This window comes from Cellulomonas sp. URHD0024 (assembly GCF_000426185.1).
Lineage (GTDB): Bacteria > Actinomycetota > Actinomycetes > Actinomycetales > Cellulomonadaceae > Cellulomonas.
This window is the reverse complement of the sequence record NZ_AUEW01000010.1, coordinates 114,661-171,824: the sequence shown is the minus strand read 5'-3', so window position 1 is coordinate 171,824 and position 57,164 is coordinate 114,661. Positions and strand designations below refer to the sequence as shown.

General features: G+C 72.1%; 52 protein-coding genes (1 of these 52 running past the window's edge). 36 read left to right on the top strand and 16 right to left on the bottom strand.

The genetic code is table 11. The features are described 5' to 3' along the window. Positions 1-23 precede the first annotated feature (23 nt). From I847_RS23495 to rbfA, 3 genes are all read left to right on the top strand, one after another. Positions 24-260 (top strand): DUF448 domain-containing protein, encoded by a 237-nt coding sequence (locus I847_RS23495; protein WP_369751728.1) that lies wholly within the window; start codon positions 24-26, stop codon positions 258-260. Between the two features lie 135 nt (positions 261-395). Further along, the gene (gene infB / locus I847_RS0112205; RefSeq protein WP_028049915.1) at positions 396-3,251 is read left to right on the top strand and encodes a translation initiation factor IF-2; all 2,856 of its coding nucleotides are present in this window, start codon (positions 396-398) and stop codon (positions 3,249-3,251) included. Positions 3,252-3,334: 83 nt separating this feature from the next. Beyond that, the gene (rbfA, locus tag I847_RS0112200) at positions 3,335-3,769 is read left to right on the top strand and encodes a 30S ribosome-binding factor RbfA (RefSeq protein WP_028049914.1); all 435 of its coding nucleotides are present in this window, start codon (positions 3,335-3,337) and stop codon (positions 3,767-3,769) included. Between the two features lie 76 nt (positions 3,770-3,845). Here rbfA and I847_RS23490 read toward each other — a convergent pair whose 3' ends face one another. Beyond that, positions 3,846-5,288 carry an MFS transporter gene (locus I847_RS23490; RefSeq protein WP_081680837.1) on the bottom strand — a complete coding sequence of 481 codons (1,443 nt, stop codon included), beginning with the start codon at positions 5,286-5,288 and terminating at the stop codon, positions 3,846-3,848. 99 nt (positions 5,289-5,387) lie between these two features. Between I847_RS23490 and I847_RS0112190 the strand changes: the two genes are divergently transcribed. The 7 genes from I847_RS0112190 (at position 5,388) to I847_RS0112160 (ending at position 12,832) form a co-directional block, all read left to right on the top strand. Then, positions 5,388-5,981, top strand: coding sequence for a TetR/AcrR family transcriptional regulator (locus tag I847_RS0112190; protein ID WP_231384205.1), 594 nt, complete (start codon positions 5,388-5,390; stop codon positions 5,979-5,981). Further along, positions 5,978-6,904, top strand: coding sequence for a tRNA pseudouridine(55) synthase TruB (gene truB, locus I847_RS0112185; RefSeq protein ID WP_028049912.1), 927 nt, complete (start codon positions 5,978-5,980; stop codon positions 6,902-6,904). Before I847_RS0112190 ends, truB begins: the two co-directional genes overlap by 4 nt. Positions 6,905-7,026: 122 nt before the next feature. Further along, positions 7,027-8,016 (top strand): bifunctional riboflavin kinase/FAD synthetase, encoded by a 990-nt coding sequence (locus I847_RS0112180; RefSeq protein ID WP_028049911.1) that lies wholly within the window; start codon positions 7,027-7,029, stop codon positions 8,014-8,016. Positions 8,017-8,062: 46 nt separating this feature from the next. Beyond that, on the top strand, positions 8,063-8,647 hold the full coding sequence (gene purN / locus I847_RS0112175; protein ID WP_034610137.1) for a phosphoribosylglycinamide formyltransferase: 585 nt from the start codon (positions 8,063-8,065) through the stop codon (positions 8,645-8,647). Positions 8,648-8,791: 144 nt separating this feature from the next. Further along, on the top strand, positions 8,792-9,061 hold the full coding sequence (rpsO, locus tag I847_RS0112170) for a 30S ribosomal protein S15 (protein ID WP_028049909.1): 270 nt from the start codon (positions 8,792-8,794) through the stop codon (positions 9,059-9,061). A gap of 203 nt (positions 9,062-9,264) precedes the next feature. Continuing rightward, complete coding sequence (locus I847_RS0112165; protein WP_028049908.1) at positions 9,265-11,487, top strand: polyribonucleotide nucleotidyltransferase; 2,223 nt, start codon at positions 9,265-9,267, stop codon at positions 11,485-11,487. A gap of 1 nt (position 11,488) precedes the next feature. Next, positions 11,489-12,832 (top strand): pitrilysin family protein, encoded by a 1,344-nt coding sequence (locus tag I847_RS0112160; protein ID WP_028049907.1) that lies wholly within the window; start codon positions 11,489-11,491, stop codon positions 12,830-12,832. Here I847_RS0112160 and I847_RS0112155 read toward each other — a convergent pair. From I847_RS0112155 to I847_RS0112145, 3 genes are read right to left on the bottom strand one after another with little or no spacing between them, the layout of a single operon-like run. Beyond that, the gene (locus I847_RS0112155) at positions 12,788-13,786 is read right to left on the bottom strand and encodes a hypothetical protein (RefSeq protein ID WP_028049906.1); all 999 of its coding nucleotides are present in this window, start codon (positions 13,784-13,786) and stop codon (positions 12,788-12,790) included. The genes I847_RS0112160 and I847_RS0112155 overlap by 45 nt on opposite strands. 38 nt (positions 13,787-13,824) lie before the next feature. Continuing rightward, a complete protein-coding gene (uxaC, locus tag I847_RS0112150; protein WP_028049905.1) occupies positions 13,825-15,240 on the bottom strand; it encodes a glucuronate isomerase in 1,416 nt (471 codons plus the stop codon). Then, positions 15,237-16,271 (bottom strand): LacI family DNA-binding transcriptional regulator, encoded by a 1,035-nt coding sequence (locus I847_RS0112145; protein WP_028049904.1) that lies wholly within the window; start codon positions 16,269-16,271, stop codon positions 15,237-15,239. Before I847_RS0112145 ends, uxaC begins: the two co-directional genes overlap by 4 nt. Positions 16,272-16,436: 165 nt before the next feature. On the opposite strand from I847_RS0112145, the gene I847_RS0112140 reads away from it, so the two are divergent. From I847_RS0112140 to I847_RS0112085, 11 genes are read left to right on the top strand one after another with little or no spacing between them, the layout of a single operon-like run. Continuing rightward, positions 16,437-17,816 carry an ABC transporter substrate-binding protein gene (locus I847_RS0112140; RefSeq protein WP_028049903.1) on the top strand — a complete coding sequence of 460 codons (1,380 nt, stop codon included), beginning with the start codon at positions 16,437-16,439 and terminating at the stop codon, positions 17,814-17,816. Positions 17,817-17,825: 9 nt separating this feature from the next. After that, positions 17,826-18,821 carry a carbohydrate ABC transporter permease gene (locus tag I847_RS0112135; protein ID WP_034610086.1) on the top strand — a complete coding sequence of 332 codons (996 nt, stop codon included), beginning with the start codon at positions 17,826-17,828 and terminating at the stop codon, positions 18,819-18,821. Next, positions 18,818-19,723 (top strand): carbohydrate ABC transporter permease, encoded by a 906-nt coding sequence (locus tag I847_RS0112130; RefSeq protein ID WP_034610084.1) that lies wholly within the window; start codon positions 18,818-18,820, stop codon positions 19,721-19,723. The genes I847_RS0112135 and I847_RS0112130 overlap by 4 nt, the downstream gene beginning before the upstream one ends. Beyond that, a complete protein-coding gene (locus tag I847_RS0112125) occupies positions 19,724-20,557 on the top strand; it encodes a sugar phosphate isomerase/epimerase (RefSeq protein ID WP_028049900.1) in 834 nt (277 codons plus the stop codon). It abuts the gene before it with no gap. Continuing rightward, the gene (locus I847_RS0112120; protein ID WP_028049899.1) at positions 20,554-21,681 is read left to right on the top strand and encodes a Gfo/Idh/MocA family protein; all 1,128 of its coding nucleotides are present in this window, start codon (positions 20,554-20,556) and stop codon (positions 21,679-21,681) included. Before I847_RS0112125 ends, I847_RS0112120 begins: the two co-directional genes overlap by 4 nt. Beyond that, positions 21,678-22,541, top strand: a complete 864-nt coding sequence (locus I847_RS0112115) for a sugar phosphate isomerase/epimerase (RefSeq protein ID WP_028049898.1) — start codon at positions 21,678-21,680, stop codon at positions 22,539-22,541. The genes I847_RS0112120 and I847_RS0112115 overlap by 4 nt, the downstream gene beginning before the upstream one ends. After that, positions 22,534-23,859 (top strand): mannitol dehydrogenase family protein, encoded by a 1,326-nt coding sequence (locus I847_RS23485; protein ID WP_034610082.1) that lies wholly within the window; start codon positions 22,534-22,536, stop codon positions 23,857-23,859. Before I847_RS0112115 ends, I847_RS23485 begins: the two co-directional genes overlap by 8 nt. 2 nt (positions 23,860-23,861) lie before the next feature. Further along, on the top strand, positions 23,862-25,091 hold the full coding sequence (gene manD, locus I847_RS0112100; RefSeq protein WP_028049938.1) for a D-mannonate dehydratase ManD: 1,230 nt from the start codon (positions 23,862-23,864) through the stop codon (positions 25,089-25,091). Positions 25,092-25,112: 21 nt separating this feature from the next. After that, a complete protein-coding gene (locus tag I847_RS0112095) occupies positions 25,113-25,916 on the top strand; it encodes a hypothetical protein (RefSeq protein ID WP_028049896.1) in 804 nt (267 codons plus the stop codon). Positions 25,917-25,927: 11 nt separating this feature from the next. After that, on the top strand, positions 25,928-26,677 hold the full coding sequence (gene dapB, locus I847_RS0112090; RefSeq protein ID WP_028049895.1) for a 4-hydroxy-tetrahydrodipicolinate reductase: 750 nt from the start codon (positions 25,928-25,930) through the stop codon (positions 26,675-26,677). A gap of 4 nt (positions 26,678-26,681) precedes the next feature. Then, entirely contained in the window at positions 26,682-27,137 is a 456-nt protein-coding gene (locus I847_RS0112085; protein ID WP_028049894.1) for a hypothetical protein, read from the top strand. Between the two features lie 88 nt (positions 27,138-27,225). On the opposite strand, the gene I847_RS0112080 is transcribed toward I847_RS0112085, so the two are convergent. Genes I847_RS0112080 through I847_RS0112065 form a run of 4 tightly spaced genes read right to left on the bottom strand, consistent with a single transcriptional unit; the run spans position 27,226 to position 30,343 of the window. Then, positions 27,226-27,789 (bottom strand): GNAT family N-acetyltransferase, encoded by a 564-nt coding sequence (locus I847_RS0112080; protein ID WP_028049893.1) that lies wholly within the window; start codon positions 27,787-27,789, stop codon positions 27,226-27,228. Positions 27,790-27,838: 49 nt separating this feature from the next. After that, positions 27,839-28,159, bottom strand: coding sequence for an AzlD domain-containing protein (locus I847_RS0112075; protein WP_028049892.1), 321 nt, complete (start codon positions 28,157-28,159; stop codon positions 27,839-27,841). Continuing rightward, positions 28,156-28,866 carry an AzlC family ABC transporter permease gene (locus I847_RS23480; protein WP_034610080.1) on the bottom strand — a complete coding sequence of 237 codons (711 nt, stop codon included), beginning with the start codon at positions 28,864-28,866 and terminating at the stop codon, positions 28,156-28,158. Before I847_RS23480 ends, I847_RS0112075 begins: the two co-directional genes overlap by 4 nt. Before the next feature lie 13 nt (positions 28,867-28,879). Next, entirely contained in the window at positions 28,880-30,343 is a 1,464-nt protein-coding gene (locus tag I847_RS0112065; protein WP_028049891.1) for an NAD-dependent succinate-semialdehyde dehydrogenase, read from the bottom strand. Between the two features lie 82 nt (positions 30,344-30,425). Between I847_RS0112065 and I847_RS0112060 the strand changes: the two genes are divergently transcribed. The 6 genes from I847_RS0112060 (at position 30,426) to I847_RS0112035 (ending at position 36,387) form a co-directional block, all read left to right on the top strand. Continuing rightward, on the top strand, positions 30,426-31,223 hold the full coding sequence (locus tag I847_RS0112060; RefSeq protein WP_034610136.1) for a thymidylate synthase: 798 nt from the start codon (positions 30,426-30,428) through the stop codon (positions 31,221-31,223). Beyond that, entirely contained in the window at positions 31,220-31,714 is a 495-nt protein-coding gene (locus I847_RS0112055) for a dihydrofolate reductase (RefSeq protein ID WP_028049889.1), read from the top strand. The genes I847_RS0112060 and I847_RS0112055 overlap by 4 nt, the downstream gene beginning before the upstream one ends. A 100-nt stretch (positions 31,715-31,814) precedes the next feature. Continuing rightward, the gene (locus I847_RS23475; protein WP_081680861.1) at positions 31,815-33,356 is read left to right on the top strand and encodes a M6 family metalloprotease domain-containing protein; all 1,542 of its coding nucleotides are present in this window, start codon (positions 31,815-31,817) and stop codon (positions 33,354-33,356) included. 2 nt (positions 33,357-33,358) lie between these two features. Further along, complete coding sequence (locus I847_RS0112045) at positions 33,359-33,667, top strand: hypothetical protein (RefSeq protein WP_028049888.1); 309 nt, start codon at positions 33,359-33,361, stop codon at positions 33,665-33,667. Between the two features lie 90 nt (positions 33,668-33,757). Continuing rightward, a complete protein-coding gene (gene dapA / locus I847_RS0112040; RefSeq protein ID WP_028049887.1) occupies positions 33,758-34,675 on the top strand; it encodes a 4-hydroxy-tetrahydrodipicolinate synthase in 918 nt (305 codons plus the stop codon). A 26-nt stretch (positions 34,676-34,701) separates the two neighbouring features. Further along, positions 34,702-36,387 (top strand): ribonuclease J, encoded by a 1,686-nt coding sequence (locus I847_RS0112035; RefSeq protein WP_028049886.1) that lies wholly within the window; start codon positions 34,702-34,704, stop codon positions 36,385-36,387. A 180-nt stretch (positions 36,388-36,567) separates the two neighbouring features. Here I847_RS0112035 and I847_RS0112030 read toward each other — a convergent pair whose 3' ends face one another. The 3 genes from I847_RS0112030 to I847_RS0112020 form a co-directional block, all read right to left on the bottom strand. Beyond that, positions 36,568-36,978 carry a hypothetical protein gene (locus I847_RS0112030; protein WP_028049885.1) on the bottom strand — a complete coding sequence of 137 codons (411 nt, stop codon included), beginning with the start codon at positions 36,976-36,978 and terminating at the stop codon, positions 36,568-36,570. A 65-nt stretch (positions 36,979-37,043) separates the two neighbouring features. Then, positions 37,044-37,973: a DMT family transporter gene (locus I847_RS23470; RefSeq protein WP_051274836.1), complete on the bottom strand. Its 930-nt coding sequence runs from the start codon at positions 37,971-37,973 to the stop codon at positions 37,044-37,046. A 145-nt stretch (positions 37,974-38,118) separates the two neighbouring features. Beyond that, on the bottom strand, positions 38,119-39,069 hold the full coding sequence (locus tag I847_RS0112020; protein WP_028049884.1) for a GlxA family transcriptional regulator: 951 nt from the start codon (positions 39,067-39,069) through the stop codon (positions 38,119-38,121). A 70-nt stretch (positions 39,070-39,139) separates the two neighbouring features. On the opposite strand from I847_RS0112020, the gene I847_RS0112015 reads away from it, so the two are divergent. Further along, a complete protein-coding gene (locus I847_RS0112015; RefSeq protein ID WP_028049883.1) occupies positions 39,140-39,922 on the top strand; it encodes an MBL fold metallo-hydrolase in 783 nt (260 codons plus the stop codon). On the opposite strand, the gene I847_RS0112010 is transcribed toward I847_RS0112015, so the two are convergent. Further along, positions 39,919-41,034 carry a DNA glycosylase AlkZ-like family protein gene (locus tag I847_RS0112010; RefSeq protein ID WP_028049882.1) on the bottom strand — a complete coding sequence of 372 codons (1,116 nt, stop codon included), beginning with the start codon at positions 41,032-41,034 and terminating at the stop codon, positions 39,919-39,921. The two genes, I847_RS0112015 and I847_RS0112010, sit on opposite strands and share 4 nt — an antisense overlap. Beyond that, positions 41,031-41,630: a TetR/AcrR family transcriptional regulator gene (locus tag I847_RS0112005; RefSeq protein ID WP_028049881.1), complete on the bottom strand. Its 600-nt coding sequence runs from the start codon at positions 41,628-41,630 to the stop codon at positions 41,031-41,033. Before I847_RS0112005 ends, I847_RS0112010 begins: the two co-directional genes overlap by 4 nt. A gap of 75 nt (positions 41,631-41,705) precedes the next feature. Here I847_RS0112005 and I847_RS0112000 point away from each other — a divergent pair, with 75 nt between their 5' ends. The 3 genes from I847_RS0112000 (at position 41,706) to I847_RS0111990 (ending at position 47,091) form a co-directional block, all read left to right on the top strand. Continuing rightward, positions 41,706-42,116, top strand: a complete 411-nt coding sequence (locus tag I847_RS0112000) for a hypothetical protein (protein ID WP_028049880.1) — start codon at positions 41,706-41,708, stop codon at positions 42,114-42,116. 74 nt (positions 42,117-42,190) lie between these two features. Beyond that, entirely contained in the window at positions 42,191-44,911 is a 2,721-nt protein-coding gene (locus tag I847_RS0111995) for a DNA translocase FtsK (protein ID WP_081680833.1), read from the top strand. Next, the gene (locus I847_RS0111990; protein WP_231384204.1) at positions 44,908-47,091 is read left to right on the top strand and encodes a bifunctional diguanylate cyclase/phosphodiesterase; all 2,184 of its coding nucleotides are present in this window, start codon (positions 44,908-44,910) and stop codon (positions 47,089-47,091) included. The genes I847_RS0111995 and I847_RS0111990 overlap by 4 nt, the downstream gene beginning before the upstream one ends. 1 nt (position 47,092) lies before the next feature. On the opposite strand, the gene I847_RS0111985 is transcribed toward I847_RS0111990, so the two are convergent. Then, the gene (locus I847_RS0111985; RefSeq protein WP_028049877.1) at positions 47,093-48,415 is read right to left on the bottom strand and encodes a CapA family protein; all 1,323 of its coding nucleotides are present in this window, start codon (positions 48,413-48,415) and stop codon (positions 47,093-47,095) included. A gap of 64 nt (positions 48,416-48,479) precedes the next feature. Here I847_RS0111985 and pgsA point away from each other — a divergent pair, with 64 nt between their 5' ends. The 3 genes from pgsA (at position 48,480) to I847_RS0111970 (ending at position 50,130) form a co-directional block, all read left to right on the top strand. Beyond that, complete coding sequence (pgsA, locus tag I847_RS27130; protein WP_028049876.1) at positions 48,480-49,073, top strand: CDP-diacylglycerol--glycerol-3-phosphate 3-phosphatidyltransferase; 594 nt, start codon at positions 48,480-48,482, stop codon at positions 49,071-49,073. Positions 49,074-49,076: 3 nt separating this feature from the next. Next, complete coding sequence (locus I847_RS27125) at positions 49,077-49,574, top strand: CinA family protein (RefSeq protein ID WP_028049875.1); 498 nt, start codon at positions 49,077-49,079, stop codon at positions 49,572-49,574. Positions 49,575-49,788: 214 nt separating this feature from the next. Then, on the top strand, positions 49,789-50,130 hold the full coding sequence (locus tag I847_RS0111970; RefSeq protein WP_028049874.1) for a helix-turn-helix domain-containing protein: 342 nt from the start codon (positions 49,789-49,791) through the stop codon (positions 50,128-50,130). Positions 50,131-50,719: 589 nt separating this feature from the next. On the opposite strand, the gene I847_RS0111960 is transcribed toward I847_RS0111970, so the two are convergent. Both I847_RS0111960 and I847_RS0111955 read right to left on the bottom strand, forming a co-directional pair. Beyond that, the gene (locus I847_RS0111960) at positions 50,720-51,481 is read right to left on the bottom strand and encodes an Fpg/Nei family DNA glycosylase (RefSeq protein ID WP_028049872.1); all 762 of its coding nucleotides are present in this window, start codon (positions 51,479-51,481) and stop codon (positions 50,720-50,722) included. 87 nt (positions 51,482-51,568) lie between these two features. Continuing rightward, positions 51,569-56,410, bottom strand: a complete 4,842-nt coding sequence (locus I847_RS0111955; RefSeq protein WP_028049871.1) for an ATP-dependent helicase — start codon at positions 56,408-56,410, stop codon at positions 51,569-51,571. A gap of 96 nt (positions 56,411-56,506) precedes the next feature. On the opposite strand from I847_RS0111955, the gene I847_RS0111950 reads away from it, so the two are divergent. Beyond that, entirely contained in the window at positions 56,507-56,740 is a 234-nt protein-coding gene (locus I847_RS0111950) for a DUF3046 domain-containing protein (RefSeq protein WP_028049870.1), read from the top strand. Between the two features lie 15 nt (positions 56,741-56,755). After that, positions 56,756-57,164, top strand: the 5' end (the start) of a protein-coding gene (locus tag I847_RS0111945) for an alkaline phosphatase family protein (protein ID WP_028049869.1). 1,667 nt of this gene lie beyond the right edge of the window; only the first 409 of its 2,076 coding nucleotides appear in the window; the start codon lies at positions 56,756-56,758; its stop codon lies off the right edge, out of view.

Here is a 57,164-nt window from a genome sequence, read left to right as displayed (position 1 = left end):
GCCCGAGGTCAGCCCTGCTGAGGGTGGTCGTCGCCACGGATGCCGCGGGAGTTCCCGCGCTGACCGTGGACGTCGGTCGCCGGATGCCGGGCAGGGGGGCGTGGCTGCACCCCGATCCTGGATGCCTCGACACCGCCGAACGCCGACGTGCACTCGGGCGGGCACTGCGCAACGCGGGCCTGCTCGATGTGAGCGCCGTGCGCAGGTACGTCGAGGAGAAGCAGGATGAGAGCGGCACCGGGCAGATCCCGGCGTCGTAGGCCGATCGTCGATGAGGGAAGCGGGTCTGGAAGCCGATGGCTACCCGATGAGCACGCACCGATGAGTACCCAGCGATGAGTACCCAGAACTAACGACGGTCCGACCCTGTCCGGGCGGACCGAGACAGGAGAGATGTGGCCAAGGTCCGCGTCTACGAGCTCGCGAAAGAGCTCGGGGTCGACAGCAAGACCATCATGACCAAGCTGAACGATCTCGGTGAGTTCGTCCGGTCGGCATCGTCGACCATCGAACCCCCGGTCGTCCGCAAGCTGCGCGACGAGTACCCCGCAGGTGCGGGAACGTCCGCGCCGGCAGCAGCAGCACCCAAGGCACCCGCGCGTCCTGCGCCGGCGCCCGCCCCCGCACCCGCCGCCCCCGTCGTCGAGGCACCGCGTCCGGCCGCAGCAGCGCCGGTTGCCGTGGCTCCGGCTGCTCCCGCCCCGTCGCGTCCGGCTCCGGCCGCCGCGTCGGCACCCGCCGCAGCCCCCGCGCCCGCCGCAGCTCCTGCTGCCGCGTCGTCGACGAGTCCCGCGGTCCGTCCCGGACCGCGTCAGGCGCCCGCGCCTGCCGCGCGCCCCGGCAACAACCCCTTCGCACCCTCGCAGGGCATGCCCCGCCAGGGCGAGCGCCCGCGCGAGAACCGTCCCGGCGGTCCGCGTCCCGGCAACAACCCGTTCGCGCCCTCGCAGGGCATGCCGCGTCCGGGCGACCGCGACCGACGTCCCGCTCCGGCCGACGGCGCGGCTCCCGCTGCGTCGGCAGGCGAGCGTCCCGGTGGCCCCCGTCCCGGTGGTCCCCGTCCCGGCGGTCCGCGCCCCAACCCGGGCATGATGCCGGGCCGCACGGCCAGCGGTGTCGGCCGTCCCGGGGAGCGTCCGGCCGGTCCCGGTGGCGGTCGCGCAGGCGGCGGTCCGGGCGGTGCCCGTGGTGGCTACGCCGGTCGTCCCGGCGGCGCACCCGGTGGCGCGCCCGGCGGTGCCCCCGGCGGCGGTGGCGGCTTCGCCGGTCGTCCCGGTGGCGGCGGCGGTCGTCCCGGTGGTGCCGGTCGCGGCAGCACGCAGGGTGCCTTCGGCCGTGCGGGCGGTCGTCCCGTCCGCGGCCGCAAGTCGAAGCGTGCGAAGCGTCAAGAGTTCGAGCAGATGCAGGCGCCGTCGCTCGGCGGCGTCCAGGTCCCCCGCGGCAACGGCAAGACCGTCGTCCGCCTCCGCCACGGCTCGTCGCTGAACGACTTCGCCGACAAGATCGACGCCAACCCGGCGGCTCTGGTCACGGTGCTGTTCCACCTCGGTGAGATGGCCACGGCGACGCAGTCGCTCGACGAGGACACGTTCGGCACGCTCGCGGTCGAGCTCGGCTACGTCATCGAGATGGTGTCGGCCGAGGAGGAGGACCGCGAGCTGCTCGGGGCCTTCGACATCGACCTGGATGCCGAGCTCGAGGCGGAGGGCGACGACGACCTGACGGCGCGCCCGCCGGTCGTCACCGTCATGGGCCACGTCGACCACGGAAAGACCAAGCTCCTCGACGCCATCCGCCAGACGGACGTCGTCGCGGGCGAGGCCGGCGGGATCACGCAGCACATCGGTGCCTACCAGGTGCACACCACGCACGAGGGCATCGACCGTGCCGTCACGTTCATCGACACCCCGGGTCACGAGGCGTTCACCGCCATGCGTGCCCGTGGTGCGCAGGTGACCGACATCGCGATCCTCGTGGTCGCGGCCGACGACGGCGTGATGCCGCAGACCATCGAGGCGCTCAACCACGCCCAGGCGGCCGGCGTGCCGATCGTGGTCGCGGTCAACAAGGTGGACAAGGAGGGGGCCAACCCCGACAAGATCCGCCAGCAGCTCACCGAGTACAACCTGGTGGCCGAGGAGTACGGCGGCGACACGATGTTCGTCGACGTCTCCGCGAAGCAGAACGTCGGCATCGACCAGCTCCTCGAGGCGGTCCTCCTCACGGCGGACGCCGCTCTCGACCTGCGGGCCAACGCCGACAAGGACGCTCGTGGCGTTGCCATCGAGGCGAACCTCGACAAGGGCCGCGGTGCCGTCGCGACGGTGCTCGTCCAGTCGGGCACGCTCGAGGTGGGCGACTCGATCGTCGCCGGCACGGCCTACGGCCGCGTCCGCGCGATGTTCGACGAGCACGGCGAGCCGGTCCTCGTGGCCGGGCCGTCGCGTCCGGTCCAGGTGCTCGGTCTGACCTCGGTGCCCCGCGCCGGCGACACGTTCATCGTGGCTCCGGACGACCGCACCGCGCGCCAGATCGGCGAGAAGCGCGAGGCGGCCGAGCGTGCCGCCCTCCTGGCCAAGCGTCGCAAGCGCATCAGCCTCGAGGACTTCACGCAGGCGCTCCAGCAGGGCAAGGTCGAGACCCTCAACCTGGTCCTCAAGGGCGACGTCTCGGGTGCCGTCGAGGCCCTCGAGGACGCGCTGCTCAAGATCGACGTCGGCGACGAGGTCGATCTGCGGGTCATCCACCGCGGTGTCGGTGCGATCACGCAGAACGACGTCAACCTGGCGACCGTCGACTCGGCGATCATCATCGGGTTCAACGTCAAGTACGCGGAGCGTGTCGAGGAGCTGGCCGACCGTGAGGGCGTCGACGTGCGCTTCTACTCGGTCATCTACCAGGCGATCGACGACGTCGAGGCGGCCCTCAAGGGCATGCTCAAGCCGGAGTACGAGGAGGTGCAGCTCGGTTCCGCCGAGGTGCGCGAGGTCTTCCGGTCGTCGAAGTTCGGCAACATCGCCGGCTCGATCGTCCGGTCGGGCCTCATCCGACGGAACACGAAGGCGCGTGTCACGCGTGGCGGCAAGGTCATCGGGGACAACCTGACGATCGAGTCGCTCAAGCGGTTCAAGGACGACGCCACGGAGGTCCGCGAGGGCTTCGAGTGCGGTATCGGCCTCGGGTCGTTCAACGACGTCGAGATCGGCGACACCATCGAGACCTGGGAGATGCGCGAGAAGCCGCGCGCCTGACCCCAGTCTGATCACGAACCGCAGGGCGGGCGAGAGACCTCGCCCGCCCTGCGGTCTCTCACCTAGACAGAAGGAGTGATCCGATGGCGGACACCGCCCGCGCCCGCAAGCTCAGCGAGCGCATCCAGCAGGTCGTCGCGCAGATGCTCGACACCCGGATCAAGGACCCCCGGCTGGGCTTCGTCACCGTCACCGACGTGCGCGTCACCGGTGATCTCCAGCACGCGGACGTCTTCTACACCGTCCTCGGGGACGACGTCGCGCGCAGCGACACCGCCAAGGCGCTCGAGAGCGCCAAGGGGATCATCCGGTCCGAGGTCGGCAAGCAGACCGGTATCCGGCTGACCCCGTCGCTCGACTTCCATCTCGACGCCCTGCCGGACACGTCGGCGCAGCTCGACGCCGCCCTCATCGAGGCGGCCCGGCGCGACCGTGAGGTGGCTGCCTTGGCGGCCGCGTCCTCGTTCGCGGGCGACGCCGACCCGTACAAGAAGTCCGACGAGGACGACGAGGACTGAGGGCACGCACCCAGAACGCCGCAACGTCCGCACTCGTGTGGGGTATCAGCCCCACGAGTGCGGACGTTGCTGGTTTTCAGGGGAGCGTCTTGCCGGTGTTCTTCGGCATCCAGAGCAGGACGACCAGCGCACCGAGTGCGACGACGACCGCGGCGACGTAGGCCGCGGGTTGCAGGCCGGCCGCGTACCCGCCCGGCGTCAGGGTGCCGTCGGAGGCGGTGAACACGGCGACGAGTGCCGCCACGCCGAGCGCTCCGCCGATCTCCCGGATCGTCGCGTTGACCGAGCTCGCGGTCCCGTGGTCGTCCGGGGCCATGTCGGCGAGCACCGCGGTCGCGCTGGGGGCGAAGGTCAGACCCATCCCGATGCCCGCGAGCGCCAGTCCGGGCACGAGGTCGACGTACGTCAGGCTGTCGCTCGTGACGAGGAGTCCCTGCCACGCCAGACCAGCGGCCTGCAGGAGGAGGCCGGTGAACAGCAGCGGTCGTACGCCGACGCGGGGAGCGAGGATGCCCGCGATGGGCGCGAAGATCATCGGCGCCGCGGTCCACGGCAGGGTGCGGACGCCGGCCTGCAGGGGAGTGAAGCCCATCCCGATCTGCAGGTACTGGGCCAGCAGGAAGACGAGACCGAACACGCCGAACGAGAACGCCAGCGCGCTGACGTTGGCCACGGAGAACGACCGCTCGCGGAACAGGCGCAGGGGCACGAGCGGGTGGTCGGTGCGGGACTCCCAGGCCACGAAGGCAAGCAGGAGGGCGACGCCGACCAGCAGGCCGCCGACGACCCGCGTGGAGCCCCAGCCGTCGTCGTTGCCACGGATGATCGACCAGACGATCAACAGGACGGACGTGCCGGCGAGCGCCAGGCCGACGAGGTCGATGGGCTGCCGGCGGCCGTGCGACTCGGGCAGCGCCCACAGGACCAGCGGGATGGCGACGAGCGCGACCGGGACGTTGATCCAGAAGATCGCCTCCCACGAGATGCCGCCGACGACGGCGCCCCCGATCACGGGGCCGAGCGCCACGCCCAGACCCGAGACGCCGCCCCAGACGCCGATCGCCATGGCGCGCTTGCTCGCCGGCACGGCACCGGCGAGGAGCGCGAGCGACAGCGGCATGATCGCGGCCGCGCCGGCGCCCTGCAGGGCCCGCGCCCCGATGAGCATCTCGGGGCTGGTGGACAGGGCGGACAGGATGGATGCACCGCCGAAGACCGCGATGCCGGCGATGAACACGCGACGTCGGCCGAGCCGGTCACCGAGCGTTGCGGCGGCGATCATGAGCGTCGCGAAGCTGAGCGTGTACGCGTTGATCATCCACTGGAGCTGCTCGATCGAGGCGTTGAGCTCGGTCCTCAGGACGGGGAGCGCGGTGGTCATGACGAGGTTGTCCAGGGTCGCCATGAACATGGGGACCGAGGCGGCGACGAGGGCGATCGCCGTGCCTCGCCGGCGGAGCGTCGGGCGCGGTCCGACCGGGGTCCGCGCCAGAGACTCGGCTGGTGTCGTGAGGGTCACGAGTGGCTCCTTGGGGCAGTTCTGGTGGACAGGTGTCTTGTTGGCATTGATTGATTACTACCAACGACGACGTTAGGCATCGACTGATAACATGTCAACATGTCCGAGCAGATCGATGAGCAGGTTCCAGCGACGACGTCGTCGCGGATGACCGGCGCCGCCCGCCGCGACCAGATCCTCGCCGCCGCGCGACGTGTGTTCGCCGACAAGGGATTCGCGGCGACGACCGACGAGGTGGCCCGTGCGGCCGGCGTCTCCCAGCCCTATGTCGTGCGGCTCTTCGGCTCCAAGCGCGAGCTGTTCCTGGCGGCCTACCGACAGGCGGGGGCAGAGATCGAGGCGGCGCTCGGCTCCGTCGAGCCCGGCCCCGACGCGGGCGCCCGGATGGGGCAGGCGTATGTCGCGCTCCTCGACGACCGCGACCTGCTGCGGCTGACGATGCACGGCTTCCTCGCGGGCACGGACGACGAGGTGGGCAAGATCGCCCGGCACACCCTCGGCGAGGCGTTCCGGCTCTTCCGAGACCGCACGGGGGCGTCCGACGACGACGCCCGCATGTTCGTCGCCTCGGGCATGCTCATCAACGTCCTGCTCGCCGTCGACGCCCCCGCGCACCCTGGGGAGGATGCCGGGATGGACGCGCTGGTCGAGTGTGTCGTGATGAACATCGACGAGCAGCGCCGCACCGCATGACGCCGAAGGACGGTTCTGCCCGGCGACCGACCGCGGCGGACGGTGTCGTCGTCGTCGACAAGCCTGCAGGCTGGACGAGCCACGACGTGGTGGCGAAGATGCGCTGGCTGGCGGGCACCCGCAAGGTCGGTCACGCCGGCACGCTGGACCCGATGGCGACAGGCGTGCTCGTGATCGGGATCGGCCGGGCGACCCGGCTCCTGACGTACATCGTCGGCGCGGACAAGGAGTACACGGCGACGATCCGGCTGGGGGCCAGCACCACGACCGACGACGCCGAGGGCGAGACGCTCACGGTCGTCGACGCCTCGGGCGTCACGCGCGAGGCGCTGGATCGCGGGATCAGCCGGCTGACCGGCGCCATCCAGCAGGTCCCGAGTGCCGTGTCGGCGATCAAGGTCGACGGCCAGCGGGCCTACGCCCGGGTGCGGGCCGGCGAGGACGTCGAGCTCGCGTCGCGGCCCGTGACGGTCTCGCGGTTCGACGTGGTGGCCGTCAGGCCCGGCGACGGCGTGCTGGACGTGGACGTCGTGGTCGTCGTCTCCTCGGGGACCTACGTGCGTGCGCTCGCTCGTGACCTCGGCGCGGCTCTCGGCGTCGGCGGTCACCTGACGGCGTTGCGGCGCACGCGCGTCGGCGGGTACGGCCTCGACGTCGCTCGAACGCTGGACGAGCTCGCGCTGGTCGCGCAGGACGTGCCGATCGACGTCGTCTCGCTCGCCGACTCGGCCCGAGCGACCTTCCCGGTCCGCGAGCTCACGTCGGAGGAGTCGGTTGCCCTGTCCTACGGCCAGCGGCTCTCGGCCGCGGACCAGCCGTCGGCCGGGACCACGGCCGCCATCGCCCCGGACGGCAGGCTCGTCGCGCTGGTCGAGACCCGCGACGGTGCCGTGCGTCCGGTGCTGGTCTTCGCGCCCGCCTGATCCGCACGCGACCGAGCCGCCGGACCAGTTTCGGGGCCGCTGGCGCGCGCGGCCCGCAGAGGATGGCAGGCTTGTCCGTCGGGCGTCCGACCGGGCTCCCGACGCCTCGGCAAGGAGCACGTGTGCAGATCTGGCGGGAGCTGGCCGCGGTCCCCGACGGGTTCGGGCCCTCGGTCGTCACGATCGGCAACTTCGACGGCGTCCACCGCGGGCACGCGAGCGTGCTGACGCGGATGTGCGCCGACGCCCGCGCCGTCGACGCGCAGGCCGTGGCCGTGACGTTCACGCCGCACCCGCAGCAGGTGCACCGCCCGGACACCGCACCGCCGGTCATCACGGGCGACGACGACCGGCTCGAGCTGCTCGAGCGCACCGGCCTGGACGCGGTCCTGATGCTCACCTACACGCTCGAGTTCGCCCGGCAGACGCCCGACGAGTTCGTCCGCCGCTACCTCGTGGACGGTCTGCGGGCGCGGACCGTCGTCGTCGGCCGGGACGTGCGGTTCGGCTGGAACAACTCGGGGGACCTGTCGACGATGGTGGAGCTCGGCGCGACGTACGGGTTCGACGTCGAGGTCATCGAGGACGTCACACCGGCCGAGTCGGCTGACCCGGGCAGTGCGGAGGACCGCGTCGCCGACCCGCTGCGTCGTCGCTGGTCGTCGACCTGGGTGCGCGAGCTCCTCGACGCCGGGGACGTGGTGCAGGCCGCCCGCGTGCTGGGCCGCCCGCACCGGATCCGCGGAACGGTCGTCCACGGCGACGCCCGTGGCCGAGACCTGGGCTTCCCGACGGCGAACCTCGGACCCGACGCGACGGGCCTCGTGCCCGCTGACGGCGTGTACGCGGGCTGGCTGCGCAGGGCGTCGGGCGTCGAGGAGGTCCTGCCCGCGGCCATCTCCATCGGCACCAACCCCACCTTCGACGGGTCCGAGCGGCGCGTCGAGGCGTACGTGCTCGACCGCACCGACCTGGACCTCTACGACCAGGTGGTCGTCCTCGAGCTGGTCGAACGGCTCCGACCGACGCTGCGGTTCGACTCCATCGACGACCTGATCATCCGGATGAACGACGACGTCGCACGCACCCGCGAGATCCTCGACGCCGGCTGACGTGCCGCACACCGACCCTCCGGTAGCCCCGGATATCCTGGTCGGCGTGTCGCGCACCCGCATCGCCCTGCTCGGCTCCGGTACCGGCACCACGGCGGCGGAGATCATCGACGCCACCGCGACCACGATCGACGCGGACGTCTGCGTCGTCATCGGCAACAACAGTGCGGCCGCGGTGCTCGTCCACGCACGCGAGCGGGGCGTGCCGACCGTGCACCTCAGTGGCGTCACCCACCCGGACCCCGGTGCTCTGGACGGCGCGATGGTCGAGGCGCTGAGCGCGTCCGGTGCAGAGCTCGTCGTGCTCGCCGGGTACATGAAGCTGCTGGGCCCACAGGTGCTGGAGCGCTACGAGGGCCGGATCGTGAACACCCACCCGGCACTGCTGCCCGCCTACGGTGGCGTCGGCATGTACGGGGACCGGGTGCACGCTGCGGTCCTGGCCGACGGGGCACCCGTCAGCGGTGCCTCGGTGCACGTCGTCACCGCGGAGTACGACGAGGGCCCCGTGCTGGCGCAGGTCACCGTGCCGGTCCTGCCGGGCGACGACGTGGAGGCGCTGCGGAGCCGCGTCCAGGTGGCTGAGAAGGCCCTGCTCATCGGATGGCTGCGCGAGCGGTGCGGCGCCTGACCCAACTGGCGGGCAGACCGGGCGTGTCCGAACTGACCGACCGCCCCTGGTACGATGGTCGCTGCCGTCTGAACGGCCGCGGAACGAGAGAGCCCGGGTGGACATGCCCCGGCGCACCGCGCAACGAGTCAACCAGGAGATCGAGTGCCGCTCGAAAGTGCCGTCAAGCAGTCCATCATGACCGAGTACGCCACCCACGAGGGTGACACCGGTTCCCCCGAGGTTCAGATCGCGATGCTGACGCAGCGCATCAAGGACCTCACGGAGCACCTCAAGACCCACAAGCACGACCACCACAGCCGCCGCGGTCTGCTGCTGCTCGTCGGTCAGCGTCGCCGCCTTCTCGGTTACCTCCAGAAGGTCGACATCAACCGCTACCGCAGCATCATCGAGCGGCTCGGCCTGCGCCGATAACGCCTTCCACCAGCCCGGACCCGGAACAGGGTCCGGGCTGGTGTGGTGTTACGCGCAGTCGCTAGACACAGCACCACCCACCGCGTCGGTCCGCTCGGTCCGGTCCTCGGTAGTGGCTTCCGGAAGCTCGAAGGAGACTCCGGTGGCCTCGATCGAAGATCGCTCGCGGACGGCCGGCGCCTTCACGAAAGAGGAGGGCACCCATGGAGGGTCCCGAGATCCAGTTCGCCGAAGCCGTGATCGACAACGGTCGCTTCGGCACCCGCACCGTCCGCTTCGAGACCGGCCGCATCGCCAAGCAGGCCGCCGGCTCCGCCGTCGCCTACCTCGACGGTGAGACCACGCTGCTCGCCGCCACCACGGCCGGCAAGCACCCGAAGGACCAGTTCGACTTCTTCCCGCTGACGATCGACGTCGAGGAGCGGTCGTACGCGGCCGGCAAGATCCCCGGCTCGTTCTTCCGTCGCGAGGGCCGTCCGTCCACCGAGGCCATCCTCGCGTGCCGGCTCATCGACCGCCCGCTGCGCCCCCTGTTCGTCAAGGGCCTGCGCAACGAGGTCCAGGTCGTCATCACCGTGCTGTCGATCCACCCGGACGACGCGTACGACACGCTGGCCATCAACGCCGCGTCCATCTCCACCCAGCTGTCGGGCCTGCCGTTCTCCGGCCCCGTCGGCGGCGTGCGCATCGCGCTCGTCGACGGCCAGTGGGTGGCGTTCCCGCGCTACTCCGAGCGTGAGCGCGCGACGTTCGACATGGTCGTCGCGGGTCGCGTGGTCGGCGACGACGTCGCGATCGCCATGATCGAGGCCGAGGCCCCCGAGAAGTCCTGGAACCTCATCAAGTTCGAGGGTGGCGTCGCCCCCACGGAGGAGATCGTCGCGCAGGGCCTCGAGGCCGCCAAGCCGTTCATCAAGGCCCTCGTCCAGGCGCAGCAGGAGCTCGCGGCCAAGGCCGCCAAGGAGACCCAGGTCTTCCCGACGTTCCCCGACTACCAGGACGACGCCTACGCCGCCGTCGAGGCCGCCTCGACCGCGTCGCTGAGCGAGGCCCTGAGCATCGCGGACAAGCAGACCCGCGAGAACCGTCTCGACGAGATCAAGGGCGAGGTCGTCTCGGGCCTGTCCGAGCAGTTCGAGGGCCGCGAGAAGGAGCTGTCGGCCGCGTACCGCTCGGTCCAGAAGAAGCTCATCCGCCAGCGCATCCTCACGGACGGCTTCCGCATCGACGGCCGTGGCCTGCGGGACATCCGCACGCTGTCGGCCGAGGTCGAGGTCCTGCCCCGCGTGCACGGCTCCGCGATCTTCGAGCGCGGCGAGACCCAGATCCTGGGCGTCACCACGCTGAACATGCTGCGCATGGAGCAGCAGCTCGACACGCTCTCCCCGGAGACGCGCAAGCGCTACATGCACAACTACAACTTCCCGCCCTACTCGACGGGCGAGACGGGTCGCGTGGGCTCGCCCAAGCGTCGCGAGATCGGCCACGGGGCGCTCGCCGAGCGCGCGCTCATGCCGGTGCTCCCGAGCCGCGAGGAGTTCCCCTACGCCATCCGCCAGGTCTCCGAGGCGCTGAGCTCCAACGGCTCCACGTCGATGGGCTCGGTCTGCGCGTCCACCCTGTCGCTGCTCAACGCCGGTGTGCCCCTGCGCGCGCCGGTCGCCGGCATCGCCATGGGCCTCGTGTCCGACACGGTGAACGGTGAGACCCGCTACGCGGCGCTCACGGACATCCTCGGCGCCGAGGACGCGTTCGGCGACATGGACTTCAAGGTCGCCGGTACCCGCGAGTTCGTCACGGCGATCCAGCTCGACACCAAGCTCGACGGCATCCCCGCCTCGGTGCTCGGCGGCGCGCTGACCCAGGCCAAGGAGGCTCGCCTGGCGATCCTCGACGTCATCGCCGAGGCGATCGACGTGCCCGACGAGATGAGCCCGTTCGCTCCCCGCGTCATCACGGTGAAGGTCCCCGTCGACAAGATCGGCGAGGTCATCGGGCCGAAGGGCAAGATGATCAACCAGATCCAGGAGGAGACCGGCGCCGACATCTCGATCGAGGACGACGGCACGGTCTACATCGGCGCCACCGACGGCCCGTCGGCGGAGGCCGCGCGTGCGGCGATCAACGCGATCGCCAACCCGCACATGCCCGAGATCGGTGAGCGCTTCGTCGGCACGGTCGTCAAGACCACCACGTTCGGTGCGTTCGTCTCGCTCTCGCCGGGCAAGGACGGTCTGCTGCACATCTCGCAGATCCGCCGCCTCGTCGGTGGAAAGCGCGTCGAGAACGTCGAGGACGTCCTGTCCATCGGGCAGAAGGTCCAGGTCGAGATCGGCGAGATCGACCCGCGCGGCAAGCTGTCGCTGCACGCTGTCGTCGAAGACGAGGCGGCCGCCGAGGCTGCTGCCGAGCCGGTCGACGCCTGACGTGCCTCTGGACCTCCCGCTCGTCCGCCCGGGTCAGCCGGGCAGTGAGCAGACCGTCGGGCAGGACGGCGACGCCATCGTGCGTCGTTCCGTCCTGCCCGGCGGGGTCCGCGTGCTCACGGAGCACATGCCGGGCCTGCGCTCGGCGACCGTGGGCGCCTGGGTAGGCGTCGGCTCGCGCGACGAGTCCGACGGCCACCACGGTTCGACACACTTCCTCGAGCACCTGCTGTTCAAGGGCACCGCGCGGCGCACGGCGATGGACATCGCCGAGGCGTTCGACGCGGTCGGTGGCGAGGCCAACGCCGCCACCGGCAAGGAGCACACCTGCTACTACGCCCGGGTGCTCGACACCGATCTCCCGATGGCGGTCGACGTCATCGCGGACATGGTCACCTCCGCGCGCCTCGACACCGACGAGCTCGAGACCGAGCGCGGCGTGATCCTCGAAGAGCTCGCGATGAACGACGACGACCCGAGCGACGTCGTGCACGAGCAGTTCGCTGCCGTGGTGCTCGGCGAGCACGCGCTGGGTCGGCCGATCGGCGGCACCCCGGACACCATCCGCGCGGTTCCGCGCGACGCTGTGTGGGAGCACTACCGGGAGCACTACCAGTCCTCGACGCTCGTCGTCACGGCCGCGGGTGGCGTGGACCACGACCTGCTGTGCAAGCAGGTCACCGAGGCTCTGCACACGGGCGGCTGGTCCCTCGACGAGAGTGCCGAGCCGCGTGGTCGACGGCTGTCCAGCACGGGGTTGGGGGCCGGTGAACTCGGGATCCCCGCCGGCGGTGTCGAACGCACCATCCGGCGCCCCACCGAGCAGGCCAACGTCATCATCGGCAGCACGTCGCTGACGGCCACCGACCCGCGTCGGTTCACGCTCTCGGTGCTCAACGCGGTCCTCGGTGGCGGGATGTCGTCGCGACTCTTCCAGGAGATCCGCGAGCGGCGCGGGCTGGCCTACTCGACGTACTCGTTCGCGTCGGGGCACGCCGACACCGGCGTCTTCGGCCTCTACGCGGGCTGCACGCCCGCGCGGGTCGACGAGGTCGTCACGCTCATGGCCGAGGAGTGGGAGCGGATCGCGCAGACGCCCATCACCCAGGCCGAGCTCGAGCGGTCCATGGGTCAGCTGTCCGGCGGGCTGGTGCTCGGCATGGAGGACTCCGGGTCGCGCATGAGCCGCCTCGGCAAGTCCGAGCTGGTCCACGGGTCGCTGATGAGCATCGACGAGTCGCTCGAGGCGATCCGCGCTGTCACGGTGCAGGACGTGCAGGACCTCGCGGCGGACCTGGCGTCACGCCCACGCTCGGTCGTCCGCGTCGGTCCCTTCGGGGACTGAGGCCGACACCCGGTAGTCGTCCGCCTCGCCCGCCCTGCCCTTCTCGAGGCGGGTGAGGGCGGCCGCCGCCGGTCCGATGCAGCCCGCGACCGCGATCGCGACAGCGCCGATCGCGGCTGTCCCCAGCAGCGTGTCGGAGCCACCCTGGGACCAGCCCCAGGCGCGCGGGACCGTCGCGCAGAGCCCGACGGCCACGGAGACGAGCGTTCCGCCGGGCGTGCGGCCGACCAGCAGCGTCACGGTCACCATCGCGACGAGCAGTGAGACGCCCGGGTCCGCGAGGGCGAAGACGATGCCGTCGTGCAGGGAGGTGCCGTCGCCGGGCGAGGCCGCCGGATACAGGCTGACGGCACCGATGGCGAGCGCCGGGATGCCCAGGGCGAGGCTTGCCACGGCCCAACCCTGCATCGACGAGCGAGCCCGGACGGGCCAGCGGGGCTGGCGGCCGGCGGCGAGGCACGTCGCGACGACGGCGGCGAGCAGTACGAGCGGCATGAGCACGCCCGGGCCGACGACGGTGACGTCGGGGACGACCTCGAGCGGGTTGGCACCGTTCGCCGGGGCCACGTAGGTCGGCGCGACCGGCCCCGGCCAGGAGGGCAACCACCACCAGGTGACGGTGTCGATCGTGGCGAACGCGGAGCGGGCGCCCACCGCGGTCCAGCCGACCACGACGCCGGCCGCGACCGCGACGATCCAGCGGCGCACGGCCGGGCGGCTCGACACCACGGCGACCCAGCAGACGGCGCACCACAGCGTCACCGAGACCGCCCAGCGTGCGCCGACGCCGAGGACCGCCCCGGGCGTCAGTGCCGGCCAGCCCCAGGCGTTCGAGGAGAGCGCGTCCTGCCATCCGCACAGGACGGACGCCAGGACGAGGACGACGACGCCGACGGCGCCGAGCGTGAGCAGCGTCGCCCGTCGCGCGCCCGCCGGTGCGTGGAGGACGGTCATGACCGTGTATCGGGCGTCCTGCGGTGCCGCTTGAGCGGTCAGCCGAGCCGGAAGGTGGTGCGCGGGATCTCGTCGACGAGCCTGCGAGCCACGGCGAGGGCGTCGTCCTCCGTGATCTGGTGGGTCGCGACCAGCGAGGCGAGGTAGGCGGCATCGACCCGGCGGGACATGTCGTGGCGCGCAGGGATCGAGCAGTACGCACGGGTGTCGTCGATGAACCCGGAGGTCTTCGTGAACCCGGCGCTGTCGGTGACGGCCTGCCGGTAGCGCCAGATCGCCGCGGGAGAGTCGAGGAACCACCACGGTGCGCCCGCGTAGACGCTCGGGTAGAAACCGGCCAGCGGTGCGATCTCGCGGCTGAAGGTGGTCTCGTCGACGGTGAAGAGCACGAGCCGGAACGTCGGGTCGGTCCCGAACGCGTCCAGGATCGGCGTGAGCGGACGGGTGAACGCCCCGGTGTCGGGCAGGTCGTGACCGGTGTCCGGACCGAACGCGGAGAGCGTCGGGGCGTGGTGGTTGCGGATCACGCCGGGGTGCAGCTGCATGACCAGGCCGTCCTGCGCCGACATCTCGGCCAGCCGGAAGAGCATGTTCCGGCGGTAGGCGACGGCGTCCTCGGAGGTGACCATGCCGCGCAGCGCATCCGCGTGGATGCGCTCTGCGTCCGGAGCGGCGAGCGGCGTGCTGCCCGCGTCGAGCACCCCGGTGTCCGTGGCGGTCGCGCCGGCGGCCGCGAAGGCAGCGCGGCGGACCCGGAGTGCCGCGAGCAGGCCGGCGTAGCTGGTCGTGTCGACGTCCGCCGCTCCGGCGAGCCGGTCGAGCGAGTCCGCCCAGGTCGCGGCCGACGGGTCCATGTAGCGATCCGCACGGAACGTCGGTAGCACCCGGCCACGGAACCTCGGGTCCGCGCGCAGCGCCAGGTGTGCCGAGAGGTCGTCGGCGGGGTCGTCGGTGGTGGCCAGGACCTCGATGCCGAACCGCTCGAACAACGCGCGCGGACGGAACGCGTCCCGGGCGAGCGCGTCGACGAGCTGGTCGTACTGGGCGTCGGCGTTCGCGGCCGACGGGTGCTCGGTCAGACCGAAGACGTCGTGCAGCTCGGACTCGAACCAGAACCGGACCGGGGTGCCGAGGAACAGGTCCCAGTGCTCGGCCAGGCGCCGCCAGACCGCCCGTCCGCTGCTCGTCCGTGCGGCTCCGTCCCTGCTCAGCCCCAGGTCGTCGAGGGGCACTCCGGCGGCGTGCAGGAGGCGCAGGACGTAGTGGTCCGGCGTGACGAGCAGCTCGGCGGGGTCACCGAAGGGTTCGTCGTCGAGCAGGAGGCGCGCGTCGACGTGCCCGTGCGGCGAGTAGATCGCCGCGTGGGCGACCTCGGCGTAGAGGCGACGTGCGATGTCGCGCTGGCCCGGCTCCGACGGGAAGAGGCGGTCGGGGTGCGGCTGCAGCAGCGTCATGGGTTTCTGCCGTTCCCGGCCCTCGGGCCGGTCGAGGAGCGGATGGTCAGATGCGTCGGGAGGGTCGCGCCGCGGCGTGGGACCGGCGCTGCCGGGTCGTCGAACCGTGCGAGGAGGATGGACACGGCGGTCCGTCCCGCCTGCTCGATGGGAGCCGTGAGCGTGGTCAACGGCGGGTTGCAGAAGTCCGCGCCGAAGATGTCGTCACAGCCGACGATGGAGATCTCCCCGGGCACGGACACGCCCCGTTGGCGGAGCCGTTGCAGCATCCCGATGGCGAGCAGGTCGTTGAACGCGATGCAGGCGGTGATCCCGGCGTTCACGGCGGCGTCGGCGGCTGCGGCGCCCGCCGACCGACGCGGCGCGAACGGTCCGATGCGCCCGGGCGTCAGGCCGTGGCGCTTGGCCGCGCGCTGCAGAGCCCGCCACCGGCCCTCGTTGGGCCAGGAGGTCTCCGGGCCGGCGGCGTAGGCGATCCGGGTGTGGCCGAGCGAGACGAGGTGCTCGAGCGCCTGCTCGATGCCGCTCGGGGTGTCGATGAAGACCGTCGGCACGCCCGGGGTCTGGCGGTTGATCGCGACGAGCGGGATCTCGGCGGACAGGGCGACGAGCCGGCGCTCCGAGAGGCGCGACGCCGCAAGGATCGCGCCGTCGTACGACCGCCGAAGCCGGTGCAGCATGCCGTCCTCGAGCTCGTCGCTCTCCTCGGTGTCCACGAGCAGCTGCGTGTAGCCGGCCGCCTTCAGCTGCTGCTGCGTCCCGCGGATGATGTCGAAGTAGAACGGGTTGGTCACGTCGGAGACCAGGACGGCGACCGTCTTGGTCTTGCCGGACGTCAGTGCGCGGGCCGGTGCGCTGGGCACGTAGTGCATGTCCGCGGCGACCTTCTGGATCCGCTCGCGGGTGGCCGCGTTCACGCGCGCGGGGTTGGTGAGGGCGCGCGAGACGGTCGAGGTGGCGACGCCTGTGGCTGCCGCGATGTCCGCCAGGGTCGCAGGGCGCGCTGCGCCGTCGTCGGCGCGGGGTCTCATGGGGGCGAGCAAACCACATCCGGCGAAAAGATGGCAAACATTGGCAAACGATTGCAGTCGTTGTTGCCGCGTCCATAGAGTCGCCGCAACCGGGGCAGCCAACCCGACAGACCGGGCGTACTCGCCCGTCAGAATGCCCCGCCATCGCACTCAAAGGAGAGTCAGATGAAGGCACGCAACGCCATGGGCGCGCTCGCCGGCATCGCGGTCGTCGGTCTCGCCCTCGCCGGTTGTTCGGGGTCGGACTCGCCCGCGTCGTCGTCGTCGCCCGCCGGGTCCGCCACCGCCGCCAAGATCGACGGCACCGGCAAGACCGTGCACGTGATGATCGCCGCGAACGGCCTGTACCCCGAGCAGCAGAAGACCTGGTTCGGCGAGGTGTCCGACAAGTTCAAGGCCGAGACGGGCGCGACGGTCGAGTTCGAGACCTTCGCCTCCGCGAACGACGAGCTCACCAAGATCCAGACCTCGGTGCTCTCGGGCCAGGGCCCGGACGTCTACAGCCTCGGCACCACGTTCACACCGACCGCGTACGCGACCGGCGCGTTCATGACGCTCGGCGACGCGGAGTGGGCCCAGGTCGGTGGGCGTGACAAGTTCGTCCCGTCGACGCTCGGCATCTCCGGTCCCGACGAGAAGAACGAGATCGCCGTGCCGTTCGCGAGCCGGCCGTTCGTCATGGCCTACAACAAGGACCTCCTGGCGGCCGCCGGGATCACGGACCTGCCGACCACGTGGGACGAGCTCACCGACGATGCGAAGAAGCTGACCACCGGCGACGTGCACGGCCTCGCCATCGGGTACGCCGACGGCTTCGACCCGTGGAAGTTCATCTGGGGCATGTCGATCCAGGCGGGCAACCCGATCCTCAACCTCGAGGACGGCAAGGCGCAGATCGACGTCGACCCGACGCAGACCGCCTACCAGACCTACTTCGACTGGTACTCGAAGGACAAGGTGGTCGACCCGGCTGCGCTGGGCTGGAAGAACGCCCAGGCCGTCGCCGCGTTCGCGGACGGCAAGGCCGGCTTCGTGCCGATGGTCTCCGCCACGTCGCGCGTCACCCTCGACAAGTCGGCCGTGGCGGGCAAGTACGCCTACGCGCTGATGCCGACCGTCCCGCCGGGCATGACCACGAACCCCGGGGACGGCAAGCCGGCGACGAGCATCATCTCGGGCGACAACATGGTCGTCGCGAAGTACTCCAAGAACCAGGACCTGGCGCTCGCGCTGATCAACATGTTGACCAGCACCGAGAACCAGACGTCCTACAACAAGACGTTCGGTGACCTGCCCACCAACCAGGAGGCGGCAACGGCGATCCAGACCGGCGACGAGCTGCTCAAGCCCGTCCTCGAGTCGTCCGCCGGTGCCATCGGGACGCCGTTCAGCGGAGCCTGGGGCGACACACAGCTCGCCCTGACCAACGTCGTCGTCCAGGCGCTGCCCGCCCTGCAGGCCGGGGGCGTCAGCGAGTCGGACCTCAAGGCCGCGCTCCAGACAGCCCAGTCGACCGCGCAGGCCTCGCTCGACAAGGCCAAGTAGCCCGAACCGATGACCACGACCGATCCGGTGTCGACCACCACCGACCCGACGGACGGCCGGTCACCCGCGGGACACGCTCCCGCGGGTGGCCGGCGCCGCCGGCGTCGCACCCCGAACGGGCCGAACCAGCACGGCCGACCGTTCTGGATGCTCGCCCCGAGCGGCTTCCTGATGTTCTTCGTCATCCTCGTGCCGCTCGCGCTGGCGTTCTACATCTCGGTGATCGACCTCGACCAGTACACGATCCAGCACTGGCTGAAGGCACCGTTCGTCGGGCTGCAGAACTACGTCGAGGCGATCAACGACACCTCGCTCCTGCACGCCGTGAGGCTGAGCGTCAGCCAGGCGCTCCTCGTCTCGCTGATCACCATGCCCATCGGCATAGCCGCGGCGCTGGCCACGCAGAACGCGTTCCGCGGCAGGGCGGTCGTACGGTCCGTCTTCCTCGTGCCGTACATCCTGCCGGCGTTCGTCGTCGCGACCGTGTGGCGGACGATGATGCACCCGCAGGGGCTCCTCGACCACGTCGTCGGCTCCGTCGGGATCGACGTCGGGCTCTGGCTCAACGGTCCGACGAGCTTCTGGTCGCTGGTCCTCGTGCAGTCCTGGAGCTCGTGGCCGTTCTACTACCTGCTCGTCCTGGCCGGCCTGCAGTCCGTGGACAAGGAGGTCCACGAGGCGTCCGCGCTCGACGGTGCGCTGTGGTGGACCAAGCTCCGGTACGTCGTCCTGCCCTACCTGCGCGGCTCGATCCTGCTCGCCCTGGTGATCTCGTTCCTGCACAACGTCAACGCGTTCACGTTGCCCTACGTGCTGTTCGGGGTCCCCGCGCCGCACGACGTCGAGGTGCTGCCCGTGCTCACCTACGTCACGAGCTTCCAGAGCTTCCGGTTCGGGCTGTCGGCCGCGATGGCCGTCGTGTCGCTCGCACTCGTCGTCGTCCCGCTGTTCCTTTATCTGCGGGCCGTCCGGCTCGACTCCGGAGAGGACCGTGTTCGCCGATGAGCGCGCTGATCATCCGACCGCCCTCCCTCACCGGCGGTCGCCGGCGTGACGACGACGTCACCCGACTCCTTCCTCGGCCGCTGCTCGTCACGGTCATCGTGGCGCTGCTGCTGGTCGTCCTCGGACCCGTTGCGTACATGGTCCTGGCGTCGCTGAACTCCGACATCGGCGTCGCAGCCGGCGAGATCTGGCCGCGCGAGTGGCACCCGTCGAACTACCTCCACGTCTGGTCGACGGTGGCGCTCGGGCGCGGGCTCGCCAACAGCCTGATCATCTGCGGCGCGGTCGCGGTGGTCTGCGCGCTGGTCTCCGTGTCCGCGGCGTACGTGCTCGTGCGGTACGCCTTCCGGGGTCGGCTCACCGTGCTCCGGGGGCTGCTGGGCCTGCAGTCGATCCCCGGCACGCTGATGCTGCTGCCGGTCTTCGTCCTCTTCGCCAGCGCGTCGACCCTGCTCGGCATCCCGACCATCGGCACCCGGTGGGCCGTGTTCCTCACCTACCTGACGTTCGCCCTGCCGTTCTCGACGTGGGTGATGGTCACGTACGTCCGCGGGCTTCCCCGCGAGCTGGAGGAGGCCGCCCGGATCGACGGGGCCTCGTCGTGGCGGGTGCTGACCCGGATCATCGTGCCGCTGTCGTGGCCGGGGATCGTCGTCTCGGCGATCTTCGCGTTCCTGCTCGGCTGGAACGACGTACTGTTCGCGTCCGTCATGACCAACCCCGAGACCCGCACGGCCGCGGTCGCGCTGCAGGTGTTCGGAGCCACGCAGGAGACCGGGGCACTGCCGCTCTACGGTCAGATGATGGCCGCGTCGCTGATCTGTGCGGTCCCGGTCGTCGTGCTGTACCTCGTGTTCCAGCGCTACCTCGTGGGTGGCCTGACCGCCGGAGGAGTGAAGTAGATGACCGACTGGAAGCTGTCGGGGTTCGGGGACGAGATCGACGCCGATCCCGTGGTGCAGCTCAGCGTCCTGCAGGCGCTCGGTGCCGCGCACATCGAGGTGCGCAGCGCCTGGGACACCAACGTGGTGGACCTGACCGACGACCAGCTCTCACGGCTCGCCGCGCACGTGCGTGACCGCGGGATGGCCGTGTCGGCGATCGCGTCGCCGATCGGCAAGGTCGACGTCACCCTGCCGGTCGAGCACGAGGTGGAGCGGCTCGGCCGGGCCCTGCGCGCCGCGCACGCGCTCGGGGCGCCGTTCGTCCGCATCTTCTCGTTCTACCGTTCGGCGGAGCGCACGCCTGAGGACATCCGCGACGACGTGCTCGTGCGGATGGCGGCGCTCGCGACGCTCGCCGAGGACCACGAGGTCACGCTCGTGCACGAGAACGAGAAGGACATCTACGGGGACATCCCCTCGCGGGTCCTCGACATCGTCGAGTCCGTCGGGTCGGAGCGGCTCCGCGTCGCCTGGGACAACGCCAACTACGTGCAGGTCGGGGTGCGGCCGTTCACCGACGGCTACGCCATCCTGCGTCCCTACCTCGACTACCTGCAGGTGAAGGACGCACTGGCCGCGGACGGCACCGTCGTCCCCGGGGGCGAGGGGGACGGCGAGCTGCTCGAGACCCTCACGGCCCTGCGCGACGACGGCTACACCGGGTTCGCCTCGCTCGAGCCCCACCTCACAGACGTGAACGCTCTCGGCGGCTTCTCCGGCCCCCGGGAGTTCGGGCGTGCCGCCCGAGCCTTCTCGGCGCTCACCGCACAGATCGGAGTCGGACTCGCATGACCAGCACTGGCATCACCAGCAGCCTCAACGTCGCACTGGTCGGGTGCGGGGTGATCGCGCGCAACCACGCGCGCGCGATCGACCGCACCGAGGGGCTGCTGCTCACCGCCCTCGTCGACCCCGTACCCGAGCAGGTCGCGGCACTCGCGGATCTCGTGGTCGAGGAGCTGGGAGCACCACGGCCGGCGGTGTTCTCGTCGCTCACGGAGGCGCTCGCAGCTGGCTCCGTCGACCTCGTCGTCCTCTGCACTCCGAGCGGCACCCACGTGGAGCTGGCACTGGAGGCGGTCGAGGCGGGCGTCCACGTGGTCGTCGAGAAGCCGGTCGACGTCACGATGGATCGCGGCCGCGCGCTCGCCGCCGCGGTCCGCCCGGGGCAGGTGGTCTCGGTGATCTGCCAGCACCGGTTCGACCCCGCGTCCGTGGCGGTGGCCCGCGCGGCGCACGGTGGCGGTCTCGGCCGGCTCACCAGCGCGGTCGCGTCCGTGGCGTGGTGGCGCAGCCAGGAGTACTACGACTCCGGGGACTGGCGCGGGACGTGGGCGCTCGACGGAGGGGGTGCCCTGATGAACCAGGGAGTGCACACCGTCGACCTCCTCGTGTGGTTCCTCGGCGAGCCCGTCGAGGTGTTCGCGCACACGGGCGGTCTGGCGCACGAGCGGGTCGAGGTGGAGGACGTGGCCGTCGCGACGATCCGCTTCGCGTCGGGAGCGCTCGCCGTCCTGCACGCCACGACCGCGGCCTACCCGGGGCTCAGCGTGCGGATCGCGGTGCACGGGTCCGCGGGCTCGGCGACGATCGACGACGACCAGCTCGAGTTCCTGTCGTCCGGCGGGTCCCCCGAGAACCGGGCGGCGGACCTGGTGCCTGCGGGCGACCTGCGCGGAGCGGCCAAGGCCGACGACTCGTGGGTGGTCGGGCACGCCCGGCAGCTCGAGGACGTCGTCGACGCCGTCCGCACCGGCCGGGAGCCCGGGGTCCGCGTGGTCGACGCCCTGCTCGACCTCGCCGTCGTCCGAGCCGTGTACCTGTCGGCGACGCTGGGTCGGCCCGTGCTCGTCGCGGACGTGCTGTCCGGCGCGCTCGACGACGAGCCGGTCGCAACCGGGGGAGTCCTGGCATGAGGTACTCGGTGTTCACGGCGTCGACTCCGCAGTGGGAGCCGGCCGAGGCCGCGAGGATCCTCGCGGCTCAGGGTTGGGACGGCGTCGAGTGGCGGATCACGGACCAGGCGCCCGCAGACCCACCCGGGTTCTGGGCCGGCAATCGGGCGACCTGGCCGCTCACGGGCCTGGAGGGCCTGCTGCCCGAGATCGCGCGGGTGACCCGGGAAGCCGGGCTCGAGCTGTCCGGCCTCGGCGGCTATGCGCGGTGCGACGACCACGCCAACGTCGAGCGCATGCTCTCGGCCACTGCGGTGCTCCGCGCCGGACAGGTGCGGGTCACGATGCCGGCGCTCGGGACGGGCGACTACCGCGACCTGTTCGCGGGCGCACGCAAGGACCTCGAGTGGGTCGCCGAACGGGCCGACGCGTACGGCGTCAAGGCGTTGGTCGAGCTGCACCACCGCACGATCACGGCCTCCGCGTCGGCCGCGATCCGGCTGGTCGACGGGCTCGACCCCGAGCACGTGGGGGTCATCCACGACCTCGGCAACCTCGTGATCGAGGGCCAGGAGGACGCACTCGCCGCCTTCCAGATGCTCGGCCCGTACCTGGCGCACGTCCACGTGAAGAACGTCGCGTGGGCGGTCACGGGCACCGAGGGGTTCGACGGCGCGACGACCTGGGCCGAGCACTGGGCGCCCTTGCGCAGCGGGCAGGCAGATGTCGAGGCGTACCTGGAGGCGCTCGCGGAGCACGGCTACGACGGGTGGATCACGCTCGAGGACTTCTCGACCGAGCTGCCGCTGGAGGAGCGCACCCGCGACAACCTCGCGTACCTGCGCGCAGTGCACGCGCGCGTCGCGGAGCGCCGTGCCTGACCGGACCAGGCGGCCACCCGTCCGCATGGCCCACCTGGGGCTCGGCGCGTTCCACCGGGCGCACCAGGCGTGGTACACGGACCGTGCCGACGACGCGTGGGGGATCGCCGCCTTCACCGGCCGCTCGGCGGCCGCGGCCACGGCGCTCGCCGGCCAGGACGGCGTCTACACCGTGATCGAACGCGCAGCGGGGGGCGACACCGCGACGCTCGTGCAGAGCATCGTGGCGGCGCACGACGGTGCCGACGAACGGGCGTGGCGGACCGTGCTGAGCAGCCCTGCGGTGTCGGTCCTGACCTTGACCGTCACCGAGGCCGGGTACCACGCGACGGCATCCGGCGACCTCGACACGAGCGACCCGTCCGTCCGGTCGGACATCGCCGCACTCGTGTCCGGGGAGGCCGCCCGCACGGCACCCGGGCGGGTGGTCGACGGTCTGCGCGCCCGCCGGGATGCCGGGGCCGGCCCGATCGCCGTCGTCAGCTGCGACAACCTGCCCGGGAACGGGTCGGTGGCCGAGCGCGTCGTGCGAGGTGTCGCGCGGCTGGTGGACCCGAGCCTGGACGAGTGGGTCGCGCGGAACGTCTCGTTCGTGTCGACGATGGTGGACCGGATCACCCCGCGCACGACGCACGACGACCGTGCCGTCGCTGAGGGGCTGACCGGTGTCGCCGACGCCGTGCCCGTGGTCACCGAGCCGTTCAGCGAGTGGGTGCTCAGCGGCGACTTCCCGGCCGGCAGGCCGCCGTGGGAACGGGCCGGCGCCCGGTTCGTCGACGACGTCGAGCCGTACGAGCGGCGCAAGCTCTGGCTCCTCAACGCCGGCCACTCCCTGCTCGCGTACCGCGGCCGACTGCTGGGATACGACACGGTCGCCGACGCGGCCGGACCGCTGGCGGACGAGCTGGAGCTGCATTGGGACGAGGCGCGCCCGCTCCTGCCCCTCGACGCCGCCGAGATCGACGAGGCGCTCGGCGCCCTGCGCCAGCGGTTCGCCAACCCGCGCATCCGCCACGTCCTCACCCAGATCGCGGCCGACGGGTCGTTCAAGCTGCCGGTGCGCGTCGTCGAACCGCTGCGTCGACGACTCGCCGCCGACCTCCCGCCCGGGCACGCGCAGCTCGGCGTGCTCGCAGCCTGGTCGACCTACCTGGTCCGCTTCGGAGCGACCGACGACGCCTCCCGCGGGCTCGCCGACGCGTTGCGCGGGATGCTCGACGCACGGGCCCGGTCGGCGGCGGTCCTCCGAGCGCTCGACGCCCCGGAGGAGCTGCTCGACCCGCTCGCCACCCGCATCACCGAACTCGAGAGGCTCTGACCGTGCTCATCACGTCCGCCGAGGTGCTCGTCACGAGCCCGGGCCGCAACTTCGTCACCCTGCGCCTCACCACCGACGACGGGTTCGTCGGCCTCGGTGACGCCACGCTCAACGGCCGCGAGCTGGCCGTCGTCGCCTACCTGGCGGAGCACGTGGTGCCGCTGCTGGTCGGCAAGGACGCGCACCGGATCGAGGACATGTGGCAGTTCCTGTACCGGGGTGCGTACTGGCGGCGCGGTCCGGTCACCATGGCCTCGATCGCTGCGGTCGACACGGCGCTGTGGGACATCAAGGCGCGGGCGGCGGGCATGCCGCTGTACCAGCTGCTCGGCGGACGGAGCCGCACGGGCGCGCTGACCTACGGGCACGCGAGCGGTGCGGACCTGCCGGAGCTGTTCGACTCGGTGCGCGACCACCTGGACCAGGGGTTCCGCGCCATCCGCATCCAGTCGGGCATCCCGGGCCTCGGGACCGTCTACGGCGTGGCCTCCAGCGCCTCCGACGGCGCCGGGCGCTACGACCACGAGCCCGCCCGCCGGTCGGCCGCGCCCGTGGAGGAGGTCTGGGACACCCGCGCGTACCTGCGCCACGTCCCGGGGGTGTTCGAGGCGGTCCGCAACGAGTTCGGGCCCGAGCTGCCCCTGCTGCACGACGCCCACCACCGGCTCACGCCCATCCAGGCCGCGAAGCTCGGCAAGTCCCTCGAGCCGTTCGACCTGTTCTGGCTGGAGGACGTCACCCCGGCGGAGAACACGTCGGCCCTGCGGCGCGTCCGCGCGCACACGACGACGCCGCTCGCCATCGGCGAGGTGTTCAACACCATCTGGGACTACCGCGAGCTGTTCGAGGAGCAGCTCATCGACTACGTCCGCTCGCCCGTCACGCACGCCGGCGGCATCACGGCGCTGCGGCGGATCCTCGACTACGCGGCCGTCTACCAGATCAAGTCGGGCGTGCACGGCCCCACCGACATCTCGCCGGTCGGCCTCGCGGCGTCCTTGCACCTGGGCGTCGCGATCTCCAACTTCGGCATCCAGGAGTACATGACGCACACGGCGGCGACGGACGAGGTGTTCCGCTCGGACGTACGGTTCGAGGAGGGTCTCCTGGTCCCGGGCGAGGGACCGGGCCTGGGCGTGGTGTACGACGACGAGGTCGCCGCGGGACATCCCTACGCTGCCGCGTACCTGCCGATCAACCGGCTCTCGGACGGGTCCATGCACGACTGGTGACCGGCGGGGCGATGATGGGGCATGCCCATCACGCAGGCCTACTACCAGCGGTTCGAGACGCACGCGATCGCCGACCTCGTCGAGCACGCATGGGTGGTCCGCGACGAGGTCGCGTCCCGGGAGGTGCTCCTGCCGGACGGTCGCGGCCTGCTGCAGATCGTGCTGGGCGGCCCCTGCGTGCGGGTCGACCCCCTGGGCAGCACGCGCGAGCCGGACGTCTCCGGGGTGCGCGGGCTGACCACGCGTGCGGTGGTCCGGCAGAGCGAGGCGGGCGCAGTTCGGCTCGGCCTGCAGCTCCACCCCCTGGCGGGCGCCCGCATCGGCACGCCGCTGACCGACGAGTGGCTCGAGGTCGACGCGTTGCTCGGCTCGGGTGTGCAGGCCGCAGCCGAGCACCTGCTGAGCGAGGCGTTCGACGCCGCTGCCGTCGCCCTCGTGACCGAGGCGATCGGGTCGATCCCGCGACGCACGTCGGACGAGCTCGACCGGTTCGCGGGCGTGCTTCGGGCGATCGACGAGGCCGGCGGCCTGGTTCGTGCCTCGGACCTCGCCCGGCGTGCCGGGTGCACGGTCACCGAGCTGTACCGGTGGTCGGTCGCTCATCTCGGCGTCCCGCCGACCGACTACCTCACCGCCGTCCGGTTCTCGAGGTTCCTCCGCGAGGCGTTGGGCCCTGGGGCCGTGGGTCCCGAGGCCGTCGTGGCGGCCCTGAGCTGGTACGTGCGGGCGGGGTACGCGCCGCGAGAGGTCGAACGGTTCACAGGGTCCGAGCCTGAGGAGCTGCGGCGGCTCGCGGCGGGCGTCGAGGCGCTCGTCGCCGGATAGGGTTTCCCCCCGTGAGCGAACGCATCAAGGTGGCCGTGCTGGGTGCTGCGGGCCGCATGGGACAGACCGTCGTCCGTGCCGTCGAGGGGGCACCGGACCTCGAGCTGGTCGTGGCGCTCGACGCGGGCGACGACCTCGCCGGCGCTGCGGGCGCCGACGTGGCCATCGACTTCACGATCCCCGCCGTCACCGAGGGCAACGTGCACGCGCTCGTCGACGCCGGGATCCACGTCGTCGTCGGCACGACGGGGTGGACCGACGAGTCGTTGGCCCGCGTGCGCGACCACCTGGCGAGGCGTCCCAGCGTGGGCGTGCTCGTCGCACCGAACTTCGCACTCGGCGCGGTCCTGGCCATGGCGTTCGCCGCGAAGGCGGCCCGCTGGTTCGAGTCCGTCGAGATCATCGAGCTGCACCACCCCGACAAGATCGACGCGCCGTCCGGCACCGCCAAGCACACGGCGGCCGCGATCGCCGCGGCGCGCGCCGCGGCCGGTCTCGGTCCGGTGCCCGACGCGACGTCGGAGACCCTCGACGGTGCCCGCGGTGCGTCCGTCGACGGCATCCCGGTGCACTCGGTCCGACTGCGCGGTCTGGTGGCGCACGAGGAGATCCTGCTGGGGAACGCGGGGGAGCAGCTGACCATCCGGACGGACTCGTTCGACCGCGTGAGCTTCATGCCGGGTGTCCTGCTCGGCGTCCGGCAGGTCGGGAGCCGCCCCGGGCTGACGGTCGGGCTCGAGCACCTGCTCGACCTGGCCTGACCCGGTGAGCCCACGGGCCCGGTGGACCGCTATCGCCGGCGCGGTCACCCTCACCGCGCTGCTCGGCCTGTACGTCTGGCTCGTCGCCGCGCGCGCCACCGCCCTGATCCAGACGGGCGAGCCGGTCGCGGTCGTCCTGGGCGTCGCGTTCTGGGTGCTGCCGCTCGTCGTGGTCTGGCTCGTGTCCCGGGAGTGGTCGCTGGCCGTCGACGTGCAGCGGATGGCCGACGAGCTCGCCGCCGCCGACGAGCTGCCCGTGGACGACCTGCCGCGCTCGCCGGGCGGACGCATCGACCGGAAGGCGGCGCGCGAGGCGTTCGAGCCCGCCCGCGAGCTGGCGGAGGCCGAGCCCGACGACTGGCGCTCCTGGTACCACCTGGCCTTCGCCTACGACGCGGCGGGCGACCGGCGCCGCGCGAGGGAGTCGCTACGGAAGGCCAGCGCCCTCCACAAGGCCTAGACGGACCGCCCAGCGTCGCGCCGCCCCGAAGAACCAGAGGATCTGCCGACGAAAACGCGGCAGATCCTCTGATTCGCGTGGGCGGGGGCTAGATGGACGCGGACCAGCGGTGCTCGCTGACCACTCGCGGCGTGCCGTCGGGCAACGTCCCGGAGGCCAGCTCGCGCGCGACGTCGTCGGGACCGAGGCCGCAGGACGCGAGGAACTGCGCCCGGGCGCTGTCGCCGTCGAGGACCCAGGTGTGCACCTGGTCCGCACGGTCCTCACGAAGCGTGTCGACCGCCGCGGCGAGCAACCGTGACCCGTGGCCGCTCCGCTGCCGCGACGGCTCGACCTCGAGCGTGAGGATCACGCCGCCCGGTGCGTCGAACGGGCGGTCCTCGGGCGGGGGAACGGGAGCCAGCGACACCACGCCGACGACGGTCGGACCCTCGCACGCCACGAGCACCCGGAAGCCGGCCCCTGGAGGCGTCGCGACGGCAGCGGCCCACTGGCCCTCGATCGCGGTCTCGTCGAGCAGGTCTAGGGCACCGGCCAGGATGTCCGCGTGCGAGACCCGCCAGGCGTCGACCTGGAGGCGCGCGATCGCATGCTCGTCGCCCCTGACCGCGGGCCGGACCGACACGTCGGCGTTCTCGCGGAACAGCGCCATCGTCCTGCTCTCTTCGTCGTGCTGGATGGGCCCGGTCACCCTAACCGGCTCACGACATCCCGAGCGCACGAAGGCCGGCGGCGGTGAGCGCAGCGAGCACGACGACGACGATGAACGGTGCGCGCAGCGCCAGCGCGATCGCGGCGACGAGGAGGGCAGGCAGCCGCGCGTCGACGACGATGTGCCGCCCCGTCGTCGCCGTCTGGACCGCGACGAGCGCGGAGAGGAGCGCGACGGTGACGAGCGCGGCGGTCCGCGCCACCCGGGGCTGCGCGAGCCAGTGCTCGGGCACGAGGTGCCCAGCGAGCTTGAGCCCGAAGCAGACGGCACTCGCGACGACGAGCGCGACCCAGGTCATGGCCGGGCTCATGCGGCGGACGCCACGGGCCGGGTCGGGGGAGCCGCGGTGAGCAGCCCGGTGAGGATCGCGACGATCGCCGCCAGCAGGACGGGAATGCCGGCGGGGACGAACGGGGTGGCCAGCAGGGCGACCACGACGGCGCCGGCGGCGACGAGCTGGGCGTGCCGGGCGTTCCTGCCGGTGACCCGCGGCCAGACCAGACCGAGGAACGCAGCGGCCGCAGCCGCGTCCAGGCCGTACGCGCGGGGGTCGCCCAGCGCGTCGCCGAGCAGCGCGCCCACCAGCGTGAACGTGTTCCACAGGACGAACACGCCGATCCCCGTCCACCAGAATCCCAGCCGGGCCGCCCGCCGGCCCGCGTGCGCCGTGCCGACGGCGGTGGACTCGTCGATGGTCAGCTGGGCCGCCGCGACCCGTCGCCAGCCGTGCACCCCGAGCAGCGGAGCGACCTGCGGCCCGTACAGCCCGTTGCGGACACCGAGCAGCCCGGCCGTCGCGATGGCGGCTCCGGGGAGGCCGCCCGCGCCCACCACGCCGATGAACGCGAACTGCGACCCGCCCGAGAACATCAGGAGACTCAGCGCGACGGTCTGCGGGAGGGACAGGCCGGCTGCCACCGCGAGCGCGCCGAACGAGACGCCGTAGAGCCCGGTGGCCAGCGAGACCGAGGCCGCCTGCCGGACGGCCGCCCGGCCGTCGTCGTCGGGTGCCGTCACGGACGCAACCGTCTCAGATCGCGACGTAGACGCTTTCGAGGTACTCCTCCATGCCGGCCTCGCCGCCCTCGCGGCCGAGCCCGGACGACTTCACTCCACCGAACGGTGCGCTCGCGTCCGAGACCAGGCCGCGGTTCACGCCGAGCATGCCGGTGTCGACGGACTCCGCAAGGCGCAGCACCCGCGCGATGTCCCGGGTGTAGGCGTAGGCGACCAGTCCGAACGGCGTCGAGTTGGCCAACGCCACGGCCTCCTCCTCGGACCCGAAGGTCACCACCGGCGCGACGGGGCCGAACGTCTCCTCGGTGATCACTCGCAGGTCCGGCGAGACCCGGTCGAGCACCGTCGGGGCGTAGAAGTAGCCCGGGCGGTCCGGTCGCTCGGCGCCGGTCCGGACGCGCGCACCGCCGTCCACGGCCTCCGAGACGACCTCGTCGACCCGGTCGACCGCGGCCTGCTCGATCAGCGGACCGACCGTCGTGCCCTCGTCGGCACCGTGCCCGACGACGAGCTTGTCGAACGCGACGGTCAGCGCTGCCGTGAACTCCTCGGCGACGGACGCGTGCACGAGGAACCGGTTGGCCGCCACGCAGGTCTGGCCCGCGTTGCGCATCTTGGCCTGCACGGCGCCCGTCACCGCGGCGTCGATGTCGGCGTCCTCGAACACCAGGAACGGGGCGTTCCCCCCGAGCTCCATCGAGGTGCGCAGGACGGTGTCCGCCGACGCCTTCAGCAACGCCGACCCGACCTCGGTCGAGCCGGTGAACGACAGCTTCCGGAGCCGCGGGTCCGACAGCAAGGGACCGGAGATGCTGCGTGCGGAGGCCGAGGGCACCACGTTGATCACGCCGGTCGGCAGTCCGCGGTCCGCGAGCTCCGCCCGGATGATCTCGGCGACGTACGCCGTGGTCAGCGGGGTGAGCTGGGCAGGCTTGATCACGACGCTGCACCCGGCCGCGAGCGCCGGCGCCACCTTGCGGGCGATCATCGCGATCGGGAAGTTCCACGGCGTGATCAGCAGGGCCGGACCGACCGCGCGGCGCAGGACGAGCTGGTGGTTGGCGCCCGACGGAGCCCGGCGGGCGAGGCCCTCGAACCGCACCGCCTGCTCGGCGTACCAGCGGATGTAGTCGGCGCCGTAGGCCACCTCGGCGCGTGACTCGGCGAGCGGCTTGCCGCCCTCGGCGGTCACGAGCGCGGCGATGTCCTCGGTGCGCGCGGTGATCGTCTCGAACACGGCACGCAGCAGCTCCGAGCGCACCCGTGGAGCGGTGGCCCGCCACTGCGGGAAAGCGTCCGACGCGGCCGTCAGCGCGTCGAGCGCGTCCTCGGAACCACCGTCGGCGACGTCGAACAGCGACTCGGTGGTGCCGGGGTCGTTCACCGAAAAGGTGCGCCCGCTCCCGGCGGGGCGCCAGGCCCCGTCGATCAGGATGCCGGTGGGGACGTGCGCGGCGACGGTGGGCGGCAGAGTCATGCTCGCAGTCTCGCTCTCCCGTCGGCGCCGCACCACCTCTCTGCTCGTTCCTGGGAAGCACCGGCGCCATACGATGGCCCACATGATCGAGACGCCGTACGAAGACCTCCTGCGACTCGTCCTGGAGACGGGCACGACCAAGGCCGATCGGACGGGGACCGGCACCCGCAGCGTCTTCGGCCACCAGATGCGGTTCGACCTGTCGCAGGGGTTCCCCCTCGTCACGACGAAGCGTGTGCACCTGCGCTCGATCGCGTACGAGCTGCTGTGGTTCCTGCGCGGAGAGTCGAACGTCGAGTGGCTGCGTGAGAACAAGGTCACCATCTGGGACGAGTGGGCGTCGCCCGACGGCGAGCTGGGCCCGGTCTACGGGGTCCAGTGGCGCAGCTGGCCGACGCCGGACGGTGGGCACATCGACCAGATCACGCAGCTGATGGAGAACCTGCGGCGCGACCCCGACTCCCGTCGGCACATCGTCTCGGCGTGGAACGTGGCCGACATCCCCTCGATGGCCCTCGCCCCGTGCCACGCGTTCTTCCAGTTCTACGTGGCGGACGGCAAGCTCTCGTGCCAGCTGTACCAGCGCTCGGCGGACCTGTTCCTGGGCGTCCCGTTCAACATCGCCTCCTACGCGCTGCTGACGCACATGGTCGCCCAGCAGGCCGATCTCGAGGTGGGCGACTTCGTCTGGACCGGTGGCGACTGCCACATCTACGACAACCACGTGGACCAGGTGCGCGAGCAGCTCAGCAGGGAGCCGTACCCGGCACCCACGGTGAACCTCCGCCGGGCGGCGTCGATCTTCGACTACACGTTCGAGGACATCGAGGTCGTCGGCTACCAGCACCACCCGACCATCAAGGCGCCGGTGGCCGTGTGACGGTCACCCTGGTCTGGGCCCAGACGCCCACGGGGATCATCGGCCGCGACGGCACCCTGCCGTGGCACGTGCCCGAGGACATGGCCCACTTCCGGGACCTGACCCGGGGGCACCCGGTCATCATGGGCCGCGGCACGTGGGACTCGCTGCCGCCCCGGTTCCGGCCGCTGCCGGACCGCGACAACATCGTGCTCACGCGGAACCCGTCGTTCGAGGCAGCCGGAGCCCTCGTCGCGCACGGCGTCGAGGAGGCGTTGCGGCTCATCGAGAACCGAGACGCCTTCGTGGTCGGCGGCGGTGAGGTCTACGCGCTCTTCCTGCCCTTGGCGCACCGCGTCGAACGGACGATGGTCTCCCTCGACGTGGGCGGCGACACGCGCGCGCCGGCGCTGGATCCGCGCGCCTGGAAGCGCGCCGACCCGGACCAGACCTGGCTCACCTCGACGGCCGGCGGCACCCGGTACCGGTTCGAGTCGTACACGCGACGCTGAACCCGCTGCGGCCCTGGCGTATCTGACGGCTCCGCGGGAGGCTCTTGGTGGCAGGACCTCGTTCGGAGGGGACGCGGCCACGATGCAGAGAGGCATGGCGATGTCGGACTCTTCCACGGCGACCGGCTTCACGCCCGACCAGCACCAGCACACCTGCGCAGTCCCGCCGAGTCCCCAGCTGCGTGAGCAGTGGGCCAGGGCGCTCGAGGGCGCGAACGAGGCGGTGGCCCGTACGGACGGTGCGGCACCTTTCCTGCGGATCGAGCGTGACCCGCGTCCGCTCGGGTTCAACGACGGCGTGATCGTGCCGCCCGAGGAGTTCCCGGCCGGCACGCCGTTGACGAGGATCCGCGGTGCGGCCGCGGACCGGGCGCCCTTGCGCGGCACCGTCCGCGTCGCGATCGTCCTCGTCGACTTCTCGGACAAGCACCTCACCACCACGAAGGCGCAGATGGAGACGCTGTTCTTCTCCACCGGAACGCTGCCGCACGGGAGCGTGAAGGAGTACTACACCGAGGTGACCAACGGCCTCGTCCAGCTCGACGGCGTCGTGGTCGGCCCGTACCGGATGCCGCACACCCTCTCGTGGTACGCGGCCAACGGCTCGGGTGTGGGCAAGAACGACACGCCCTTCCGGTCGCCCGTCCTGGCGCACGACGCCGCGGTCGCTGCGAACAAGGACGTCGACTTCTCCCCGTACGACAACGACAAGAACGGCTTCGTCGACGCCTTCATCGTGGTGCACGCCGGAAAGGGCGCCGAGGAGACCGGCGCGCTCGGCGACATCTGGTCGCACAAGTCGACGCTCGGTACGGCGTACAAGGCCGACAAGACCAAGATCTACGGCTACCTGACCATCCCCGAGGACGCCAAGATCGGGGTCAGCGCGCACGAGCTGGGACACCTGCTGTTCGGCTTCCCGGACCTGTACGACATCGACTACTCCTCGGCGGGTATCGGCGACTGGTGCCTCATGGCCGGCGGGTCGTGGAACGGGGCGGTCCCCGGCGAGCAGCCCGCGCACCCGAGCGCCTGGTGCAAGGTGGACCAGGGCTGGGTGACGACCACCGTCGTCTCGGCCGACGGGCCGCTGACCGTCCCGGAGGTCGAGACGTCGCACACCGTCTTCCGCCTCTGGAAGGACGGCGTCGCCGGTCCCGAGTACTTCCTGCTCGAGAACCGGCAGCCGACGGGGTACGACGCCGCCCTGCCCGGCTCCGGCCTGCTCCTGTGGCACATCGACGACGCCATCCCGGGCAACACCGACGAGAACCACTACAAGGTGGGCCTCGTCCAGGCCGACGGGCTCAAGGGCCTCGAGCAGAACCACAACGGCGGCGACGCCGGCGACCCGTTCCCGGGTTCGGCGGCGATCACCGTGATCGACGGGTCGACGACGCCGAGCACCAGGTCGTTCGGGAACGCCGACACGAGCGTCGGCCTCTCGACGATCTCCGCGTCGGGCGCCTCGATGACCGCGGCCGTCCGGGTCCGGTCGTCGGTGACGCCACCGGACGGCACCACGCTCGCCATCAAGGTGCTGATCGACGAGCTCGTCAAGGACGGTGCGGACCTCGCCAGGCAGGCCCAGGACCTCAAGGCCCTCTACGAGAGCGCCTCCGCCGGTGCGAAGGTGGGCTGAGGATGGTCGCGGCCCGGAAGAACCGCACGGCCGTGACCGGCGTCATCCAGGCCGCCCGCGAGCAGGGACCGGACATCGTCGAGCTCGACGTCCTGGTGCACAGCTCGGGGGCGGTCGAGGGGCAGCCGGACCTGCTCACCGGTAACCAGCCGGCGGACCGCCCCTGGACGCTGCGTGCCCGCCGCTCCGAGCTGCCCGACGGCGACCTCACGGGCTGGCACATCTCCGGCGAGGCCACGCTCGCCGGTCCCGACGTCGTACGGCTCGTCACTGCGGGCTCCGCACCGCTGCTCACGCCACCCGGATCGTGATCGCGGTCGCGGTCGTGGTCGTGGTCGCGGCCGACGGGCGCCGGTGATCGGCGACCACGCCGATACGTCCCAGGGCGGTACCGTGGCCCCATGCCGCGTATCGCCACGCCCACCCGCCCGTTCGGGTCCGTGCTCACCGCGATGGTCACGCCGTTCACTGCCGATGGTGCGGTCGACCTCGACACCGCCGTCCAGCTGGCCCGACACCTCGTCGCCAGCGGCCACGACGGTCTGGTGCTCAACGGCACCACGGGCGAGGCGTCGACCACGCACGCACCTGAGAAGGCGGAGCTGGTGTCCGCAGTGATCGAGGCCGTCGGGGACGACGCCTGGGTCGTCGCCGGCGCCGGCTCCAATGACACCGCGCACGCCGTGCGGATGGCCGAGCAGGCGGCCGAGGCGGGCGCGCACGGCCTTCTCGTCGTCAGCCCGTACTACTCCCGACCTTCGCAGGAGGGCGTCCGGCGACACGTCGAGGCCGTCGCCGATGCCACCGACCTGCCTGTGATGCTCTACGACGTGCCGGGTCGGACGGGCGTGCGGTTCGCCGCCGCCACGATCGACGCGCTCGCCGAGCACGACCGCGTCGTCGCCATGAAGGACGCGTCGGGCGACCCGTACGCGGCCGCCAAGACCCTCGCCCGCACCGGCCTCGCCTGGTACTCCGGCGACGACAGCGCGTTGCTGACCCTGCTGGCCAACGGAGCCGTCGGGATCGTCAGCGTCACGGGCCACGTGGCCGGGCGCCAGCTCGCCGACATCGTGCGCGCGTTCGACGCCGGCGACCACCGTGAGGCACTCCGAGTCTTCCGATCGATCACTCCCGCGATCGACGCGCTCAACGGTGCCGGCTTCCAGGCCGTCGCCGCGAAGGCTGCGCTCCAGGTGCTGGGCATCACGCCCGAGCGCTCGGTGCGCCTCCCGCTCGTCCCCGCGTCCGACGACGAGCTCGCGCTGATCCGTGACGGCCTCCGCGCCGCCGGTCTGCTCGATGTCGTCGTCGGCTGACCGCATTTGACCCCACCAGGAGACACATGAGTCACCCGCACCCCGAGCTCACCCTGCCGCCGGCTCTGCCCAGCGGCGCCCTGCGTGTCGTAGCGCTGGGAGGGCTCGGTGAGGTCGGCCGCAACATGGCCGTCCTCGAGTTCGCCGGCCGCCTGCTCGTCATCGACTGCGGTGTCCTGTTCCCCGAGGACCACCAACCCGGCGTCGACCTGATCCTGCCGGACTTCGAGTACATCAAGGACCGTCTCGACGACATCGAGGCGATCGTCCTGACCCACGGGCACGAGGACCACATCGGTGCTGTCCCGTACCTGTTGCGCCTCCGCCGCGACATCCCGCTGGTCGGCTCGCAGCTGACGCTCGCGTTCATCGAGGCCAAGCTCAAGGAGCACCGGATCGCCCCGGTGACCCGCGTCGTGCGCGAGGGGGACACGTCGACGTTCGGCTCCTTCGAGTGCGAGTTCATCGCGGTGAACCACTCGATCCCGGACGCCCTCGCGGTCGCCGTGACCACGGGCGCGGGCACGGTGCTGCACACGGGCGACTTCAAGATGGACCAGCTGCCGATGGACGGCCGGATCACCGACCTGCGCGCGTTCGCGCGGCTCGGCGAGAAGGGCGTCGACCTGTTCATGGTCGACTCCACCAACGCCGAGGTGCCGGGGTTCGTCTCGCCCGAGCGCGGCATCGGACCGGTTCTGGACCAGGTGTTCGCCGACTCGACCAAGCGGATCATCGTCGCGTCGTTCGCGTCGCACGTGCACCGCGTCCAGCAGGTGCTCGACGCCGCCTACACGCACAACCGTCGCGTCGCGCTCGTCGGGCGCTCGATGGTGCGCAACATGGGCATCGCCGCCGACCTGGGTTACCTGAACGTTCCCGAGGGTGTGCTCATCGACCTGAAGCAGGTCGACCAGCTCCGCGACGACGAGATCGTCCTGATGTGCACGGGGTCGCAGGGCGAGCCGATGGCGGCGCTGTCGCGGATCGCGAACAACGACCACAAGGTGTCCGTCGGCCCCGGCGACACCGTGATCATGGCGTCGTCGCTGATCCCGGGCAACGAGAACGCCGTGTTCCGCGTGATCAACGGCCTGACGCGGCTCGGTGCGCGCGTCGTGCACTCGGGCAACGCCAAGGTGCACGTGTCCGGCCACGCCAGCGCCGGCGAGCTTTTGTACTGCTACAACATCCTGCGGCCCCGGAACGTCATGCCCGTGCACGGGGAGATCCGCCACCTCGTCGCCAACGCCGCGCTCGCCGTGCAGACGGGCGTCCCCGCCGACCGCGTCGTGCTGGCCGAGGACGGCATCGTGGTCGACCTGGTGAACGGGCGGGCGAGCATCGTCGGGGCGGTGCCCTGCGGCTACGTCTACGTCGACGGGTCCAGCGTCGGCGAGATCACCGAGGTCGAGCTCAAGGACCGCCGGATCCTCGGGGACGAGGGCTTCATCTCGATCTTCGCGGTGGTCAGCTCTGCCGACGGGAAGGTGCTGGCCGGCCCCCAGATCCACGCGCGCGGGTTCGCCGAGCAGGACGCCGTGTTCGACGACATCCTCCCGGAGCTCACGGCTGCCCTCGAGGACGCTGCGCGCAACGGGAACTCCGACGCGCACTCCCTCCAGCAGGTGATCCGTCGGGTCGTCGGTCGTTGGGTGTCCAACCGCCTGCGTCGCCGCCCGATGATCATCCCGGTGGTCGTCGAGGCCTGACGTCTACCGAGGCACGGCCCCGATCTGCGCGAGCGGCTCGGGGCCGTCCTGGCGTCAGGATCCTCGCGCAGCCCTTTCACCCCTCGATAGCCACCGCCGCGAGGACCTGGGGCAGGAGGGATCGCATCGTCTCGGTGACTCCGCCATCCCGGCTCCGACGCCTGACGCCTCGGGACCAGGTCAGCTGCGGGAGGCGAAGACCAGCGCGACCACGCCGAGGAAGGGGATCAGACCCAGCACGACGCCGATCCATGCGAAGGCCGGGTCCCGCCACCCTCGCACCAGCACGACGCACCCGACGACGACCGCCCCGATCGCGCATCCGATGGTCAGCACCGCCAGGACGACGGCGATCGTGGCGAGGCGCCGTTCCTCGGGTGTGATGCTCGTGATCCCACCCATCGAGCCGGCGGCGGAGAGCACGACCGTGGCGTAGGCGATGGGCAGGAGCACGTACACCAGGGCCCCGAGCAGGACGGCCGTCTGGCCGCACGACCAGCCACGGCGTCGTGTCGAGCGCACGACCTGCACGGACCCGTCGACGGGCCACGCAGGCTCCGCCCCGTCGACGGAGCGCTCGGGCGCGGACATGCGTCGAGCCTCGCAGCGACAGGCGCGTCAGCAACGGACTCGGCGAACCTTCACCCGTACGCGTCTCAGGACGGTGGCACCGGCTCCACCTGCCCGGAGACCGGGTCGACGTCGACGTCGACGGCCGCAGGCTCGGCGTTCCGAGACCGGCGGGACGCAGCCGCGGAGCCGACGAGGATGAGCGCCGTCGCGGCGACGACCGTGAGCGTGATCGCCTCGTCGAGGACGACGGCGCCGAGCGCGACGGCCACCACAGGGTTGAGGTACGCGACGAGGGTCGAGCGTGCCGCGCCGACCTCCATGATCAGCCGGAAGAACAGGACGAAGGCGAGCGCGGTGCAGACCGCGCCGAGCGTCGCGAGCGCGAGCACCCCGTCGAGGGCGGGCCAGTCGTGCGGGCCGGTGACGACGACGATGGGAAGGTAGAACAGTGCGGTCACGGCCAGGCACGTCGCCGTCAGAGGGATCGCCGGCACGTCGCGCAGGAACAGGTCCGCGATCATGGGCGCGGTTGCGTAGCCGACGGCCGCGAGCAGAACCTGCGCGACCGCCCACGGGTTGCCGCTGCTCGCCGCCCCCGGGCCCAGCAGGAGGGCGACACCGCCCAGGCCGATGAGCAGGCCGATCCATCGGACGGCCGCCACCGGTCGGCGGTCCCCGACGAGCCTGCCGAGGACGACCGCGATGATCGGCACCGTCGCGATCAGCAGCCCGGTGGTGGAGCTCGCCAGTGTCGTCTCGGCGTTGGACAGCAGGATCCATGGCCCGACGATCTCGAGGGCCGCGAACGCCAGCAGCGCCTTCCAGTGCCCACGCAGGACGCGCAGTCCGCCGGCGCGCAGGGCGAACGGCATCAGCAGCAGCGCTCCGAGCGCCGTCCGGACGAAGACGACCATGACCGGCGTGACCTCGCCGACGGCGATCTTGATCAGCAGGTACGGGATGCCCCAGATGACGCCGACCGCGAGGAGGAGAGCCCAGCCACGTCTACTCATGCCGGCTCACCGGGGCAGGTTCGTGGGCACGTCGGGCTTCGTGCACCGGCTCACGGGCGGGCGTGGGTTCAGGAGCCGGTGCGGGCACTCCGACGGACGTGACGCGCATCGCCCCAAGGTACGACGGACCTCCGACATGGACCGGTCAGGACCGGAACGCGGCCCGGTGCCGGCGCGGGCTCGTCCGGAACTCGCGTGCGAAGTGCTGGCGGAGTGCGGCCGACGACCCGAAGCCGGAGGCGCGGGCGACGTGCTCGACGGGCTGGTCGGTGGACTCGAGCAGGACCCGGGCGTGCACGAGTCGTTGCCGCAGGAGCCACTGTGCGGGGCTCGCGCCTGTCCGGGCTCGGAACTGACGGGTGAACGTCCGCCGCGACTGGTGCACGCTCGCCGCCCACGTGTCCAGGTCCAGGGGCTCGTCCAGCCGGGCCAGAGCCCACGCGATCGCGCACTCCACCGGGTCGACGCCGTCCGTCGGTGCGACCGGTGCAGGGATGTACTGGGCCTGGCTGCCGTCGCGGTGCGGTGCGAGGACGAGGCTGCGGGCGACGTCGGCGGCGTACGTGGCGCCGTGGTCGCGGCGGACCACGTGCAGGCAGCAGTCGAGGGCGGCGGCGACGCCCGCGGACGTGACGACGTCGCCGAGGTCGCACCACAGGACGTCGGACCGCACCGCGGCCGACGGTGTGCGCCTGGCGAGCTCCGCAGCGGCCGACCAGTGCGTCGCGACCTCGCGACCGTCGACGAGCCCGGCGGCTGCGACGACGAAGGAGCCGAGGCAGAGGCCCACGACCCGGGCCCCGCGGGCGTGTGCGGCGCGGACGGCGTCCAGGAGCTCGACGGACGGTGCGAGTGAGGTGTCCCAGCTGGGCACGACGACGGTCTGCGCGCCCCGGAGAGCCTCGAGGCCATGTCCGACGAACAGGTCGTATCCCGCGTTGGTCGTGAGCTGCCCCGGCACCTGCGCGCAGACCGTGACGCGGTAGCGAGGTTCGGGCGCCGACCTGGTCCGCGATGCGAACACCGTGGACGGGACCGCCAGGTGGAAAGGGCTGATGCCCGGGAACGCGAGGACGACGACCTCGTGCAGCGTCATGGCCCGATGTTATCGAATGGTGGCTTCTGGGCCACTGGTTCTCCGTGATCGGCCCGACGACTCTGGGGGCATGACCTCACCGATCACCGCCACGCTCGTCGGCGGACCCACCCTGCGACTCACCTACGCCGGTCTCACGTTCCTGACCGACCCGACGTTCGACCGGCCCGGTGCTTTCGGACCGAGGGGCGGCGTGACGCTCACGAAGCTCGTCGGCCCAGCGATCGCGCTCGACGACCTGGGCCCGGTCGACGTCGTCCTGCTCTCGCACGACCAGCACGCCGACAACCTCGACGACGCGGGCCGCACGCTCCTGGCCGACGTGCGGCTGGTCCTGTCCACGCCCGACGCTGCGGAGCGCATCCCGGGCGTCGTGGGTCTGCGGCCCTGGGAGTCCACCGACGCGGGAGACGTGACGGTCACCGCGGTGCCGGCGCGGCACGGACCCGAGGGTGCCGAGCCGCTCAGCGGTGTCGTGACGGGCTTCGTGCTGGAGGCGCCGGGCAACCCGACCGTGTACGTCTCGGGGGACAACGCCTCGCTCGACGTGGTCGCGGCCGTCGCCCGACGGTTCCCCGCGGTCGACCTCGCGGTCCTGTTCGTCGGCGGTGCGAACGTCGGCCGGTTCGGGTCGGAGCCCGTCACGCTCGACGCCCTGCTCGCCTCGGCCGCTGTCGACCTGCTGGCGCCGGCCCGCGTGATCCCGGTCCACCACACCGACTGGGCGCACTTCGTCGAACCCCTGAGCGTGCTCGAGGAGCGACTGGCCGACGGCGGCCGCTCCGAGCGGCTGCTCGTGCTCCAGCGCGGCGTGCCGACCGAGGTCTCGACGGCCCTGCCGGTCGGGGCCTAGACCGGTTCCAGTCCCCGGAACGCGGCCAACCGCCCGTGCTCCGTCTCGACTGCGTCGCGGGTGGCGGCGTCCCAGGGGAGCCACTCGTCGAGCTCGATCCCGAGCGACTTCCCCCGGGCCCTCGGGCGCCAGGTGCCGACGATCTCGCCGCCGGCGAGCACGGCGCCGGGCCGTCCGAGCGACTGCCACAGGGACGGGTGCCGCGCGGTGTCGGGCACGACCAGCCGACGATCGCCGCCCTGCAGGTACAGGTCGTAGGCACCGAGCAGTCGCACGACGTCCGTGTCGGCCGCATCGTGCAACGCGTCGAGGTCGCCCTCCAGCAGGTCCGCGTCCGCACCGTCGACCTGCACGGTGACGGCGTCGGACGGCCATCGCGCCAGGACGTCCTTCACGGGAGCGTCGAGGTACGCGGCCACCTGCTTGGCCGTCACAGGTCCGAGGAGGCGCAGCAGGCCGCGGATCGGGTCCAGCCGGCCGTCGTCCTTCTCGGACCGGGCGAGCGCTCCGACCTGCGCGGAGGGCCACCCGGGGATGCGACGGACGACCGGGGGAGCGGTCCCCGGTCCGAGCTCGAGGCCCGCGTGCAGGGCCGCCAGCCGGAACGGCATCTCGTACATGTGCGTCGCCTGGCAGGCCTCGCACCACCGCAGGTACGGCTCGGGCATCCGGGCCGTCATGCGGGTGGACAGCTCGCCCTTGGCGAGCGGCTCGGTCACGACCTCTCGCATGGTCCGCGCGGTGGTGGCGAGCGCCTCGGTGACGGGGATCCCGGCGGCCTTCAACGGGCGGGCCGCGTTGAGCACGCGCTTGGCGGCGTCGACCTCCGAGTACGGACGGAGCGTGCGTTCGACGTCCCGCAGGTCCGCGCGACGGTACGCGTGCGGCGCCCCGCGCAGGGTCCAGGCGAGCGCGATCTCGTGCGGCCAGTGCGCGGCCGTGACGGGCACCCCTCGCACGGCCAGTGCCCAGAGTGCGCCGTCAGGCCCCGTGTCCTGCACCCCGAGGTCGAGCACGTCGGCATCCCCAGGTGCCCGGTCCGGCCGGGTGGCGCGGTCCAGCTGTTGCGCGTGCACGCGATAGCGCCGGACGCCCGCAGCGGTGACCTTCATGCCTCCACGGTGCCACCACCGACCGACACGATGCCCGGGCCCGCCGCGCGCAGGAGCGTCGTGAAGCGTGCGGCCGGTTGGTCGCCCGGCAGGAGCCCGTCGAGCTCCAGCTCGACGAGTCCGTGCACGAGCGCCCACAGACCCACCGCCGCGGGCTCGGCGTCCACCGCGCGGCCGACGAGCGCGGTCACGGCCTCACGGAGCACCAGGAACGTCTCGTTCTGCGTCGCGGGTCCGCGTGTCCCGTCCCGGGCGCCGGCGCCCGCCGCGCTGAACATCACGCGGTAGAAGTTCGGGTACCGGAGCGCATGCTCCCGGTAGGCGAGGCCCAGGCCGAGGAGGTCCGCGGCGGGGTCCTGCGTCCGCGGGACGGCGGCGAGGCGTGCGGCGAACCGGGCGAACGCCTCGTCGCCGACCGCGCGCACGAGGTCCTCGCGGCTCCCGAAGAGCGAGTACACCGCGGAGGACGACGTGCCGGCCCGGCGCGCGAGGTCTCGGACGGTCAGGGCGTCGGCGCCCGAGGCCGACACGATCGCCGACGCCTCGTCGAGAAGGCGGAGTCGTAGGGCGTCGTCGTGGACGCGGGGCCGGGCCATGGCGGCGAGTCTAAGCGTTGACGATGGTTTGCGAACAGTGTTCTATAACAGTGTTCACAAACTCTGGAGGACGCCATGATCGAGCTCAGCGACGCCGCCCGGACGACCGCCGGGATCGTTGCCCTGACGGTGGTCGCCATCGAGGCCGGCGGTGCGTTCCTGCTGCGGGTCCAGTCGGGCCGCGAGCCCGCGACCGAGTTCCAGCGGAGCTTCTACCGCGCCGGGCACGCGCACGCGGGAGTGCTGGTCACGCTCGGTCTGGTCTGCCTGCTCCTGGGGGAGGCGACGACGCTCACGGGCTTCTGGCGCTGGCTGGCGCAGACCGGGGTGCTGGTCGCTGCGATCCTGATGCCCGCAGGGTTCTTCTTCTCGGCCGTGGGGCGTGCTCGCGACAAGCCGAACCGGTCCGTGTACCTGCTCGGAGCCGGCGCGCTCATGCTCGCCGCGGGCGTCGTCGCGCTGGGCGTCGGCCTGCTGCAGGGGTGATCGGGGCCGGATCGAGGCCCGACACGCACCCGAGCACTGCCGTCTCGTGGTCCGCCCCGGCTAGTTTGAGGACCATGGCGACTCGTACGTCCACCTCAGGCGCCCGTTCCGGTGCGTCGGCGTCGTCGCGCGCCCCGGGTACGGGCGCTCCGCGCACGGGCTCCTCCGCGACGGCCAGGGCCGGTGGGGGCGGAACCGGTCGACCCTCCCCTCGCAAGAGCCCACCGCCGCCGCCCAAGCAAGCACTGCCCATCCGGATGGTCAAGGCGGTCTGGATGGGCGGCGCGCACCTCGTCGGGGGCACGGCCCGCCGCGTCGGTCGCGGAGCCCGTGACCTCGATCCTGCCCACCGTCGCGACGGCGTCGCGTTCACCCTGCTCGGCCTGGCGATCGTGATCGCCGCCCGGGAGTGGTGGGCGCTGTCCGGCACGGCCGGAACCGTCGTGCACAGCATCGTCGCCGGAACGTTCGGCAAGGTGGGCGTCGCCGTACCGCTCGTCCTGCTGGGTCTGGCGATCCGGCTGATGCGGCACCCGGACCGCACCGAGGCCAACGGCCGCATCGGCATCGGGCTCGCTGCTATCGCACTCGCCGTCTGTGGGCTGCTGCAGATCTCCGCCGGCCTGCCCGGCACCGACGACTTCGAGGCGCTGCGCTCCGCCGGCGGCATCCTCGGGCTGATGGTCGGCACGCCGCTGGCCACCCTGCTCACCCCTGGCGTGGCCGTCGCTCTGCTCGTCCTGCTCGCGTTCTTCGGCATGCTGGTGGTCACCAAGACGCCCGTGCACCAGGTGATCCCGCGGCTACGCGGCGTCTACGACCGACTCACCGGCAACCACCGCGACGAGGAGCCGCAGGACGACGAGGACGACGACGAGCCCCTCGTCATCAACGCGGGCCACACCGCGCTCGACGAGCCCGAGGTCGCCCCGAAGAAGCTCAGGAGGTCCAGCCTGCTCGGTCGTCGCAAGCGTGCCGAGACCGTCGACGAAGCCGACGAGACCCGTCTGGACGAGTACGACGGCGACGAGGCCTTCGCTCGCGCGGCGATCGTCGCGGCGGCAGCCGAGGCCGAGGCGGAGGCCGCCCGGCAGCGCGAGGCAGCGCCGGACACCGAGCCGATCACGCGCGTCGCCAAGAAGCCGATCACGGCCCCCGAGACGACCCCCGTGCCGCGCGGCGAGCAGCCGATGCTCGAGGGCGACGTGCTCTACACGCTGCCGTCGGACGAGACGCTCACCAAGGGCGCACCGCACAAGGTCCGCTCGGCTGCCAACGACCGCGTCGTCGAGTCGCTGACGACCGTGCTCGACTCCTTCGAGATCGACGCCAAGGTCACGGGCTTCACGCGTGGCCCGACGGTGACCCGGTACGAGGTCGAGCTCGGGCAGGCCGTCAAGGTCGAGCGGGTCACCGCACTGAGCAAGAACATCGCGTACGCGGTCGCCAGCGCGGACGTGCGGATCCTGTCGCCCATCCCCGGCAAGTCGGCGATCGGCATCGAGATCCCGAACACGGACCGCGAGACGGTCTCGCTCGGCGACGTGCTGCGCTCCAGCGCCGCCAAGCGCACCGAGCACCCGATGGTCATCGGCGTCGGCAAGGACGTCGAGGGCGGCTACGTCACGGCCAACCTGGCCAAGATGCCCCACCTGCTCGTCGCCGGCGCCACCGGCGCGGGCAAGTCCAGCTTCGTGAACTCGATGATCGTCTCGATCCTCATGCGAGCGACGCCCGACGAGGTGCGGATGGTGCTCGTCGACCCGAAACGCGTCGAGCTCACGGTCTACGAGGGCATCCCGCACCTCATCACGCCGATCATCACCAACCCCAAGAAGGCCGCCGAGGCCCTCGAGTGGGTGGTGCGTGAGATGGAGGCGCGGTACGACGACCTGGCGAACTTCGGGTTCAAGCACATCGACGACTTCAACGCGGCCGTGCGACTGGGCAAGGTCAAGCCGCTGCCCGGCTCCGAGCGCAAGATCGCCACGTACCCGTACCTGCTGGTCGTCGTCGACGAGCTGGCGGACCTCATGATGGTGGCGCCGCGCGACGTCGAGGCCTCCATCCAGCGCATCACCCAGCTGGCCCGCGCGGCAGGCATCCACCTCGTCCTCGCCACCCAGCGGCCGTCGGTCGACGTCGTGACGGGTCTGATCAAGGCCAACGTGCCGTCCCGCCTGGCCTTCGCGACGAGCTCACTGACCGACTCGCGGGTCGTGCTCGACCAGCCGGGCGCCGAGAAGCTCATCGGACAGGGTGACGCACTGTTCCTGCCGATGGGAGCCGCCAAGCCGATGCGCACGCAGGGTGCGTGGGTGTCCGAGTCGGAGATCCACGCGGTCGTCGAGCACGTCAAGAAGCAGCTCAAGCCGGTCTACCGCCAGGACATCGCCGCCGTCGCGCCCAAGAAGCAGGTGGACGACGACATCGGCGACGACCTGGACCTGCTGCTGCAGGCCGCGGAGCTCGTCGTGACCACGCAGTTCGGGTCGACGTCGATGCTCCAGCGCAAGCTGCGCGTCGGGTTCGCCAAGGCCGGTCGGCTCATGGACCTGCTCGAGTCGCGCGAGATCGTCGGACCGTCCGAAGGGTCCAAGGCACGCGAGGTGCTGGTCCAGCCGGACGACCTCGCGGGGACCCTGGCGATGCTGCGCGGTGCACCTGTCGAGGACGACGACCCGTACGCGACGGGACCGGACGGTGCCCTGCCCGGTGAACCTCCGGTCGCGACCGACTACTTCGACGGTGCCGAGGAGGAGGACGCCGGGCCCTGGTCCGGCAGCCGCCGGTGAGCTCGGTGCAGATGGTGAGCCTGGCGATCGCCATGGTCGCCGTGGTCGCACTCGTGTCCGTCCTCGTCCTGCTGGGCAAGCAGCGGGCCGAGGTGCGACGAGCCAACGCGCTCCTCGCCCTCAGCCGCGAGCTGCGGCACCGCTACGACGCGCTGCAGTCGGTGACCAAGGAGGGCGTGCTCGTCCAGTCCCTCACGGGCCGGGTGCTCGACATGTCGGAGCGGGCGGCGGCGATCCTGGGCATCGACGCCGAGAGCTCTGTCGGCCGCACCATCGCGGACCTGCCGCTGGTCCTGCTCAACGAGCAAGGCCTGGCCATGAACCCTGCCGCGGTGCTCAGCCACCGCACGATCGCGGCGCGCGGGGGTGGCGACGAGGGGCACGTCCTCGTCGGCATCGCGCTGCCCGGCACGGACGGGAGCCAGGCACGCATGGTCCAGGTCTCCAGCCAGCTCGTACCCGCCGGCGACGGGGACGCCGACGCCATGCTGACGACGCTCGTCGACGTCACCGGACGTCGCGAGGTCGAGGCGGCGCTCACGCGCAGCGAGATGCAGTTCCGGGTCGCCATGGAGAACGCACCGATCGGCATGGCCCTCGTCGACCTCGACTGGGAGATCGTCGAGGCGAACGCGGCGTTCGCGGAGCTGCTCGGCACGAGTGTCGGCGCCCTGCGCGGGTATCGCATGGAGGACCTCAGCACGCCCGACAGCCGGCCCGCGGAGCGCCTCGAGGTCGACCGGCTGCTCGGCGGCGGCCAGCACCGGTTCTCGCTCGAGAAGAAGTACCAGCGGGCCGACGGCCATCTCGTCTGGGTCGCGCTCGACGCCGCGCTCGTCCGCACCCCGAGCGGGCAGCCGGACCACTTCGTCGTGCAGGTCCGGGACTCCACCGAGTCCCGGCTGCAGGCCGAGATGCTGACGCACCGCGCGATGCACGACCCGCTGACCGGCCTGGCCAACCGCACGCTGCTGCAAGAGGTCCTGCAGTCGGTGCTCGAGCAGCCGGGCGTCGGCGAGCGGGTGGCCGTGCTGGCGTGCGACCTCGACGGGTTCAAGGAGATCAACGACCGCTACGGGCACGCGGCCGGTGACGAGGTGCTCGTGCACGTCGCGGGCGTCCTGCGGGCGGCCACCGCGCGCCGGGGCACGGTGGCGCGTCTCGGCGGCGACGAGTTCGTCGTCGTCGTCCAGGACGTCGACGGCCCGAAGGCGGTGTTCGAGGTCGCTCAGGCGGTTCACGCGGGCCTGCGCGAGACGGTCCGTGTCGGCCGCCGACGGCTGACCGTCGCCGCGAGCATCGGGATCGCGCTCGCGGACCCGGAGACGGCCGCCGGGGGAGCGCCCGCGCTGCTGGCCGCCGCCGACGCCGCGCTCTACCGGGCCAAGGCATCCGGGCGCAGCCGCACCGAGGTCTTCGAGGCGTCGATGACCGCCGGCTCCGCCTCGGACCTGCAGCGCGAGCTCGCCGTCGCCCTCGCCGAGGACCAGCTCGTCGTGCACTACCAGCCGATCGTCGACCTCGCCGACGCCCGGGTGGTCGGCTACGAGGCGCTCGTCCGCTGGCAGCACCCGTACCGCGGGCTTCTGCTGCCCGGATCGTTCCTGCCGCACATCCAGGAAGCCGGCATGGCCGTCGCGCTCGGGCAGTTCGTCGCGACGCGCGTGGTCGAGTTCGTGGCGTCGACCGTCGACAAGACGCGCTGGGTCTCCGTCAACGTCTCGGCCGACCAGCTCGGCGACGGCGAGTTCGCGACGACGCTGCTGGGCGAGATCTCGCGGCACCGCCTCACCGCGGGACGCGTCGTCGTGGAGCTGACGGAGTCCTCGCTCGTGGCCTCCGGGACGCGGATCCGGCACGAGCTGACGCAGCTGTCGGCGGCGGGCGTTCCCGTCCTGCTGGACGACTTCGGCACCGGCGTCTCACCGCTGTCGTACCTGCGTGACCTGCCGGTCGCGGGGGTGAAGCTCGACATGTCGTTCACCTCGGGGATCCCCGAGGACCCGACCGCCGGCAAGGTGGCCCGAGCGCTCGGGGCGCTCGCCCGCGAGCTGGCCATGGTGACGATCGCCGAGGGTATCGAGCACGAGGAGCAGGCCGAGTTCCTGCACCGCAACGGGTGGCGGTACGGCCAGGGGTGGCTGTACGGACCCGCGCAGCCGGGGGACGTCTCGACCTGAGTCAGCCGGCCGTCCGCGGCACGACGAGCGGAGCGGGACCGGTCGGAGCCGTCGGGGTGGTCCGCTGCGGCGCCTGGTCCCCGGCGGCCGCGGTCACCCGCGCCAGGCGGTCGGCGACGGCGGCCGGGCTCAGTGAGCTCGTCCCGGTCGGTATGTCGACGAGCGCATGCACCTGGTGCCCACCGAGCCGGTCGACGGTGATCGGCGTCCACTCCACCCCGGTGACCCGCGCGGGCCCCGCCACGGTGCCTCGGGCGTGGAACGCGCCCGGGCTGGACACGTGCGCGGTGAGCAGCAGTCCCGAGTCGGTGTTCTCGACGCAGCAGGCATCGTCCTGGTTCGAGAGGAAGTTGCCCAGGCCGTAGGCCACCCACATGCCCTCGCCGCGCGGACCGCCGGAGAGCTTCACGACGGGCTGGGGGACGTGGGCGTGGTGGCCGATGAGCAGGTCGAACTGGCCGGTGTCGGCGAGGGCCTGGTCGAACGCGACCTGCTCGGTCGTCGGCGCGGTCTGGTACTCCACACAGCAGTGCACGCTCGCGATCACGAGATCGGCGCCGGCTGTCCGGGCCGCTGCCGCCTGGGCCGCCATGGCCGGCACGTCGATGAGGTTCACGGACCAGGGCTTGTCGGCCGCGATCGGCATGCCGTTCGTCCCGTACGCCGCGGCGATGTGCGCGACGGTGATGGTCTGGCCCCCACGCTCCAGCTGGTAGAGCTGCGGCTGCGACTGCTCGAGGGCGCTCCGGGCGGTCCCGGTGTGTCCCAGGCCCACGGCGTCGAAGGCGTCGAGCGTCGCGGCGACGCCGGGGAAACCACGGTCGACGGAGTGGTTCGACGCCGTCGAGCACCCGTCCCAGCCCTGCGCCTTCAGATCAGCAGCGATCTCCGACGCGGTCCCGAACAGGGGATACCCGCTCGGTCGCGTGCCGGCCGGGGCGATCGGCACCTCCATGTGGCAGAGCGCCAGGTCGGCCCCCTGGATCCATGGGTTCATCGGCGCGAGGAGGGGCCCGAAGTTGTACCCGCCGCCGGACACACGCGCGTCCGCGAGCACCGGGAGGTGCGGCAGGACGTCGCCGGCCGCGACGATCGTGAACTCGGCGTCGGGGTCGGCCGTGGGGGTCGGTGTCGGGGTCGGTGTGGCCGACGACCTGGTGGCGACGGCGTCCGGACCGTGAGCCGAGCTCGTCGAGCCCGTCGCCGGCGGGGCCCACGGGTGCAGCGCCGCCGCCGCTGCGCCCAGGCTCGCGACGACGAGAAAAGCGATCGCCAAGGCGATCACCACCGGGGAGCGGCGGCCGGCGCGGGCGTGGCGGGTCACACGCGGACTGTAGTAGGTGCCGCCTCGTGCCCGAGCATCGCTGCGGTCCACCTAGGCTGTCCGGGTGGTCGACGCCGCGCCTTCCCCCTGGAACCTGGCGAACATGCTCACGGTGCTGCGCATTGCGCTGGTGCCGTTCTTCGCGTGGGCGCTCCTCGTCGACGGCGGGAACAGCACCTCCGGCCGGCTCGTCGCGACAGGGATCTTCGTGGTGGCGGCGCTCACCGACCGGATGGACGGCTGGCTCGCCCGCCGGTCCGGTCAGATCACCGACATCGGCAAGCTGCTGGACCCGATCGCCGACAAGCTGCTGATCGGCACGGCCCTCGTGCTCCTCTCCTGGCTCGACGAGCTGTCCTGGTGGGTCACCCTGATCATCCTGGTGCGCGAGATCGGCATCACGGTCATGCGGTTCTTCTTGCTGCGCTACGTCGTGCTGCCCGCGTCGCGTGGCGGCAAGCTGAAGACCGTGCTGCAGTCGGTCGCGATCGGCCTCTACCTGCTCCCGCTCGATGCTCTCCCCTCGTGGGTCCATGCGCTGGCCGTCGCCTTCATGGCCGCCGCCCTCGTCGTCACTGTCGTGACCGGCGTCGACTACGTGCGGACGGCCGTCCAGATCCGTCGGACGGCGAGCCGGCCGCCGTACGCCGGACTCTGACCGATGACGGCCGCTGCCGAGCTGCTCGCGGTCCTGCGCTCGCGCGGGTGGAGCGTCGCGGTCGCTGAGTCGCTCACCGGCGGGCTCGTGTGCTCCACGATCGTCGACGTCCCCGGTGCGTCGGCGAGCCTGCGCGGGGGCGTCGTCGCCTACGCGACCGACCTCAAGGCCACGGTGCTCGGGGTCGGCAGCGCGCTGCTTGCCGCCCGCGGGCCGGTCGACCCCGAGGTGGCGCGCCAGATGGCCGAGGCGGTCCGCGAGCGCCTCGGCGCAGACGTCGGGCTTGCGACGACGGGGGTCGCCGGGCCCGATCCCCAGGACGGCCATCCGCCCGGCACCGTCCATGTCGCGGTCGCCGCGCCCATCGGCGCGGTGGTGCGCTCCCTGCGCGTGCCCGGTGATCGCTCGACGGTCCGATCGGGTGCGGTGGACGCGGTCCTGCGTCTCGCCCTCGAATACGTGCGCCACGAAGGTGAACCTGAGGGCGTTATAAGCCGATGAGGTGGTAGGCGGGAACACGATGTACCCGCCAGTCGTTGCAAGGACCGTGATGAGCACTAGACCTCCGGCGCGCAGGACTCCTCCTCGTGTCGGCGGCGCACGGTACGGTGGAGTTCTTCCGGTCAAGGGACAGCCGGGAGCGGTGGTGCCCAGTCCTCTCCGGACAACGGCACCCGGTACGGGAGAGACACGTGACGCGAGAGGGGGAGCCCGGATGGTTGTACTCCGTCGAGAGATCGGCGACGTTCTGCGTGACGCGCGACAGCGCCAGGGGCGCACCCTGCGTGAGGTGTCGTCTGCGGCCCGCGTCTCGCTCGGCTACCTGAGCGAGGTGGAGCGTGGTCAGAAGGAAGCGTCCTCGGAGCTGCTGAACAGCATCTGCGAAGCGTTGGACGTCCCCATGTCGCTCGTTCTGCGTGAAGTCAGCGACCGTGTTGCGGTGGCCGAGGGTCTGTTGATCCCGGACACGGTCCCCGCGGACCTGGCGGCGTCGGTGGCTGGTTCCGCCGACGGCGGTTGGGCGCGGTCGCGGTCGGAGCTCGCAGCGATCGGCTGACTGGTCGGGCCGCGCATCGGCGCGGCACCGCACGGACAGCCCACCGCGGTGCACGGACGTCTGGGTCCTTCGGGAAGCGCAGGCGCCGGGGCACGGCCTCACGTGACTGACGCGCGCGACACCGTCGTCGCACTCGCTTTCGAACGGCTCGTGGACCTCGGTCGCGGGCCGTTCGTCGTTCGTCGTTCCGAGAGTCAGCCGCCGGTCGTCGCCGGTGCCGGCCCAAGTCGATGTCCGCCCGCGCACGCCGCCCGCCGTGGCGCGACATCGCCGCACACGGTCCGCCGAAGCAGTACGACGTTCTCCACGCGACATCACCGACGAACACGCGTCCGCCGACGCGCGACGTCACCGACGCACACGCGTCCGCCGACGCGCGACATCGTCGACGCACACGCGTCCGCCGACGCAGGACGTCACCGACCCACACGCGTCCGCCGACGCACGACGTCACCGCCGCACACGCGTCCGCCGACGCAGGACGTCACCGACGCACACGCGTCCGCCGACGCACGACATCGCCGACGCACACCCTCGCCCACGCGCGACGACAGCCCGCGGGCGGCGCCTGCGCCCTCGGTTCACGATGTCAGCTCGACGGCTTCTGGCAGGTCGGGCAGTAGAAGATCGGCCGTTCCATCGGCGGCCTGCGCGCCTGCCCGACGGCGATCGGGGTGCCGCACCGCACGCACGGTTGGCGCAGCCGGCCGTGGACGCGCCCGGGTGGGAGGCCCGTGACCACCGACTGCTGCATCTGCCGACGGGCCACGGCGAGCAGTCGGGACGGGTCGGGGATCGAGTCAGCGGGCGTCCAGGGCCAGATCCGCTCGGCGAAGAGTGACTCCGCCGAGTAGATCGTGCCGATGCCCGCGACGACCTGCTGGTCGAGCAGGACCTCGGCAACCGGGGTCGAGCCTCGGGTGGCCCATCGGCGCAGCGCCTCGTCGGCGTCGACCGTCTCGCCGAGCAGATCCGGTCCCAGATGGCCGATCACCGCGTGCTCGTCGACGGTGCGCACCACATCGAGCATGCCCAGCTGGTACCCGATCGCTGTCCACTGCTCCGTGGCGAGCACGGCGCGGACCTGCTCGGAGCGGGCCGCGGCCTGCGGGGAGCCGGTCCGCTCGACCCGCCAGCGTCCCTCCATCCGTAGGTGCGTGTGCAGCGTGCGCCCGTCGTCGAACCGGGTCAGCAGATGCTTTCCGTAGGACCGCGTACCGAGCACCGTCGTGCCGACCAGATCGACGGTGGCGGGGGTGGGCCAGCGCAGGTCCGAGCGCACGACGACCTGGCCGGTGAGCGCCAGGTCGAGCCGATTCGCAGTCCGACGCAGGACGTCACCCTCGGGCATGCTCGCCGGCCGACCTGAGGGGAGCAACGAGCAGCGTGCGGCGTGACCGGACGGGCTGGGGCGCCGGGCTCACCGTCGTCGCTCGCGTCATGACTGCCCCGGCAGGCGCAGCCCACGCGGCGTCGGCGCGAAGCCGGCGGCGACGAGGGCCTGGCCCACGGTCCCGTGCAACGCGCCGCCGCCGAGCACGTCGATGCCGTCGAGCCGCGCGATGGTCAGCCGACCGAAGTGCCGGGTTCGCATGGTGACCGCCAGACCGTCTGCGGCCGCGAGCAGTACGGCGCTGTCGAGCGAGAACGACAGCACGGTCCGGCCGCCGCGTTCCAGGTAGAGCACGAGGGCACCGTCGACCAGCACGACCAGCGCTCCGCCCTTGCGGCCGGGCCGGTGCCCGCCGTCCGTGGACGCAACGGGCCAGGGCAGGGACGCGCCGTACGGGTTGGCCGGGTCGGTGGCCGCGAGCACGACCACCGAGGGGTCCTTCCGCTCATCGGGATCGGTTGCGCGGTCCACCACCTGGGCGTCGATGCGGAGGCGGTCGACGGCACCGGGCAGCGCGAACTGGGAGCCACCGAGGCGTTCGACGAAGTAGCCCCGGCGCACCTGACCTCCCTGCTCGAGCGCCGAGAGCACCTTGTAGACGTCCGCGAACTGCGACCCGATCCCCTCGGCGGGTGCGACCGCGCGGGTGAGGATGCCGTGCCGGTCGAGCAGCTGGGCTGCGAGCGCGTGAGCGCGCAAGGTGGGGTCGGCCTCCCGCGCGGGCAGGAGGGACCAGCGACCGCCGCCGGCCGCGAGTGCCGTGCCCCGGGAGGATCCGACCTGCGCCGAACCGCCGACACGGACCGCCGCCCGCAGGCCCAGCCTGGGGCGCAGGGCGCGCCCGCGCGGGGTGGGGGTCCGGGTCTTGTGGGCGGTGGTGCCCGTGCCGAGCCACGCGCGCAGGGGGGCCAGCCCGTCGTTGGTGACCTGTCCGCCCCACACGAGGTCCCAGACGGCCGTCGCGACGTCCACCTGGGTGGGCGACTCCTCCAGCAGCTCGCGGACCCGGTCGGTCAACGCTGCGAGGAACCAAGCTCCGCCGCCGCCGAGCGCCGAGAGGATCGCCTGATGCAGCTCGCCCTGGTCGGCGTCGCCGATCGAGAGGGGCGGCAGAGTCAGGTCGGCCACGGACGCGGGATGCAGGGAGACAAGACCGTCGTGCCCGGCCAGCGCACCGTGGCCGGCCCAGACGACCTCACCCGCCGCGGTCAGCTCGTCGAGCATCGCGGGCACGTAGTCCGGGACGCGCGCGGGCAGGACGTGCGTCTCCAGCGCCGAGGCCGGGATCACCGATCCGGCGAGCTGCTCGACCACGCGTGCGACACCGTCGACACCCCGCAGCGTGCCGGTCGCCGAGGAACGCGCCGACCAGCCCACCGGGTGCACCCCTTGCCACCGCGGCAGGAACACCCCCAGGGTCTGCGGCGCGACCGGCTCGACCTCGGCCCGCAGCGCGGCCAGCGACCGTCGCCTGAGCTGGCGCAGCACGTCGGCGTCGCAGAACTCGTCGCCCGTGCCGCCCAGCACGTCCGGCCGGAGGCGACCCTGGACCAGGACACCGGAGCGCTCGAGCCGTCGCAGGGACTCGGTGACGATCGCGACGCCCCACCCGAACCGGGCCGCGGCGGCCGCGGCGGTGAACGGCCCGCGTGTGCGCGCGTGCCGACGCAGCAGGTCGCCCACGGGATCAGGCACCAGCTCGGTGAACACCTCCGGGACGCCGACCGGCAGGGCCACGCCGAGCGCGTCGCGCAGCCGGCCGGCGTCCTCGACCGCCGCCCACTGCTCGGCCCGCTCGGGCGCCACCCCGCCGAGTCGGACCCGGATCAGCCGGCGGGCCCCCTCGAGCGACGACAGCCAGTTGGGCACCTGCCCCACGACGGCAGGCTGGACGCGTTCGGCGACCTCCGAGGTGGACAGCGGCCCGTGCCGCCGCACCACGTCAGCGACCTGCTCCAGCGATCCCGCCTGCCGCTCCGGCGCGCGACCGCTCAGCTCGGCCTCTGTGCGCAGGACGGCATCGGGGTCCAGCAGGTCGGCCAGCTGGGACGCACCGCCCTGACCGAGCAGCTCGGCCAGCAGCGTCGGGTCGAGCGTCAAGGCCGCGGCCCGCCGCTCCGCCAGGGGCGCGTCCCCGTCGTACAGGAACTGCGCCGTGTACCCGAAGAGCAGCGACTGTGCGAAGGGCGACGGCTGCGTCGTCGTCACTTCGACCACGCGTACGCGTCGCGCGGCAACGTCTCGCATGAGAGCCGTGAGCGCACCGGTGTCGAAGTCGTCCTGCAAGCACTCGCGCACGGCCTCGAGCAGGATCGGGAAGTCCGGGTACTCGGAAGCGACGGAGAGGAGCTGCGCCGACCGCTGCCGCTGCTGCCACAGGGGTGTCCGTCGGTCGGGTCGGCGTCGGGGGAGCAGCAGCGCCCGACTGGCCGCCTCACGGAACCGTGCACCGAACATCGCCGACGATCCCAGCTCCGCCCGGACCGCGTCGAGCACCTCGTCGGCGTCCATGAGCAGGTCGGCGAGGTCGATCGCCGGTCCGGCGGCGTCGGCCCACACGTCGTCCCCCAGAGCCGCACCGGCGTCGAGCATGTCCGGCAGCCGCAGGACGATGCCGTCGTCCGAGTGCATCGCGGCCGCGTCGACGCCGTACTTCTCGCGCAGCCGGGCGCCGATCACGATCGCCCACGGTGCGTGCACGCGGGCGCCGTAGGGGGAGTGCACGACGATCCGCCAGTCGCCCAGCTCGTCGCGGAACCGCTCGACCACCAGCGTGGTGTCCGAGGGAACCTCTCCCGTCGCGGCCTGCTGCTCGGTCAGGTACGCGAGCAGGTTGTCGGCCGCCCACGCGTCCAGGCCGGCAGCCTCGACGCGCGCTCGACTGTCCGAGGACCCGAGCACGTCGCGGACCCACCCACCCATCGCGCGACCGAGCTCGGCGGGCCGACCAGGGGCGTCGCCCTTCCAGAACGGGAGCCGACCCGGGACGCCCGGTGCCGGTGTGACGAGCACGCGGTCGGGCGTGATGTCGTCGATGCGCCACGTGCTCGACCCCAGCGTGAACATGTCACCGACGCGCGACTCGTAGACCATCTCCTCGTCGAGCTCACCCACCCGCTTGCCGCCGCGCAGCGCGCCGCCGGTGCGTTCGGCATCGACCGGCACGTCGCTGGTCGGCGCTCCACCGGCCAGGAAGACCCCGTACATCCCGCGGTCCGGGATGGTCCCGCCGCTGGTCACCGCGAGGCGCAGCGATCCGGGGCGGCCGCTCAGCACGTCCCGGACACGGTCCCAGACCAGCCGCGGACGCAGCTCGGCGAACTCCTCGCTCGGGTACCGGCCGGCCAGCATGTCGAGCACGGCGCGCAGGGTCGCGTCGCCCAGGCCGGAGAAGGGCGCGGCCCGGCGGACCACGGCCGCCAGCCCGTCGAGCGTCCAGTCCTCGACCGCGACCATCGCCACGATCTGCTGGGCGAGGACGTCGAGCGGGTTCCGCGGGACGTGCAGTGGTTCGAGCGTGCCGGTCCGCATCCGCTCGGCCGTCACGGCGGCCGCCACGAGCTCACCTCGGAACGTCGGGAACACCACACCGCGCGACACCGCCCCGACCTGGTGCCCGGCACGACCGACGCGTTGCAGCCCGCTCGCCACGGACGGCGGCGACCCGACCTGCACCACCAGGTCGATCGCGCCCATGTCGATACCGAGCTCGAGAGAGCTGGTCGCGACGACCGCCGGCAGGTTCCCGGCCTTGAGCTCGGACTCGGTGCGCGTCCGCTCCGCCCGGCTCATCGACCCGTGGTGCGCGCGGGCCAGGATGGTCGCGGCGTCTCGCGTGTCGACGCCCACCGCGGTGCCCGACTGGCCGGGCACGGATGCGGCCGTCACCGAGCCGTGGTCCGGCACCTCCTCGCCCTGCCGCTCCGCCCAGACCTCGTTCATCCGGGCGGTCAGCCGTTCCGCGCCGCGGCGGGAGTTGGTGAACACGAGCGTCGAGCGGTGCTCGGCGACGAGGTCGACCACGCGCTCCTCGACGTGCGGCCAGATCGAGGGCCTCACGAGGGGTGCGTCGGCGGCTCCGGACAGGTCGTCGCCGGGGAGGGTGCCCGCCGCACGCAGGTCCGCCAGGTCCGGCACCGGGACGACGACGTCGACGACGATCTGCTTGGTCGACGGCGGCTGCACCACGACGACATCACGCCCGCCGTCCTGGCGCGAACGCGCGCCCCCGAGGAACTCGGCGACCGCCTCGACCGGCTGCACGGTCGCGGACAGCCCGATGCGCTGCGCCGGTCCGGGTCCGCCGGGGCGCTCGAGCAGCGCGTCGAGGCGTTCGAGCGACAGGGCGAGGTGCGCACCGCGCTTGGTGGCGGCGACCGCGTGGATCTCGTCGAGGATCACCGTCCGGATCCCGGCCAGCCCGGCCCGTGCGCCGGAGGTGAGGACCAGGTAGAGCGACTCGGGCGTCGTGATCAGGATGTCCGGCGGCTTCGTCGCGAAGGCCCTGCGCTCGCTCGGCGGGGTGTCGCCCGTGCGGATGCCGACCGTGACGTCGGGGAGGGTGGTGCCAAGGCGCTGTGCCGCCTGCCGGATACCGACGAGCGGTGAACGCAGGTTCCGCTCGACGTCCGTGGCCAGGGCCTTCAACGGCGACACGTACAGCACGCGGCAGCGCTCGACCGGGTCGTCGACCGGTACGCCGGTCAGCAACCCGTCCACGGCCCACAGGAAGGCCGCGAGCGTCTTGCCCGAGCCGGTGGGCGCGACCACGAGTGCGTGGTCCCCACCAGCCACCGCCGACCAGGCGCCCAGCTGAGCGGCTGTGGGCTCGGCGAACGCACCCGTGAACCAGGTCCTGGTCGGGTCCGAGAAACGCATCAGCACCACGGGGTCATTGTGGCCGCAGGCACCCACACCCGACAGCAGGGTGCCCGCAACGGGCTCGGGAACCGAACTCCCTGCGCAGGTGGCAGGCTGTGCCTCGTGCGGTATCGCGAGTTCTGGCAGCTGGTCGACGAGGTGCTCGGCGCTGCGCACGGCCGTGAGCTCACCCGTGAGCTGGTTCTCGGCACCCTCGACCAGCGCACCGCCGTCCAGGCGCTGGACGACAACGTCGAACCCCGCACCGTGTGGCACGCCCTGTGTGACGAGCTCGAGATCCCCGAGAAGGCACGCTGGGGGGCGGACGCCCGCCGCCCGGCGCCGCCGCGGGCCTGAGGAGAGACACCCACGATGACGTCCCCGACCGGCCGGCGCCTTCGTGCGTGGGTTCCCACACTGCAGGACACCGGTGAAGCGCTCCTGACGCTGACCACGACGACGCTGGGGCTCGCGATCGCGGTGTGGCTCCTCGAAGGCGTGCGCTCCGACACCCCGGCCTCGATCATCGCCGCCGCGGTGGTCGTGGCCATCGGCGACCTCCTGCTCGGGGCCCCGCTGCGCTTTCTCGCTCGTCGAGGCAGCGCGGTGCTGGCCCTCGGCCTGGGGCTGCTGGCCCAGGTCGCGGTGCTGTGGATAGCCCTCGGGCTCGTCCCCGGCATCACCGCCGACAGCGTCTGGGACGTCCTCGGAGTGCTGGTGCTCACCGCGATCGTCATGGCGGTCGGCCGCTGGATCATGGGCGCGAACGACAGCGACTACG

What these genes read in the sequence shown, in the direction of transcription:
- I847_RS0112045 (WP_028049888.1), top strand. Translation starts at nt 33,359, where the DNA reads ATGGTCGCGGCCCGGAAGAACCGCACGGCCGTGACCGGCGTCATCCAG.
- I847_RS0112120 (WP_028049899.1), top strand. Translation starts at nt 20,554, where the DNA reads ATGACCAGCACTGGCATCACCAGCAGCCTCAACGTCGCACTGGTCGGG.
- I847_RS0112115 (WP_028049898.1), top strand. Translation starts at nt 21,678, where the DNA reads ATGAGGTACTCGGTGTTCACGGCGTCGACTCCGCAGTGGGAGCCGGCC.
- I847_RS23475 (WP_081680861.1), top strand. Translation starts at nt 31,815, where the DNA reads ATGTCGGACTCTTCCACGGCGACCGGCTTCACGCCCGACCAGCACCAG.
- I847_RS0112155 (WP_028049906.1), bottom strand. Translation starts at nt 13,786, where the DNA reads ATGACCGTCCTCCACGCACCGGCGGGCGCGCGACGGGCGACGCTGCTC.
- truB (WP_028049912.1), top strand. Translation starts at nt 5,978, where the DNA reads ATGACGCCGAAGGACGGTTCTGCCCGGCGACCGACCGCGGCGGACGGT.
- I847_RS0112000 (WP_028049880.1), top strand. Translation starts at nt 41,706, where the DNA reads ATGATCGAGCTCAGCGACGCCGCCCGGACGACCGCCGGGATCGTTGCC.
- I847_RS0112060 (WP_034610136.1), top strand. Translation starts at nt 30,426, where the DNA reads ATGATCGAGACGCCGTACGAAGACCTCCTGCGACTCGTCCTGGAGACG.
- I847_RS0112015 (WP_028049883.1), top strand. Translation starts at nt 39,140, where the DNA reads ATGACCTCACCGATCACCGCCACGCTCGTCGGCGGACCCACCCTGCGA.
- I847_RS0112095 (WP_028049896.1), top strand. Translation starts at nt 25,113, where the DNA reads ATGCCCATCACGCAGGCCTACTACCAGCGGTTCGAGACGCACGCGATC.
- I847_RS0111960 (WP_028049872.1), bottom strand. Translation starts at nt 51,481, where the DNA reads ATGCCCGAGGGTGACGTCCTGCGTCGGACTGCGAATCGGCTCGACCTG.
- I847_RS23470 (WP_051274836.1), bottom strand. Translation starts at nt 37,973, where the DNA reads ATGAGTAGACGTGGCTGGGCTCTCCTCCTCGCGGTCGGCGTCATCTGG.
- I847_RS0112005 (WP_028049881.1), bottom strand. Translation starts at nt 41,630, where the DNA reads ATGGCCCGGCCCCGCGTCCACGACGACGCCCTACGACTCCGCCTTCTC.
- I847_RS0111970 (WP_028049874.1), top strand. Translation starts at nt 49,789, where the DNA reads ATGGTTGTACTCCGTCGAGAGATCGGCGACGTTCTGCGTGACGCGCGA.
- I847_RS0112030 (WP_028049885.1), bottom strand. Translation starts at nt 36,978, where the DNA reads ATGTCCGCGCCCGAGCGCTCCGTCGACGGGGCGGAGCCTGCGTGGCCC.
- I847_RS0111995 (WP_081680833.1), top strand. Translation starts at nt 42,191, where the DNA reads ATGGCGACTCGTACGTCCACCTCAGGCGCCCGTTCCGGTGCGTCGGCG.
- I847_RS0112010 (WP_028049882.1), bottom strand. Translation starts at nt 41,034, where the DNA reads ATGAAGGTCACCGCTGCGGGCGTCCGGCGCTATCGCGTGCACGCGCAA.
- I847_RS0112165 (WP_028049908.1), top strand. Translation starts at nt 9,265, where the DNA reads ATGGAGGGTCCCGAGATCCAGTTCGCCGAAGCCGTGATCGACAACGGT.
- I847_RS0112125 (WP_028049900.1), top strand. Translation starts at nt 19,724, where the DNA reads ATGACCGACTGGAAGCTGTCGGGGTTCGGGGACGAGATCGACGCCGAT.
- I847_RS0112080 (WP_028049893.1), bottom strand. Translation starts at nt 27,789, where the DNA reads ATGGCGCTGTTCCGCGAGAACGCCGACGTGTCGGTCCGGCCCGCGGTC.
- I847_RS27125 (WP_028049875.1), top strand. Translation starts at nt 49,077, where the DNA reads ATGACGGCCGCTGCCGAGCTGCTCGCGGTCCTGCGCTCGCGCGGGTGG.
- rbfA (WP_028049914.1), top strand. Translation starts at nt 3,335, where the DNA reads ATGGCGGACACCGCCCGCGCCCGCAAGCTCAGCGAGCGCATCCAGCAG.
- I847_RS0112065 (WP_028049891.1), bottom strand. Translation starts at nt 30,343, where the DNA reads ATGACTCTGCCGCCCACCGTCGCCGCGCACGTCCCCACCGGCATCCTG.
- uxaC (WP_028049905.1), bottom strand. Translation starts at nt 15,240, where the DNA reads ATGACGCTGCTGCAGCCGCACCCCGACCGCCTCTTCCCGTCGGAGCCG.
- I847_RS0112130 (WP_034610084.1), top strand. Translation starts at nt 18,818, where the DNA reads ATGAGCGCGCTGATCATCCGACCGCCCTCCCTCACCGGCGGTCGCCGG.
- I847_RS0112140 (WP_028049903.1), top strand. Translation starts at nt 16,437, where the DNA reads ATGAAGGCACGCAACGCCATGGGCGCGCTCGCCGGCATCGCGGTCGTC.
- I847_RS0112020 (WP_028049884.1), bottom strand. Translation starts at nt 39,069, where the DNA reads ATGACGCTGCACGAGGTCGTCGTCCTCGCGTTCCCGGGCATCAGCCCT.
- I847_RS0112145 (WP_028049904.1), bottom strand. Translation starts at nt 16,271, where the DNA reads ATGAGACCCCGCGCCGACGACGGCGCAGCGCGCCCTGCGACCCTGGCG.
- I847_RS0112075 (WP_028049892.1), bottom strand. Translation starts at nt 28,159, where the DNA reads ATGAGCCCGGCCATGACCTGGGTCGCGCTCGTCGTCGCGAGTGCCGTC.
- dapA (WP_028049887.1), top strand. Translation starts at nt 33,758, where the DNA reads ATGCCGCGTATCGCCACGCCCACCCGCCCGTTCGGGTCCGTGCTCACC.
- I847_RS0112135 (WP_034610086.1), top strand. Translation starts at nt 17,826, where the DNA reads ATGACCACGACCGATCCGGTGTCGACCACCACCGACCCGACGGACGGC.
- I847_RS0112035 (WP_028049886.1), top strand. Translation starts at nt 34,702, where the DNA reads ATGAGTCACCCGCACCCCGAGCTCACCCTGCCGCCGGCTCTGCCCAGC.
- I847_RS0112190 (WP_231384205.1), top strand. Translation starts at nt 5,388, where the DNA reads ATGTCCGAGCAGATCGATGAGCAGGTTCCAGCGACGACGTCGTCGCGG.